Genomic DNA, 48,564 nt, shown 5'->3' with positions numbered 1-48,564 from the left:
GAGTACGCATAGCGCTGAAATCGCTACCCCGCCCACGGAGAGGGCGGGGGTTCTCGCGTCCCAATTGTGCCGCAAGCCCGCCCCCGCCTCTTCAGTCCAAATGGGCCCCAGGACCCAGACCCAGATTTGTGCCTCCACCATACTCATGGAACGGAATCGGACCCACGCAGGTTCCATCGACGGAAGGAGGCACGAGGATGGCAGACGGGTATCGCCGGAAGAACAACAACGACCTGGTCTTTGTGATCTTCCTGATCCTGATCCTGCTGCTTCTCAGCGAGGACGACCTCTGAGGGCGTGAGCCTCGCCTTCCACGCGCCTGGTCCGGAGGTGGTCGGTTCCCGCCTCCGGACTCCTTGCTGCCGCCCCCGCCAGGGCGGCTGACGGTGTCTCAACCCTTCGCCTCTGGGCGGTCTCCGTCAAGATCACCCTCGAAGGGATCCTCGAAGGGGTCCGAAACGGCCTCGTCCAGGGGAGCACTCAACTCCAGATCCTGGAGGGGACCGGTCCACACAAGGCGGACCGACGCGGCGCCTGCCTCCCGGAGGATGGCCGCGGCCCGTTCCGCACCGTCGCCCCAAACCTGGACGAGGAGGCGCGTCTCCGGCGGGTGATCGGCCTCGAGCGGGTGCCGTTCTCGCTCGGCCATGGCCGAGAGGATGTCCGCGAAGGCGGAGAGGGACGTGTCGATGGTGGTGCTGTTGCCGACCAGGTTCCCGCCCGTGGCCGGGAGGCTGGCGATGGCGGTGCCGAAAAACTGCGCGGCACCCACGGGGTCGTACGTCTCGGGAAAACTGGGCAGATCCTCAGGTCCCAGGAGGCGGATGGCGATGCGGGAGGGGCCGAAACCCTCCTGACGGAGCTGGTCGAAAATCCGGCGAGCTCGATCTTCACCCTGGACCACGCCCAAGGCCACAGCCACGGAAACGGCCTCCTTGGCAGCGCACAACCTGGACCCCTGGATGGCGAAACGGCTTAGGGCTCAGGCCCAGCCGCAGGGCTAGTCTGAGGCGTGGTGAGTCGGCTCATACCAAGACCGGGCCGGAAGGGCCTTCCAGGCGGCTCCAGGGCACCTTCAAGGCGACTCCGGCCATCCGGGGCTCGTGCTCGACCCCAACGTCTTTCCTCAACTCAACAAAATGTTCATTTCGTTAAGCAGGAGGCGCCCGACGGGTGGCGAAGCCTCTGATGGCAGCCGATGTGAGGAGGCTTGGATCATGGAGGCGGATCCCCGGCATAGCCCCGAGATGACTTCGAACGGCTCCCCCGGCCGCTCCCCCCAGGAGGCCGGCCAGGATCCGGGAAGCCGGGAGCACCGGAGAGGACGCCACCCCTGGATTGAGGCCTTCCAGGAGTACCTGCTCGTGGAAGAAGGCTGCTCCGAGCAGACGGTGGATGCGTACGGGCGGGATCTGGAGCTTCTGGAGGCCTTCCTGAACCGTGAAGGGCTGGACTTTGCCACAGCCGATCCGTTGGCCCTGAGCTCCTTCTTGGCCTTTCTCCAGCGGGAACGGGGCAACGGCCCGGCGGCCCGGGCCCGGAAAGCCAGCTGCATCCGGAGCTTCTACCGGTACCTGACCCGTCAAGGCTATGTCCACCAGAACCCGGCTGCCGACCTGCGGTCGCCACGGATTCCGAGCCGGGAGCCCATCTTCCTCAGCCGGCCGGAGGCCAGGGCCTTGCTGGACGCGGCCCGCCGAGCGGGACCAGCCCCGGTGCGGGATCATGCCATCATCGCCACCCTGCTCTACACAGGCTGCCGGGTCAGCGAGCTGACCGCACTGCGGGTGCGGGATGTGAACTTCACCACCGAGACCATCCGCATCTTCGGTAAGGGCGCCAAGGAGCGGCTGGTGCCCCTTCACCCGGAGCTCGCGGTCATTCTGCGCAACTACCTGCGGGTCCGGCAGGTTCCCCCAGGAAGCCCCGAGCCTGAGCGCCTCTTTCGAAACCAGAGGGGCGGCCCCATGACCCGGCACGGGGTTCACTACCTCATCAAGCGGATCGCCAAAGCGGTCCCGGGCGACCTGCCTGGGCTGTCGGCCCACAAGCTCCGCCACACCATGGCCACCATGCTCCTGGAGAACGATGCCGACCTCCGCTCCATCCAGGAGCTCCTGGGCCACGCCTCGGTGGCCACCACCCAACGGTACACCCACGTGGTCAACCGCCGGCTCCGCCAGCAGGTCCAAAAGCTGGAGTACTGAGCCCCCTGCCCCACCCTTGGCCCGGGGATACACCTCCACCGCCGACCTCCCCGTCAAGACCCTACCGGTTCGGCCATACCCGCTCCCCTGCCGAGACCGTTCCTGAGCGGCCTGTCAAGCCTCCTGGGATGGTGAGCCGTTGGCCCACCTGCAGCACCGCGGAGCGGAGCCCGTTGACCTGGCGGAGGATCTCCACCGTCCGGCGGGGATCCTGCCCAGGGGCCACCTGCCGCGCGATGCTCCAGAGGGTCTCCCCCTGGGCCACCACCCAGATCTGCTCCCCGTCGGCGGAAGCCTCTTCCGGGCCAGAACGTGCCGGGCCGAGCTCGCCGGGACGTGCAGCGTCAGCGGGGATGGCTGCCTCCGGCCCAGCCGCCATCCTGCCCAACATGGGCGGGGCCGCCACCAAGACCGCCAACCCGACCAAGGCCAGCATAAGCCAGCCCACCATGCCCATGGGTGGCCTGACGCCCATGGCGGCCCCGGTTCCGGGGCGCCGGCGGCCTCCCCCGTGTGGGGCTCCCTTCCGGGCCCATCCCTCGCCGCCGAGCACGATGCCTCCCCCCTGCCCTGGCCGATGTCGGCCCCACGAATGTTTGTTCGCCTACCGAAGTTTACCACATGGCCGGGGCCTGCGTCAACCTTCTTCCGAACTTGCGTTTGCAAGGGGCAAAGGGGCGTGCTATAATGGCTTCGCTCACCATGGCTGGAAAGGGGACGGAGGATGCGGGGCGAGCTGAGCGAGCGGCAGCGGCAGATCCTCGAGTACATCCGGAAGTGCGTGGAGGAGAAGGGCTATCCTCCCTCGGTCCGGGAGATTGGCCAGGCCGTTGGGCTCAGCTCCAGCTCGACGGTTCACGGCCACCTGAACCGGCTGGAACAGAAGGGTTACATCCGCCGGGACCCGACCAAGCCGCGGGCCATCGAGCTCCTCAGCCCGCAGCACCGACGCGTCCCCTATCAGCAGGTTCCCGTGGTCGGCCGGGTGACGGCCGGTGAACCCATTCTGGCGGTGGAGAACGTGGAGACCTATGTCCCCGTCTCCAAAGAGATTTTCGGGGATGACGAGCTCTTCGTCCTGAAGGTGCGGGGCGAGAGCATGATCGAAGCAGGCATCCTGGATGGGGACTGGGTCATCGTCCGGCGCCAGGCCACCGCCGAAAACGGCGATATCGTCGTGGCCCGGCTCGACGACGAGGCGACGGTGAAGCGCTTCTACCGGGAGCAGGGAAAGATCCGCCTCCAGCCAGAGAACCCGACGGTGGAGCCCATCATCACCGACCGGGTGGAGATCCTCGGGCTCGTCGTGGGTCTCTTCCGGAAGCTCGCCTGAAGAGTTGCCTGTTGGTCTGCCTTGCCTGGAGCCCTAGACAGCTTCCCTGAAGGCAGAACCGCATGGGGTCCCGTGGGCATGAGGCTGTGGGGGCTGTTCCGATCTTGAGGCGAACGACCGGGGCCCCTGGAGGTAACGGGCGCGGGAGCCGGAGCGGGCGCTCCTCGGACGCACGCGGCAGGGAGCCCGATCGCCCGCGGGTTGACCCGAACCGGACGAGCAGGCTCTCTGTCTCGGCACCTCACCCATCCGACCACCCGGCGCCGCCGGGAGGACGGGCTCAGCCTTGGATGGACCTTCGCCTATGAACTCGCCCCTTGAGCCGAGAGGCCGGGAGCTACCGAATTAGCGTCCGAAGCCCGGAGACCAGCAATCTCCTCCTCGCTCATCCCCAAGAGGCCGAAGAAGAGCTCCAGCGCCTGCTGGCGCCCGCTGACCTCGGGCGAAACCTCCTCGGAAGTGTGCGAAAGGGGTAGGGCTTCGTACCATTCCACTGCCTTCTGGTACGCTGCCTCTACCCCTTCATGCTCCACCCAAGCCATCAGCTCGGTGTATGCCTCCCGCCGAGCTTCAGCCTGCCGATGCCAAAACTCCGGCCGTGATGTGTGGGTGCTGGCAAGGATGTCCTGCTTGGCCAGGCGCTTGAAGCGCTTCAGCCCAGTCAGGACATCCTCCCGATGAGGGAACATGGCGCATGCCCCCTTCCTGGTGAGGCCGTGTGGCCGCCTTCGTCCTCTTACTTCCCTTCTGCCCGACGGAAATCCTGTTGGCCCCGCCCCTTCTTGCCCTTACCGTGTCACCAAGGCACCCAGGATATCCAAGATGAGCCAAAGGAGGAGGAGTCCCCAGAGGGTGGCCGCGAGGCGGACGAGCCTCTCCCCCACCCCGCCCCTGGAAAGGGAGGGCGCGTCGAGGATGTGCCCGAGGTGGGCCCCACCGAGGGCGAGGGTGATCCACCCGAGGATGACCGCCAGCCAGAGGAGCATCCGCCCACCTCCTGAGGCGCTGCCCACCCTATGCCGGCACCTTCCTGCGGGATCCCCCTCACCAAGCCCTAAAGCTGGCCGTCCACGCCTGGCCAGGCCTCGCCCTCCCAGGGCCGCAGCTGGTCCATGGTGGCCAGGTCCGTCATGTCGAAACGGAGGGGGGTGATGGAGACAAAGCCGTCCTGAATCGCCCGGGCATCGGTACCCGGCTCCAGGTCCAGGTCGATCGCCTCCCCGGCAAGCCAGTAATAGGCCCGGCCCCGGGGGTCCTCCCGGCGGTCGAAGACGTTCCGGTAGGTGCGGGTGCCCAGCCGGGTGATGCGCACCCCCTTGGCCGGCCCCCGCCCCGGCACGTTGACGTTGAGCAGGAGCGGTACGGGCCATGCCACCAGCCGACGGGCCAGCTGGGCCGCCAGGCGAGCCGCCGGCCGGTACGCCTCCACATCGCTGGGAAAGCTATCCAGGGAGACGGCGAGCGCCGGGAGACCGTGGAGGTACCCTTCCACCGCGCCCGAGACGGTGCCCGAGTAGAGCACATCCGTTCCCAAGTTGGGGCCCCGATTGACGCCAGAGAGAACCAGGTCGCACCCATCCTCGATGAGGGCTTCAATGGCCAGCTTGACACAGTCGGCCGGGGTGCCGTTGAGGCTATAGGCTTGAACCCCGCTGCCCCACTCCACGGGGGTCACCCGCAAGGGGGTGTGAACCGTGATCCCGTGGCCGGTCCCGCTCCGTTCCCGGTCGGGCGCCACCACCACCACCGAGCCCAGAACCACCAGCTCCTGGACCAGGGCCCGCAGCCCGGGAGCGTGGATACCGTCGTCGTTGGTCACCAGGATGCGCACCCAGAAGCCTCCTCGTACCAGGCCAGGACCCAGCCGGGCGCTGCCCCCTGCAGGGACCTGCCGCCAACTCCTAGGGCATGGTTCCGCCGCCGTGTCACCGGAAACCTGCGCTTCTAGAAGTGTGTGTCAATCTTGTTCTTGATGCGGCAGAGGGCGTTATCGATGGACTTGGTGTGGGTGTTGAGCCGCTCCGCCATCTCCTTGTAGGAGAGCCCGTTGATGTAGAGACGGAAGACCCGGTACTCGAAGTCGCTCAGGGTCTCTTTGATGTGACGCTGGGCGTAGATGAGCCGTTCCCGGTTGATGACCAGGGTCTCCGGGTCCTGCGCCTGGTCGCTGATCAGGACCTCCATCAGGGTCCTGTCCCCTTCGAGGTCATAGATGGGCTTGTGAAGGGAGGTGTAGGAGTTGAGGGGGATGTGCTTCTGGCGGGTGGTTCCCTTGATGGCGGAGATGATGTTCCGGGTGATGCACAGCTTGGCGAAACTCCAGAAGGAGGAGGCCCCCGGGTTGAAGTCCCGGATGGCCTTGAAGAGGCCAATCATGCCTTCCTGGAGCAAATCGTCGTCCTCCGCACCCTGGAGGAAGTAGGGCCGCGTCCAGATATAGACCAGCTTTTCGTACTTCCGGAGGAGGTACTCGGTGGCGTCTTCGTCGCCCTCTTGCGCCAGGACCGCCACGTCTTCGTCGCTCATCGAGGCATAGTCCGGTCGAGTTGGCCGTTTCTCGGCGGGTTGGGCTGCGGGTTCCAGCGATGCAGAGGGCGTGCTCATGCTCCACCATCACCCCTCGAAGGCCATGGGCGTCCAGGCGGGTACGCGGGGTATACAGTTCGAGACGAGCCATGAAATTCCTGCTCCTGCCAGCACGGGCCCAAACACGAAAGCGTCCGGAACCTCACCTTCCGGTCCCGGACGCCTTAGCCCACGCTCGCGTCTCTCGATCGTTTATAGGGTTTCATACACCCGTTCGGTCACCTCCGTGGAGTTCACCGTCGGGGCCTGCCGAATGATCCCGCGCCGCACTTCCTGGGCCGTGGTGGTCTGCGCCTTGAAATGCTCGACCATGTAGTTGCAGGCGTCCCACGGGTTCACATCCTCCCCGCAGGTAAACACGTCGATCGCCGCATACCCGAGCTCGGGCCAGGTGTGGATGGCCAGGTGGGATTCGGAGATGACCACCACACCGCTCACGCCCTGCGGCGAAAATCGGTGGAACGCCACCTCCCGAACCTCTGCGCCAGAAACAATGGCGGCATCGACCATGATGCGCTGGACCGCATCCAAGTCGTTGAGCACCTGCGCATCACACCCGTACGCCTCACACAGGATGTGGCGTCCCAACGCCTGCTCCATCCAAGTCGTTCCCCCCTCCAATCGGTGTACAATCACCTAGCATTGTAGCAGACGAACGCGTGGAGTCAAGCAATGCCGAGGTAAGCCGAGGAAACCCCCGCGTTTTCCGGTGTAGATCCCAGGTGAGAACGTCTCATCCCGGCTCATGGCGATCTAGAATGACTCAGGTCGCCCGGAGGACCCCACGTCGGCTGGAGCCTCCAAACGGGCCCAGGCCGCACGCCACCGGTCGTCAGGGATCCTCCCCAACTGGAGCAGCTCCTGAATGGCCCGCTCCAAGGCCAGGGCCACATGGCCCAGGGAAAGGCCCCCTTGCACGTAGACCGCATAGGGGGGGCGCATGGGGCCGTCGGCGCTCATCTCGATGGAAGAGCCGAGGACGAAGGTCCCCGCCGCCATGATGACGGGGTCCCGGTACCCGGGAAGCTGGGCCGCCACCGGATGGGCCCGGGAATCAACGGGTGAGGCGGCCTGGATGCCCCGGCAGAAAGCGACCACCGCCTCAGGATCGCCCAAGACCACCTGCTGGACCAGCTCCGTCCGGGGCTCATGCCAGCGGGGGCGGACTGGAAAGCCCAGGGCTTCCATCACCCAGCTGACCAAGACCGAGCCCTGAAGGGCCTGGGAGACCACGTGGGGGGCCACAAAGAGACCTTGCATCATGGACCGGATCAATCCCAACGTGGGCCCCACGGCCAGGCCGATCCCCGGCGCCGTCACCCGGGCGGCCACCTGCTCCACCGCCTCCGCTGGACCGACGATGTAGCCGCCGCTGGGGGCCAGCCCGCCACCGGGGTTCTTGGTCAGGGAGCCGGCCGCCAGGTCGAAGCCCACCTGGGTCGGCTCGTAGAGTTCGACGAACTCGCCGTAGCAGTTGTCCACGGCCAGGAGCACCCCGGGAGCGCCCGCCTTCAGCCGGCGGGCCGCTTGAGCCAGCTCCTCGATGGTATGGGAAGCGCCCCCCTCATAGCCCCGGGACCGCTGGATCATGATCATCCGGGTGTTGGGCGTGACCCGGGCGAGGATGGCCTCCACATCGATACGGCCGTCCTCCTTGGGCGGCACCACCTGAGCGTCCACCCCGTACTCGCTCAGGTTGCCCGCGGCCGGTCCCCAGATGACCCGCTGGAGGGTCTCGTAGGGGAGCCCGGCGCCCAGGATGAGGTGGTCCCCCGGCCGGAGAAGGCCGAAGAGGAGCGCGGTGAGGGCGTGGGTTCCCGAGGCGATCTGGGGCCGCACCAAGGCGGCCTCGGTGCCAAAGAGGGTGGCGTAGATCTGCTCCAGCTTCTCCCGCCCCGGGTCCCCGTACCCGTAGCCGGTGCTGCCGGCCAGGTCGGTCTCGGCCACCCCGGCCAGCTGGAAAGCCTTCAGGACCCGGCGCTGGTTGATCCGTTCCCTGGCCCGGATCTCCCGGAAGACGGGCTCCAACCAATCAATGGCCGCCTCGATGAGGCGGCCCGCATCCGTTGCGAACTCGGTTTTGACCTGCAGCGTCACCTAGTCCTCCCCTTGCAAGGTCTCGCGGCGGACGGTGGAGCGGACGCTCACCCGCTTGCCCGGCAGGCTCTCCAAGGTGCTCTCCCGCAAGGGCTTCTCGGAGAAGACCGTCAGCTTCCAGCGGCCGTCCCCCAGCGGCAGAAGCTCCAGCTCTCCCGTGATCTCATGCCGCTTCCGGAGCTGGCGGACCACCTTCTCCATCTCTTCCCGACTCTCAAACTCCAAAGCAAAGGAGAGCATCCGAGCCATTCCCCCTCTCCCGGAAGGTTCCCGCCCTCAGCCCGGGACTCCTGCCCCGTCGGCCGCCAAACGCGGTCCTCCCTCCAGAGCCTCCCGGAACGCCGCCGCCACCTGCCGGGCCAGCCGGCCCAGGTTCTGCCCCTGGGCTTCGGCGATCCGCCGGGCGAGGGCACTGCCCACAATCACCCCGTCGCAGAGCCGTCCCGCCGCTGCGGCATCCTCGGGCCGGCTGATGCCGAAGCCCGCCGCCACGGGCAGGGAACTCGCCCGCCGGATCCGCTGGACCAAGGGTTCCAGCTCCCGGCTCAAGCGGGGCCGCTCTCCCGTCACCCCGGTGACGGAGACGGCGTAGAGGAAGCCCTGGGAGGCCGCGGCGATCTGCGCGATCCGCCCCACGGGACTGACCGGGCTGACCAGACCCACGGCCGCCAGGCCGGCGCGGGCCAAGGCCTCCCGGAGGCCCCCGCCTTCATCGGGCGGCCAGTCGGGGAGGATCACCCCATCGGCACCGGCCTCGGCCGCTTCCCCGGCGAACCGCTCCACCCCCCGGGCGTGGACGGTGTTGGCATAGACCAAGAGGACCAGCGGCAGCTCAGGCGCCAGGGCCCGCACCCGGGCCAGCAGGTCCAAGGCCCGGGGCCAGGTGGTGCCCGCCTGGAGGGCCGCCTGGGCCGCGGCCTGGAGGACGGGGCCGTCGGCCAGGGGATCGGAGAAGGGGATTCCCAGCTCCAAGAGATCGGCCCCTCCCTCGACCAGGCCCTCGATCACCTCCAGGCACGCGGCGGGCGAGGGGTACCCCAAGGTGACGTAGGGCATGAAGGCCGCCCGGCCTTGAGCCCGGGCGGCGGCGAAGCTCCGGACGATCCGGTCCTTGCTCATGGCTCACCACCCTCCCCGCCCAGCAGCCTGGCCACCTCGGCCACATCCTTGTCCCCCCGGCCCGAGAGGTTGACCAGCACCACCGCCTCGGGGCTCAAGGTGGCGGCCAGCCGGGCGGCGTAGGCGACGGCGTGCGCGCTCTCCAGGGCGGGCACGATTCCTTCCAAGCGGGCCAAGGCCCGGAAGGCTTCCAAGGCCTCGGTGTCACTGACGGCCACGTACTGGGCCCGGCCTTGCTCCTTCAACCAGGCGTGTTCAGGCCCCACCCCGGGGTAGTCGAGGCCGGCGGAGACGGAGTGGGCCTCCTGGACCTGGCCGTCCTCATCCTGGAGGAGGTAGCTCCGGCTACCGTGGAGGACGCCCGGCCGCCCCGCCACCAGGCTGGCCGCGTGCGCCCCCGGCTGGAGACCGCGCCCCCCTGCCTCCACGCCCACCAGAGCCACCTCCCCATCGTCCAAGAAGCCGCTGAAGATGCCGATGGCGTTGGATCCCCCGCCGACACAGGCCACCACCGCGTCGGGCAGGCGGCCGGTCAGCTGGAGCACCTGGCGGCGGGCTTCCACCCCGATGATGGCCTGGAAGCGCTGGACGATCCAAGGATAAGGATGGGGCCCGACGGCGGAGCCGATGCAGTAGTGGGTCTCCCGCACCCGGGCCACCCAGTCGCGGATCGCCTCGTTGACGGCCTCCTTCAAGGTGGCTGTGCCGTGTTCCACGGGGATCACCCGGGCCCCCAGAAGCCGCATCCGGAAAACGTTCAGCTCCTGGCGGGCCATGTCCCGGGCCCCCATGAAGACGTCGCACTCCAAGCCCAAAAGGGCCGCCGCGGTGGCGGTGGCCACCCCGTGCTGGCCGGCGCCCGTTTCGGCAGTGATCCGCTCCTTCCCCATCCGCTTGGCCAAAAGGGCCTGGCCCAGGGCGTTGTTGATCTTGTGGGCCCCGGTGTGGTTCAGGTCTTCCCGTTTGAGGAGGATCCGGGCGCCGCCGACCGCCTGGCTGAGCCGCCTCGCTTCCGTTACCGGCGTGGGCCGGCCCACATAGGCGGCCAGGAGCCCGGCCAGCTCCCGGTGAAAGGCGGGATCCTCGACAGCCTCCCGGAAGGCGGCCTCCAGCTCCACCAGGGCCGGGAAGAGGGTCTCAGGAACGAACCGGCCCCCGAAACTCCCGTAATGGCCCCCCGCATCGGGGGTCTCCCCGGTCGTCAGCGCCTGCTGGACCGCCGCCAAGAGCCCCTCATGCTCGACGTTCTCGGTGATGCCGTGCTGCATGGATCTCCCCCACCCTCTCCAGAAAGGCTCCCATCCGTTCCAGATCCTTCACCCCGGGACGGCGCTCGATGCCGCTGGAGACATCGACGCCGTCGGGGGCCATTGCCTCCACCGCATCCTTCAGGGAGGCTTCATCCAACCCCCCGGCCACCAGGAAGGGCCGGGGTAAGGGCCGGTGCGCCAGGCGCTGGGCCCAGCCGCGCCAATCCCGCCGCCTCCCCGTTCCCCCCAAGCCACCCGCCGGGGGCTCGAAGAGGAAGTAGTGGGGCCGCTCGCCCTCCCCAAGGCCGGCCACCCCCTCGAGCCACTGGGGCCGGAGCAGCCCGATGACCGTCAGCCCCTCCTGCCGGAGGCGGGCCACCTCCCATCCCGTCCACGCCCGGTGGAGCTGCACGCCGTCCAACCCTGCTGCCTCGGCCACCCGCCGGATCTGGTCCAGATCCTGCTCCACAAAGACCCCCACCCGGAGCAGGGAGCCCGCCTCCCGGCCCAGCGCGGCGGCCGCCTCGGGCGTCACGCAGCGGGGGCTGGGCCGGTGGAAGACAAAACCGCACGCCCAGGCGCCCAGCTCGGCGGCCCGTCGGACCTCCGCCGCCCGGCGGAGACCGCAGAGCTTAACCAGCACCGGCGCCCACCCCCAAGAAGGCCTGGATCAGGGCCTCCGGATTGGGGTGGCGGGTGAGGGCCTCGCCCACCAAGACCGCCCGGGCCCCGGCCCGGACCATGCGGGCCACATCCTCGGGGCCTTTGAGGCCGCTTTCGGCCACCGCCACCACCCCCGGGGGGATCCGGGGGAGGAGGCGTTCCCCGGTGGCGAGGGAGGTCTCCAGCCGGTCCAGGTCCCGGTTGTTCACCCCCACCACCCGAGCGCCGGCAGCCAGCGCCCGGTCCAGCTCCGCCTCCTCATGGACCTCGACCAGAGCCTCCATGCCCAGGCGCCGGGTGAGGGTGAGGAGCTCGTCCAGGTCCTCATCGCCCAACAGGGCGACGATGAGCAGGACGGCGTCGGCGCCCGCGGCCCGTGCCTGGACGATCTGGTAGGGGTGGATGAGGAAATCCTTCCTGAGGACGGGCCGGTCCACGTGCTCCCGCACCTGCCGGAGCCGGGCCAGGCTCCCCCTGAAGGAGGTCCGGTCCGTCAGAACCGAGAGGGCGGCCGCCCCCGCGGCCTGGTACCGGCGGGCCACCTCAACCGGGTTGGGCTGGCGGCCGATCCACCCGGCGGAAGGCGAGGCCTGCTTCAGCTCCGCGATGATGGCCAGGGGGGCCGCAGCCTGGAGGGCGCCGGCCAAGGAGCGGGGCTGGGGCATCTTCCGGGCCCGGGCCTCCAACCGCGCCATGGGAACCCGGGCCTGCCAGCGGGCCACCTCCTGCTCCTTGCGGGCCCGGACCTCGCTCAGGAAGCTCATGCGACCGCCTCCGGCGCGCCGGCCAGGCGGCGGAGGCGCTCCAGCCGGTCTCGGGCAGCGCCCGAGTCGACGGCTTCCGCCGCCCGGGCCACCCCCTCCCGCAGGTCCTCGGCCTGACCGGCCACCACCAAGGCGGCTGCGGCGTTGAGGAGCATCACGTCCCGGACCGCGCCCCGCTCCCCCTCCAGAGCTGCCTCGATCCGGCGCGCGTTCTCCTGGGGGCTTCCGCCCCGCACCGCCTCCCGGGGGTAGCGTTTCAACCCCACATCTTCGGGCTCCACCCGGAAGGGGCGGAGGCGCCCTTCCCGCAGGTGAACCACCTGGGTGGGCCCGGAGATGCTCAGCTCATCCACCCCGTCCAGGCCGTGGACCACCATCGCCTCCCGGCAGCCCAGCCGGTCCAGCACCTGCGCCAGGGGCTCCACCCACTCCAAGGCGTAGACCCCCGTCACCTGGCGGTCGGCGCCGGCGGGGTTGGCCAGGGGCCCCAAGACATTGAACAAGGTCCGGATCCCCAGGGCCCGCCGGGTTGGGCCGGCGAAGCGCATGCCAGGATGGTAGCGGGGGGCGAAGAGGAAGCCGATCCCCGCCTCCTCGATGCACCGGCGGACCTGGTCGGGCTCCAGATCGACCCGCACCCCCAGGGCCTCCAGCACATCGGCGCTGCCCGAAGGGCTGGAAACCCCCCGGTTCCCATGCTTGGCCACAGCCACGCCCGCGCCCGCGGCCACCAAGGCGGCGGCGGTGGAGATGTTGATGGTCCCTGCGCCGTCACCCCCGGTGCCACAGGTGTCCACCAGGGGCTCCACCCGGGCCTCCACCCGGAGCGCGTGGGCCCGCATGGCCCGGGCCGAGCCGGCGATCACCTCCACCGTCTCCCCCCGGAGACGGAGGGCCACCAGATAGGCGGCGATCTGGGCCTCCTCGGCCTGGCCCGCCATGATCTCTTCCATCACCTGGGCCGCCTCATCTTCAGCCAGAGCCTCCCCGGCCAGCAGGCGGCCGATGGCTTCCCGGATCACATGGATCACCTCTCACCCTGCCGAGCCGCAGGACCCTTGGCCACCCCAGCCGCCCCGGGCGGGGCGGCGCCGTTCCCCTCCCCCTCGGCCTGGGCGACGGCCGCGAAGAGGGCCCGGGCTTTGTTGAGGGTCTCCTGGTACTCCCGCGCCGGGTCCGACTGGGCCACGATCCCCGCCCCCACCTGGACCCGGGCCACCCCGTGGGCCACGTGGAGGGAGCGGATGGCAATGCAGCTGTCCACGTTGCCGCGGAAGTCCAGGTAGCCCACCGCGCCGGCGTAGAGGCCCCGGGGCTCCGGTTCCAGCCGGTCGATGAGCTGCATGGCCCGGGCTTTGGGCACCCCCGTGACCGTCCCCGCTGGAAAGACGGCCCGCAGCAGGTGGAGGCCGTCGAGACCGGGGCGCAGGCGGGCGACGAGCGCGGAAACCAGGTGCATGACGTGGGAGAAGCGCTCCACCGCCTTCAACCGGCCCACCTGGATGGACCCCGGCTGGGCCACCTCCGCCAGCTCCTGCCGGCCCAGATCGACCAGCATGGCATGCTCCGCCTCCTCCTTGGCGTCGGCCAGGAGCTCCTCTTCGAGGCGCCGGTCCTCCTCATCGTCCCGCCCCCGGGGGCGGGTCCCGGCGATGGGCCGCACCTCGGCCACATCGCCCCGGAGCCGGGCCATCATCTCGGGAGACGAGCCCAGAAGGGTCTCCTCATTCACCCGGAGGTAGAAGAGGTAGGGGGATGGGTTCAGGGAGCGGAGGATCCGGTAGACGTGGAGCGGATCCGTGCGGAGGGGCCGGCGGAACGCTTGGCTGAGGACCACTTGGGCGACCTCACCGGTGCCGATGGCCGCTTGGGCCTGCCGGACCGCCGCCTCAAAGGCTCCCTGGTCCAGGTTGCCCGCCCAGCCCTCGGGGAGAAGCCCAGATCCCCCAGCCGCCAGAGGCTGGACCGGGGCGCTCTCGGGGGCGGTGGGCTGCGGGAGGATTGGAGGCCCGTCGCCCGGGGACGGCCCTTGGGACCCGTTCAGAAGCTCTTCCAGGAGGGCCAGCCCCTCCCCATAGCGCCGGTCGGGATCGTCGCCGGGACGGAGGTGGATGTGGACCACTCCAAGCAAGGTCCGGTGGAAGTGGTCGAACGCCAGGAGGCGGTCGGCCACCATCAGCCGGAGGTGGGGGGTGGCCCCATCGGGGCGGGGTTGGAGCCCCACCCAGGGTCGGGCCAGGTCGTAGCCGAACCACCCCACCAAGCCGCCGGAGAAGGGCGGAAGGCCCGGCAGAGGAGCTGGGCGGAACTGGCGAAGCCAGGCCCGGATCCCTTCCAGGGGATCCCCCCGGCTGAGGAGCTCCGCGCTCCCCTCCCGGCAGCGGAAGAGCCCACCTCCCCGGGCTTCGAGCCACTCGCTCCCCCCGGGGCCGAGAAAGGAGTACCGGCCGACCTGCTCATTCCCCTCCGCGCTCTCCAGGAGGAAGAGCCGGGGAGCGGTCCGGAAACGGAGGAGCAGGCCCACGGGCGTCTGGATGTCGCCCAGCTCCAGCCGGCAGATGGGGATGAGGTTGTACTGCGCGGCCAGGCTGCGAAAGGCGGCCAGGTCAGGCCAGACCGTGGGCAGAACACCCACTGATGGGTAAGGCATGCAGCGGCGCTCCCTTCGCGCCGTGCCAGAGAAAGGGCGGGTGTCAGGACCCGCTGAGACCGTAGGAGGAACGTGGACGAGAACGGACGGGTCTCGGCTCTGGCTCGGCTCTGCTCAACTTGGCTCAACTTAGCTCGCCCGGCGGAAGGAGGAGCTCAGCCCACCTGGCCCCCTCGCCCGCCGAGCCGACTTGCCCCCGTTCTTCGCCGCACCGGGGCCGAATCCTCCTCTCCGGGGGGAAAGGATGGAGCCCGGGAGGCAGGGCTTCACCCACGGCGGGCCCCGCAGGCTCCGGAGCGCCGGGCGGCGCCCCCTCCAGGCCCGGGGCCCCACGGCCGCAGAGGGGGCATCGTCCCGTCTCCAGGCCCTCCCGCCGGAGCTGGAGCGGGGCGGCCGCCTGCCCCACCCGGAGCCCCCAGGCCGCGCCCACCTGGCCCCCCAGCCAGAAACCCACCGCCAGCCCCAGGAGGAGACACCCTGCCAGCAGGAATCCCTCAGCCACGGGCCCTCCCCCTTCCCCGCCCCTTGACGGCCAGCTCCAGAAAAGCGCCCGCGCCCACGGCCGCCACCGTGAGCCCCGGGGCAAGGCTTAGAGCGGGCAACCCCAGTCCCAGGGCGAGAGCGGGCCAGACGCGCGCCCCCAGCCGCCCCGCCAGGCCTCCGGCGAGCCGACCTCCTCCTGAACGGACTGGGCCAGGGGCGCCATCCACGGCCCAATCGGCGGCCTGGAAGGCCCCCATGAGCAGGAGGGCCCAGAGCCCAACGCCCCCCGGCACCAGGAGCAGGAGGAGGGCGACCGCCCCGATGCTCTCCAGCCAGCCGGGCAGCCGGCTGGGGAGCCGCTCGGTCAAGGCACCGGCCATGCCCCAGGCGTAGGCTGCGAGGAAGAGGGCCGGGCCGTGCTGGGGAAGGAGGAGGGCGGCCAGAGCCAGGCTCGCCCCCGCATAGGCGAGGCTCCCCGGGCCCAACGCGGCGGCCAGGTTGGGCACCTGAGCCGCTGCATCCTCCTCTTGGTCGAGGGCGTCGTCCACCAGCCGGACGGCCAAGCCCGTCAGGACCAGCCCCGCCACCGCGGCCAGCCAGCCGCCCCAGCCCAGGCTCATCTCCCCCCAGGCCTGGACCCGGAGAGCTTCCCAGCCCTCAGAGATGGCGCCGAAGATGGCGCTTCACCTCCTTGAAGCCCAGGCCCGTCCGGGCGGATATGGGAATGAGGGGGACCCCCGGAAAGCGGCGCCGGGCCTCCCGCAGGCCGTCGGCCGCCCCTTCCCGGTCCATCTTGTTGGCCAGGAGCAGGTACCCGCCCCGGGCCCGGCCCAGGTGGTAGAGCTGGAGGTCCACCTCCCCCGGCGCCTCGGGCAGGCCGGGCCGGCCCACGGCGGAGGCGTCCACCATGTGGAGGAGGAGCCCACCCTTCAAGAGGAGACCCAGGGTCTCCACCTGCACCTGACGGACCTCAGGGGCTGGGGGGATCTCGTCGGTCAGGCCCCCGGTGTCCACCAGCTCCAAGCGCCGGGTCCCTTTCCGGCCCCGGATTTCCAGGCTGAGGCGCTGCAGCTCCAGGGTCTGGTGGGGACGATCGCTGACCAGCTCCCGCACCGCCGCCTCCACCGAGGTCCAGTGGGCCTCCTCTCCGGCCCTGGCCAGGCGGACCGCCTCAGCACCCAGGAAGAAGGCGAAACGGAGGCTGAAGAGGGTCTTCCCCACGTTGGGCTTGCCCAGCACCAGGCACCGGGTCACCCGGACCCCTCCAGGAAGTCCTCGGCGGTGAGGAGCATCAGGTCCTCCCGGGAGGTTCGCTCCTGCCGGACCAGGCGGACAGCCTGGCGCCGGATGGCCGCCTCCAGGAGGTTCCGGACCTCCCGGGCGTTGCCGAAGGTGGGGCCCCGCACCAGACGCCGCTCTTCCAGCAGGCGGGCCAGCCGGCGGGGGACGCTGGGGGCCAGCCGGTACTGGCGCTCCGCCGCCATCTGCTGGGCGATCTCCAGGAGCTCTCCGGTGGTGTAGTCGGGGAAGTCGATCTGGATGGGGAAGCGGGAGCGGAGGCCTGGGTTCATTCGCAGGAAAGCCTCCATCTCCGCCCGGTACCCGGCCAGGATGAGGACCAGCTGGTCGCGATGGTCCTCCATCGCCTTCACCAGCGTGTCGACGGCCTCTTTGCCAAAGTCTTTCTCGCCGCCTCGGGCCAGGGCGTAGGCCTCGTCCACGAAAAGGATCCCGCCCATGGCCTTCTTCAGCTGCTCCCGGGTCTTCTGGGCGGTGTGGCCGATGTACTCGCCCACCAAGTCGGCCCGCTCCACCTCCACCAGGTGGCCCTGGGGCAACACACCCAAACCCTTAAAGAGCCGGCCCAGGATGCGGGCGACGGTGGTCTTCCCCGTGCCCGGGTTGCCTGTAAAGACCATGTGGAAGACCAGCGGCTCCACCCGCAGGCCATGGGCCCGCCGTCGCCGCTGGACCTCCACCAGGGCCGCCATCTCCCGGGCCAGCTCGGCCACCTCCCGCAAGCCCGTCAGCTTCCGGAGCTCCTGGAGGGCGCCCTCCACCAAGGCGGGGTCACCGCTGCTGGTCTCCGCCTGCCGCTCCTCGCGCCGGGGCTCCCCCGCGGTGGGGAGGTGGCGCTCCTGCCAGGCGGCCAGCACCTGGTGGGAGGCCAGCTCCCCCCGGGCCAGGCGCGCCAAGAGCTCCTCCCAGCTCTCGGGGTGGTGGGAGTGGGCCACGGTCGCACCCCCGTCCCGTGGTCTTTGGCCCTCCTATCCTATGCGGGGGTGCCTCCGGAGAGGTGCGGACGCCCAGGGCGGGTCAGGGAAACTGGCTGGGCGGGAGCCCGGCGGCCGCTTCCCGGATGCGCCGGGCGTCCTCATCCAGCTCGGCCCGGGTGGGCCGCGGGTCGAGCCGGTTCCAGCTGAGCTGGGGCCCGCCCCCTTCCAGCCGGCGAGGGATCAGGTGGATGTGGAGGTGGAAGACGACCTGCCCGGCGGCCCGGCCGTTGGACTGGACCACGCTGATGCCGTCGGGCCGGTGGCTCTCCCGAAGGGCCAGGGCCATCCGCCGGGCCACCACGAAGAGGTGGCCCGCCACCCGGTCGGGCAGGGCGAACAGGTCGGGCGCGTGCATCCGAGGGATGACCAGCAGGTGGCCCCGGGAGAGGGGGTTGATGTCCATGAAGGCCAGGGCCTGCTCATCCTCGTAGGCGATGCTGGCCGGGGCCTCACCCCGGACGATCTGGCAGAAGATGCAGGACGGGTCATGAGGGTGAGCGGTGGTAGGAGCCATCGCGGTCGCCTCCCGATTGGTGATGATCCGATCCCAAGAGCCGATCCCGCACAAGCCTCTCGAGGACCTCGGCGGCCCGAGCCGGATCGGGGTACGCCTCCAGGTCGATCCAGTGGATCTCGGGATCCCGTCGAAACCAGGTGAGTTGACGCTTGGCGTAGCGGCGGGTGGCCCGCTTCAGGCGCTCCACCGCCTGCTCCAGGCTCTCCTGCCCCTCCAGGTAGGGGAAGAGCTCTTTGTAGGCCAGCGCCTGCAGGGCAGTCTTCTCCCCCGCCCGGCTGGCTCCTGCCGCCCGGACCCGCTCCAGGAGCCGCCGGGCCTCGTCCACGAGCCCGTTGGCCAGCTGCTGGTCCACCCGGGCCTCAATCCGGGCGTACAGCTTCGGGCGGGGGCGGGTGAGGCCGATCTTGAGGGTCCGGTAGGCCGGGGCCGCCTGCTGCCGGGCCTCCCGCTGCAGCTCAGTGATGGGCCGCCCGGTCCGCTCGTACACCTCCAGGGCCCGGATCACCCGGCGCAAGTCCCGGGGGGCAAGCCGCTGGGCGGCCTCCGGATCCACCTGGGCCAGCCGGCGGTACAGGGCCTCGGGCCCCTGCTCCTCCGCTTCCCGGGCCAGCCGGGCTCGGAGTTCCAAGTCCTCCCCCTCATCGGGGAAGAGGAGCGGCTCCAGGACCGCCTGGATGTAGAGGCCTGTGCCGCCGCTCAGGATGGGCAGCTTCCCCCGCCGGTGGATCTCCGCGATGGCCTGTCGGGCCAGGCGCTGGTACCGGGCCACCGTAAACCGCTCCCCCGGATCGGCCACGTCGATGAGGTGGTGGGGGACCCGCTGGCGCTCCGCGGGGGACGGCTTGGCCGTGCCCACATCCAGCCCCCGGTAGACCTGCATGGAGTCGGCCGAGACCACCTCCCCGTCGAGCCGGGGGGCCAGCTCCAGGAGGACCGCGGTCTTGCCCACCGCGGTCGGTCCCACCACCACCAGCAGGGGGGCGCCCATCACGGCAGGGCCTCCCAGATACCGTAGGCGACCCGGCCCGAGCGCCGCCCTTCCACGTGCTGGGCGCCCAGCTCCTCGAACACGGGGCTCCCCTTGCGCTCCTTGAGCACCACCCGCCGCCGGGCGACCCGCCGGGCCTGGGCGATCACCTCCGGGGTGACCGGTCGGGGATCGGCCAGGAGCCGCCAAGGGGCCATGGGGGCCGACTGGGCCACCGGGTCCCGGAACATGGGGTCGAAGTAGATGACGTCGAAGCTCTTGGCCTCCGCCTGGGCCAGGAAAGAGCCGTGGTCCGTGTGGAGGATCTCAATCCGCCGCATCGCCTCCTCCACCGCCGGGATGGGTCCCTGGTAGTGGGCCATCCCCCACCGGGTCAGCGCGGCCAGCTCCCGGACCGACTCCAGCCCCACCACCCGTCCCTGGGGGCCCACCACGAAGGAGGCGACGATGGCATCGGAGCCAACCCCCACCGTCGCGTCCAAGACGCTCATCCCCGGCTCCAGGCCCATGGCCCGCACCATGGGGTCCGAGCCGCCCCGGAGCAGGCCCTTCACCCTCTGGACGGAGGTGCTGGGGTGGAAGAAGAGCCGCTCCGGCTGCCGCCCCGCCCGAGCGACCCAGAGGGTCAGGTGCTCTCGGTTGACCACCAGGACCGCCTCATACTGGCCGCCGGCGAGCCAGTGGTCCAGGCTCTGCCGGCGAGGTTCGAAGGGCACCCCCAGCTCCGCGGCCAGGGCCCGGGCGACCTCCTCCTCTTGGGACCGGGCCTGACGGGAGGTGGTGACACAGCTCCGCCAGGCGACCTTGGCCTCTGCCGTTGCTTCCATGCTCACCCTCTTCGCCCGAACCTCCTTTCCAGATCGCTCCAGGGATGGGAGAGGGCCGTCGGCCGGCCGTGGGGGCAGGTGAAGGGGACGTCGGTGGCAGCCAGGTCCTGCAGGAGCCGGTCCATCTGCTCTTGGGTGAGGGCATCCCCCGCCTTCACCGCCGCCTTGCAGGCGAGCAAGGCCAGAACCCGGTCGGGCTGGCGCCGGCCTTCCCGCTGCCACAGCTCCAGGAGCTCATCCACCGCCGCCTCCAGGCGGCCGCCGTCGGCGAGACCGGCCAGGTGGACGGGCAGGGCCGTCACCCGCAGGCTGTGGCGGCCGAAGGGTTCCAGGCCGAAGCCCAGCTGGGCCAGTTCCTCCCGGCTCTCCCAGAAGAGCTCGAAGCGTTCCGGCCCCAGCTCCAAGGGGATGGGCACCAGGAGAGGCTGCTGCACCGGCGGCTCAGAACCCGCTCGCCGGAGGCGGTCGAAGAGGATCCGCTCGTGGGCCGCGTGCTGGTCGATCAGCCAGAGCCCGTCGTCCGCCTCGGCCACCAGGTAGGTCCGCCCCAGCTGGCCCAACACCCGGCAGGTGCGGAGCAGGCGGCGGAAGGCCTGGGTCTCATCGGGCGGCAGCTCCTTCCCCGCCCCAGCCGCTCCCGCCTCCCGCTCCCCCCCGGGCTCCGGCACGGCGAGCGTCGCCGGCAGAGCAACCTCGTCCACCCCGGCCGCCGCGGCCACCTCGGGGCCCGGGGCGGCCCGTCTCCAGCCCTCCGTCGCCCCCACGGCGGGAGCGACGTCCCGCACCTCGCCGGGGAAGAGCCGCCCCGTCTCGTAGAGGCTCGCCCGATCGGGACGGCCCCCGTCCAGGCCCTGCCCGGCCCCGGCCTCTCCCTCCCATTCCACCCGCACCAGCCGCCGGCCCAGGTTGGCGCCCGCCAGCCGCTCCCGGACCGCCCGGACCACCAGGCCGAAGAGCTCCCGCTCCCGGCGAAGCCGCACCTCGGTCTTGGCCGGGTGGACGTTGACGTCCACCTCCGCCGGGTCCAGGCCCACGTGGAGAATGAAGACGGGGTACTGCCGGGTCATGAGCAGGCCCTCATAGCCCCGCTCCACCGCCGCGCCCAGAGGCGAGCTGTGCACCCACCGCCGGTTGATGAAGAGGTGCTGGCCGCTCCGGTCCCGGCGGGCCATGTCGGGCGGGCCCAGGAAACCCGAGAGGGTGATGCCCGCCCCGTCCGCCTCCAGCTCGATCAGGCGCCGGGCCCTCTCCCGGCCGAAGACGGCCGCCACCGCCTCCCGAGGATCCCCGTCCCCTGACGTTCGCAGGCTCTCCCGCCCCTCCACCCAGAGCTCGAACGCAACCTCCGGGTAGGCCAGGGCCATCTCGGTCACCACCGCCACCGCCCGGCGCCGTTCGGTGGCCGTCGTCTTCAGGAACCGGAGGCGGGCGGGGGTGTTGAAGAAGAGGTCCCGGACCTCCACCTCCGTCCCCTCAGGCCCGCCAGCGGGGGCGAGAGCCTGAAACCGGCCGCCCTCCCAGGTGATGACCGCCCCTTCCGCGGTCCCCCGGGGCCGGGAGCGGAAGCGGACCCGAGCCACGGCCCCAATGCTGGGCAAGGCTTCCCCGCGAAAGCCCAAGCTGGTGATGGCGTCCAGATCCTCAGGCCGGTGAATCTTGCTGGTGGCATGCCGTTCGAAGACCAGAGGGAGCTGGTCCGCAGGCACCCCCATCCCGTCGTCCAAGACCCGGATCCGGGTCTTGCCCCCCTCCTCCAGCTCCACCCGGATCCGGCGGGCTCCGGCGTCCAGGGCGTTCTCCACCAGCTCCTTCACCACCGAGGCGGGCCGCTCCACCACCTCGCCGGCGGCGATCCGGTTGACCAGCTGGTCGTCCAGCCGCCTGATGACGGGCCCCATCAGCCTTGCCGCCCCCTCAGGACCAGCCGCTTCAGCCGGTCCAGCTCCTGAATGGCCTCCAGCGGGGTCATGCTCTCCACTTGGAGCTCCTCCAGGCGCCGCAGGGCCGCCAGGGCATGCTCGTCCACCTCAGGGGCGCCGTCGTGGGCCGTCGCCGCCTCGAAGAAGGCGAGCTGCTCCACCGCCGGCGTGGGCGCATGGGCCGCCAGGTGCTTGAGGAGCTGGCGGGCCCGCTGGATGATCTCTGGGGGCATCCCCGCCATCCGGGCCACGTTCACCCCGTAGCTCCGGTCCGTCCCGCCGGGGCGGACCTGCCGGAGGAAGACCACCCGGCCCCGGTCCTCCCGGACGGCCACGTGGAGGTTGTACGCGGCCGGCAGCCGGCCCTCAAGGGCGGTCAGCTCGTGGTAGTGGGTGGACATGAGGGTCCGGCAGCCGATCCGGTCGTGGAGGTACTCGGCGAAGGCTTGGGCCAGGGCCAGGCCGTCGTAGGTGCTGGTCCCCCGCCCCAGCTCGTCCACCACCACCAGGCTCCGCTGGGTGGCCAGGCGGGCGATCCGGGCCGCCTCCGTCATCTCCACCATGAAGGTGGAACGGCCCCCCGCCAGATCGTCGGAAGCCCCCACCCGGGTGAAGATCCGGTCCACCAGACCGATCTCCGCCGCCTTCGCGGGAACAAAGCTCCCCATCTGGGCCATGAGGACGATGAGGGCCACCTGGCGGAGGTAGGTGGACTTCCCGGCCATGTTGGGGCCGGTGATGATCAACAGCCGCCGGTCGTCGTCCAGCTCGCAGTCGTTGGGCACGAAGGCCTCCTGCCCCGGCTGGGCCTCCACCACCGGGTGGCGGCCGGCCTCGATCCAGATCCGCCCCCGGGTGGTGATGCGGGGCCGCACATAGCCCCGCTGCCGGGCCACTTCCGCCAGGGAGGCTAGGGCATCCAGCCGGGCCACCCGGCGGGCCGCCGCCTGAAGGGTGGCCACCTCCTGGGCGGCCCGGTCCCGGAGCTGGACAAAGAGCTCGTACTCCAGCTCCACCAGCCGCTCTTCCGCGCCCAGGACTTGGCTCTCGTGCTCCTTCAGCTCCGGGGTGATGAACCGCTCCGCGTTGGCCAGGGTCTGGCGCCGCTGGTACTCCTCGGGCACCAGGTTCAGGTTGGGCTTGGTCACCTCAATGTAGTACCCGAACACCTTGTTGAAGCCCACTTTCAGGGACTTGATCCCTGTCCGCTCCCGCTCCCGCTGCTCCAACTCCTGGATGAAGCGCTTGCCCCCCGCGCGCAGGTCCCGCAGCCGGTCCACCTCCGGGGAGTAGCCAGGGCGGATCAGGCTCCCTTCCCGGACCGTCACCGGGGGGTCGTCCACCAAGGCCGCGTCGATGGTCTCCCGGAGCAGCTCCAGCCGGTCCAGATCCACCGCCCCGGTCCCGCCCGGCTCCTGGCTCCCGGGGAGGCTGGCGGCCAGCTCCCAGATCCGGGGCAGGCGGGCCAGGGATCGGGCGAGGGCCACCAAGTCCCGGGCGTTGGCCGTGCCGTAGGCGATCCGTCCGGCCAGCCGCTCCAGGTCGTGCACCCCGTCCAGCTGGGTCCGGAGCTCGTAGAGCCGCTCCGGATCCTGGACCAGGGCCTCCACCCCGTCCAGCCTGGCCTCGATGGCCTGGCGGTCCCGCAGGGGCTCCAGGATCCACCGGCGCAGCAGCCGGCCGCCCATGGCGGTCACCGTCTGGTCCAGCACCTCCAGGAGGGTGCCCCGCCGGCCCCCGTCCCGGAGGTTGTGGACCAGCTCCAGAGCCCGCCGGCACTCCCGGTCCAGGATCAGCCCCGCCTCGGGGGTGTACACCCGCACGCCGGTGACGTGGCTCAGGCTGATCTTCTGAGTCTCCTGCGCATACTGGAGGGCGGCTCCAGCGGCGGCCACCGCGGCGGGCCACTCCTCCAAGCCGAAAGCCTCCAGCGAGGTGACGCCAAAGTGCTCCAGGAGCCGTTCCCGGCCGGACTCGGGCCGGAAGGAGCGCTCGTCCAGGAGGGTGAGCGCGCCGGGACGGCCGTCGAAGAACGCGGTCAAGTGGGGGTCGCCCTCAAGGGCGGGCGGGATGAGGCACTCCGCGGGCTCCAGCCGGGCCAGCTCGTCGAGGAGGGCGCTTTCCGCCTCCTCCCCCACCAGCTGGGTGGCCCGAAAGTCGCCGGTGGAGACGTCCAGGCTGGCCAGGCCGAGGATGAGGGAACGGCCCCGGCCGTGCCTGGAGACCGCGACCAGGTAGTGGTTCTCTTTCCGCTCGAGGGAGCCCTCGACCAGGGTGCCGGGCGTCACCACCCGGGTGACCTCCCGGTGCATCACCCCGCGGCCCGGGGACCGGCCCTCCACCTGGTCACAGACGGCCACCTTGTAGCCCGCTTCCACCAGCTTCTGGAGGTACCCCTCCACCGCGTGGTAGGGGACGCCGCACATGGGGATCCGCTCGCCTCCGCCCCGGTCCCGGGAGGTGAGGACGATCTCCAGGACCCGGGAGGCGATCTCCGCGTCCTCGCCAAACATCTCGTAGAAGTCACCCAGGCGGAACATCAGGATGCAATCGGGGTACTCGGCTTTGATGGCCTCGTACTGGCGGAAGAGTGGTGTCGGTTCAGCCACGGGTGACCCTCCGATCGACTGGCAGCGGGTTGGCCCCGGAGCGGGCGGTCAGACGGCGGCAGCCACCCTCGAGTGGGTCAACACCCCTTCCAGGGTGAAGGTCTGGGCCCCCGTCACCGTGACCCAGGCGAACTGGCCCACCAGGGAGGGGTCGCCCGGGAAGACCACAATCTTGTTGGTCCGGGTCCGGCCGACGAGCTTGCCCGGCTCCTTTGGGGACTCCTCCTCCACCAGGACCTCCATCTCCTGGCCGACCAGCGCCTGATTCCGCTCCAGGGTGATCCGGTTCTGCAGATCGATGAGGCGGTAGATCCGGTCCTTGGCCACGTCCTCGGGCACCCACTGCTCCATGGGGAAGCGGGTGGCGGGGGTGCCGATCCGGGGCGAGTAGATGAAGGTAAAGGCGCCGTCGAAGCGGACCTCCTCCACCAGGCGCAGGGTCTCCTGGAAGTCCTCCTCGGTCTCGCCGGGGAAGCCGACGATCAGGTCGGTGGTGATGGCGATCCCCGGCACCGCCTCCCGGATCCGGGCGACCAGCTCCAGGTACTGCTCCCGGGTGTACTGGCGGCCCATCCGCTTCAGGGTCCGGTTGCTCCCGGCCTGGACGGGCAGGTGGAGGTGCTCGCACACCTTCTCGTTCTCGGCCAAGGCCCGGATCAGCCTGGGGGTGATGTGCTTGGGGTGGGAGGTGGTGAAGCGGATCCGCCCGATCCCCCGGACCCGGTTGACCTGGTAGAGGAGGCCGGCAAAGTCCACATCGCCCAGGTCGTTACCGTAGGCGTCGACGGTCTGGCCCAGGAGGGTGACCTCCCGGTACCCCTGGGCGGCCAGCTCCCGGATCTCGGCCAGGATCGCCTCCGGGCGCCGGCTCCGCTCCCGCCCCCGGGTGGTGGGGACGATGCAGTAGGTGCAGTGCTCGTTGCACCCGTAGATGACGGTAACGAACGCCTTAAAGGGGTTGAGCCGCTGGACGGGAAGGCCCTCCACCACGTCGCCTTCCTCATGCCAGACCTCGATCACCCGCTCGCCCGCCTCCACCCGCTGGAGAAGCTCAGGCAGCTGGTGGATGTTCATGGTGCCGAAGACCAGGTCCACGTGGGGCAGGGTCTCCGCGATCCGCTGGCGCTCCGCCCGCTGCTGGGGCATGCAGCCGCAAATGCCGATCTTGAGCCAGGGCTTCTTGGCCTTCAGCTCCTTGAGGAGGCCGACCCGGCCGTACACCTTCCGCTCGGGATTCTCCCGCACGGAGCAGGTGTTGAAGAGGATTAGGTCCGCCTCGTCTGTCCTGTCGGTCATGGTGTAGCCCATGTGGACCAGAAGGCCCCGCATGGTCTCGGCATCCCGCTCGTTCATCTGGCACCCGAAGGTGATGATTTGGGCCTTCCGCCCCTCACCGAGCCGAGTCGCCATTGATTGCGCCACAAGCATCACCCCCGGCCCTCTGGCCCTAGGATCCTCCCCATGCACCGCATCATTATAGCATAGGGTCTCACAAAGCCGCCAGGCCAGCGACGGGGGCGCTCTTGCACCCCAGGGAGCGGTGGACTACCCTGGAAGGGCGGAAGGTGGATCGCCCCTCCGAACCGGGACCTCCAAGGACGATGCCATGGCCAAGATTCTCGTTGTGGAAGACGACTACGCCCTCGCCCGGTTGGTGGAAGCCTACTTGATCCAGGCAGGCCACACCGTCCTGCGGGCCGAGACCGGCGAGGAAGCCCTCGCCTTGTGGGAGCAGGAGAAGCCCGATGCGCTGATCCTGGACCTGATGCTGCCCGGCATGAGCGGTGAGGAGGTCTGCCGACAGATCCGGGCCCGGTCGGCCGTGCCCATCCTGATGCTCACGGCCAAGGAGAGTGAGGATGACCGGGTGGCCGGCTTCCGCCTGGGGGCGGATGATTACGTGGTCAAACCCTTTCTGCCGCGGGAGCTGGTGGCCCGGGTGGAGGCCCTCCTGCGCCGTGCCCACGGTGAGTGGGGCTACCCGCCCCCCCTCAACCGGGGCCCTTTCCGAGTCGATCCCAGCGCCCGACGGGCCTGGGTGAACGGCGAGGAGGTCTTCCTGACCCCCACCGAGTTCCGGCTGCTGGAGATCCTCCTGGAACGGTCGGGTCAAGCGGTGCCCCGTAGTGTCCTGGTTCAGGCCCTCTTCCAGGGATGGGCCGACTCCACGGCCCTTTCGGTCCACATTCACCGCCTGCGCCAGAAGATTGAGCCCGAGCCTTCCCGTCCCCGGTACATCAAGACGGTCCATGGCGTGGGCTACCGCCTGGATGCCGATGATGGCCCCCCCAAGCCTCCCTCCGACGGCGAGACCTTCATCTTTCCTTAAGATCCGTTCCGCTATCCTCGAAGCAGATCAGAGGCGGGCCCGCGGGCGCCTGCCCACGGTGGCAAGGAGGGAACGACGGTGAACGTCCGTCTTCGCGTTCTGCTGGGGGCGGTGGTCCTGGTCGGAGCCTTGTCGGTCGCCTCCCCGATCCTGGGGGCCCAGGCGGACCTCCCGGCGGCGGATGGGCTCCCCGGCCGGGCCAGGGGCGCAGCCCTTCTTGAGCGGTGGACGAGCTTGACCGACGAGGAACGGGCCACCCTTCAGGATGCTTGGAACGATGTCTTGGAGGCCCGGGTGGCGTACCTGCGCCAGCTGGTTCAGTTGGGGTTGATCCCCGAAGCGGTGGGCGAAGCCCGGATCCAGCGGATCACGGCCTGGAAGGAGGCCGTGGGGCGCTGGGGCCCCTGGCCCTGCCTGAGGCCGGGGCGGGCTCCGGGCGCCCACCCTCGGTGGGGCCACCCTGGCCCCGGATGGGGAGGCAGGATGGGCCGGGGCCGGTAAGGTCCCGGCCGTTTCTCCTCAGGGAGGTGCGTGGGGTGGGTCGCCGTTGGAAAAGGGCTGGCCTTCGGGGCCAGCTCCTCCTGTACAGCCTGCTCATCGTCACCCTGGCCGTCGGGCTCGCCTGGGGAGGGACCCGGTATGCGCTCCACCGGGCCTTCAACGCGTACAGAACCCAGGCTGTCACAGGCCAGGTGGAAGCCACCGCCGAAGCCGCCGCCGAGCTCCTCCTCCAGGGGGGCGGCCAGGCGCGAAACCTCCTCGCCCTCTCCCGGGTCACCTCCACCCGGATCCGCTGGCTTGATGCGGATGGGACCATCCGCTTCGATACGGGCAGCCCATCAAGCCTGGGGGGCGGACCCCGGGGCCCGCTGGGCCGCTGGGGCCCGATGCGGGCCGCCCGCCTGGCTCGGGTGGAAGGAGAGGCTCTGACCCGGACCCTGCCGGGGACCCTCGGTCAGGTGGAAGTCCGCCCGGTGGGCGTGCGAGGGGTGTTCCAGCCCCGGGACGTGGCCTTCCGGGAGGAGATCGACCGCGCCCTCCTTCTGGCCGCTCTGGCCGCCCTCGGGCTCGCGGCCGCCGCGTCCTGGGTGGGCGCCCGAGTCGTCGGCCGCCCCATCGAACGGATGAGCGAGGCGATCCGAGCCCTCCCCAGCCACCTCCCCGACCCGGTGCCCGAAGAGGGACCGGCCGAGGTGCGGAGCCTGGCCCGGGGCCTCAATGCCATGAACCGGCGGATCCACCGCTTGGAACGGCTCCGCCGCGAGAGCCAAGGGGCGGTGGCCCACCAGCTGCGCACACCCTTGGCCGCCCTGAAAGGGTATCTGGCCGCCCTCCGCGACCAGGTGGTGCCCCCCGAGGAGGCCTTGGAGCAGATGGAGCGGGCCGTCCTTCGCCTCGACCGGCTGGCCGATGAGCTGGGACGGCTCAACCGGGCTGAGCGGCTGGAGCTGGGGCTGGCACTGGAAGGGATCGCCTGGGACCAGTTCCTGGCCCAGGCGGCTGAGGACTGGCGCCTGATGGCGGAAGGGGCAGGGGTGCGCTTAAACGTCAGCCTTCCGCCCCCGGTGACCGTCGAAGGCGATCCCGAAGCCCTGGCCGAAGCGGTGGGGAACATCGTGGAGAACGCGGTGCGCTACACGCCCCAGGGCGGTGAGGTCGTCCTCCGCGGCGGTGCAGACGCCGCCTTCGTCTGGCTGGAGGTGGAGGACAGCGGGCCAGGCATTCCCCCAGAGGACCGGCCCTTCATCTTTGAGCGCTTCTACCGGGGCCAGGAGGCCTCCCGGCTGGATCCCCACGGGACCGGCATCGGCCTGCCCATCGCCCGCCAGCTGATCGAAGCCCACGGCGGGACCCTGGAGTTGGCTTCGGCGGGTCCTGGCAGCCTCTTCCGCATCCGGCTGCCCCGGCGCTCCGCTCCCCGTCAGGGGACGGGCGGGGAGGTCAGGCCTCGCCCTTCCAGCCCAGGATCCGCAGGCCGTTGAGGGCGACGAGGACCGTGCTGCCCTCGTGGCCCAGGACCCCCAAAGCCAGGGGCAGATCGGCCGTGAGGGTGAGAAGCACCAGCACGCCGATGACCCCGAAGGCAATGGCCAGGTTCTGCCGCACCCGCCGCATGGTGTGGCGGGCCAGCGCGTGCATCTCCACCAGGCCTGCGAGCCGATCGCCCATGAGGACCACATCCGCCGTCTCCAGGGCCACGTCCGTCCCGGCCGCGCCCATGGCGACGCCCACGTCGGCGGCCGCCAGGGCAGGGGCATCGTTCACCCCGTCGCCCACCATGGCCGTCCGCTTCCGGCTCTTCAGCTCCCGGATGACCGCCTGCTTCTCCTCGGGGAAGAGCTCCGCCCGAACCTGATCGAGCCCCACCTGGGCGGCGATGGCGTGGGCGACGGCGGTGTTGTCGCCGGTCAGCATGATCACATCCTGCACGCCCGCAGCCCGGAGGCGCTGGATCGCCTCGGCCGCGCCCGGTCGAACCTCATCCACCACCCCGATGAGGCCCAGGAGCTCCATCCCCGCCCCGTCGGGGGTCGTCGAGCGGCCCACCAGGACCACGGTGGTGCCCCCCTGCTCCAGACGAGCCCGCTCCGTCTCCACCCTTTCGGGCAGGGCCGCCACCCTCTGGAAGAGCCGGGGCGAGCCCACCCAGACCCACCATCCCTGAACATGGCCCCGCACCCCCAGGCCGGGCAGGGCCTCTACCTGGGTGGCCACCCCGTCCAGACCCAGCCGGTCCGCGGCGGCCACAATCGGCTGGGCCAGCGGGTGCTCCGAGACCCGCTCCACCGCCCCGGCCAAGGTGAGGAGCTCCGCCTCCCCGCCGGGGGTGAGGGGGATGACGGCGGTCACCCGGGGCTTGCCGGTGGTCAGGGTGCCCGTCTTGTCGAAGGCGATGGCCTCGATCGCTGCTGCCCGTTCCACCGCGGCGCCCCCCTTGAAGAGGAAGCCCCGCCGGGCGCCCCGGGCGATGGCCGAGAGAAAGGCGGGCGGCGCGGCCATGACCACCGCACAGGGCGAGGCGACCACCATGAGCACCATGGCCCGGTAGAAGCTCTCCCGCAGGGGCGTCCCCCAGGCCAGGGGAAGGAGGATGGCCAGCGCCGTCATCCCCAGGACCACCCAGGCGTACCGTTGCTCCAGCTGCTCCATGCGGCTCTGGGTCTGGGCCTTCTGCTCCTGGGCTTCGGCCACCTGGCGGACGATCCGGGCCAGGGTTGTCTCCGAGGCGGGCCGGGTCACCTCCACCCAGAGGGCGCCCAGCTGGTTGAGGGTGCCGGCGAAGACCGGATCGCCGGGCCCCTTCTCCACCGGAATGGACTCGCCGGTGATGGTCGCCTGGTCCACCGCGGAGCGCCCCTCCACCACCCGGCCGTCCACGGGGATCAGCTCCCCAGGCCGGATCACCACCCGCTGGCCGGGCAGGACCTGCTCCACAGGCAGCTCCCGCTCCTGCCCCACCTCATCCACCACCCGGGCCGTCTGGGGATGGAGCCTCATGAGGGCCTCGACCGACCGCTTGGTCCGCTCCAGGGCATGCTCCTGGAGGGCATTGCTGAGGGAGAAGAGGAAGAGGAGGCCCGCGCCTTCCATGGCCTGGCCGATGGCGGCGGCACCCAGGGCGGCCAGGACCATCAAGAGGTCCACGTCGATCACCCGGTCACGCAGCGCCCCCAAAGCCTGCCAGGTCGCCCGAAGGCCGCCGGCCAGGTAGGCCCCCACCAAAAGGGCCCCCCGGAGGGACCCGGCGGGGACCAAGGCGGCCACGCCCAGGAGGAGCAGGGCGAGGCCCGGCTCGATGAAGCGGTTGAAGCGCGCCAGGTTCAGGGAGAGGCTGGGGCGGGGCTCGGGCGGCGCCTCCCCCCGGGGAAGGCTCGCCAGACCAGGGCGGAGGACGGGATCGGCCACCATGGACAGCACCTCCGTAATACTTCCTCGTTTCAAAGACTCATTCTAGATTACGAGGACATTCTACCACGGTGCCGGTCTCTGTCAAGAGTCGGAACGGCTTCCACCGCTGGCCTGCAGCAAGGAGGGTCAGGAAGGGGCAACCATCACCGGCTGGGCGTGGTGCTCCTCCAGCTCGGTGCCCGCCACCGCCTCCTCCACCAGCTCCTCGACGGGCAGGGCGGCCTCCGCCGCCTCCACCTCGTCCAGCCGGGGGTGGGTGGCGGGGTGTTCGGGCACGAAGAGGGTGCAGCAGTCTTCATAGGGCCGGATGGAGATGGCGTAGGTGCCGATCTCCTCCGCCTTCTGGATGATCTCCGCCTTGTCCAGACCGACCAGGGGCCGGAGGACCGGCAGGTCGGTGACAGGGTTGATGGCCGCCAGGCTCTCGATGGTCTGGGAGGCCACCTGGCCCACGCTCTCGCCCGTCACCAGCGCGGCGAGGCCATCCCGCCGGGCCAGCCGGTCCGCGATGCGGTACATCATCCGGCGCATGACGGTCATGGAGAGCTCCGCGGGCACGTGCTTCCGGATGGCTGTCTGGGTCCGGGTGAAGGGGACCACGTAGAGGGGCAGCCGGCCGCCCCAGAGGGCCAGCACATCCGAGAGGTCCTGCACCTTCTGAAGGGAGCGGGGGCTGGTGAAGGGCGGGCTGTGGAAGTGGATGGCCCGGAGGGGCACCCCCCGCTTCATCATGTACCAGCCGGCCACGGGGCTGTCGATCCCTCCCGAGAGCAGCAGGAGGGCGGGGCTGCTCACCCCCACCGGCAGGCCGCCGGGCCCCGGCACATCCCGGACATAGACGTAGGCGTGCTTCTCCCGAATCTCCAGCCGGACCCGGATCTCAGGCTGGTGCAGGTCCACGGTGAGCCCCTCCACCTGGCGGAGCAGGCGGGCGCCCAGCTCCCGGTTGAGCTCCATGGAGTTGAGGGGGAAGGCCTTGTTGGCCCGCCGGGCCTCCACCTTGAACCGGACCGGCCGGCGCTCCTCTGCCACCAGCCGGACGGCGGCCTCCGCCATGGCGTCGAGCTCCAAGGGGGTCTCCACAGCCGGGTGAAAGGCGACCACCCCGAAGACCCGCCGGAGCCGCTCCAGGGCGGCGGCCGTCTCGCCCGCCGGGTCGATGAAGATCCGGCCATGGCTGCGGAAGACCCGGATGCCTGGCAGATGGGCCAGAGCATCCCGCAGGTTCTGGACCAGGCGACCCTCGAAGGCCGGCCGGTTGTCCCCCTTCAAGCCGATCTCACCGTAACGGACCAGGATGAGCTCCCGCACAACCCTTCCCCCTATTCCCCCATGAGGGCCCGCAAGGCCTCCACCTGGCGGACCACCGCTTCGATGGCCGCCTCCACCTCCGCCTCCTGGGTCTTGGGCGAGAGGCTGAGCCGGATGGCCCCCTCCCGCCACCGCTCCGGCTCCCCTAAGGCCACCAGCACGTGACTGGTGGCCTGGCGCCGGGAAGAGCAGGCGGACCCGGTGGAGACGTAGACCCCCTCCGCCTCCAAGGCATGGACCAGCACTTCGCCCCGGATCCCCTCAAAGGCCAGGTTCAGGATGTGGGGCGCGGCGTGGTCATCCTCGGGACCCAAGCGGCGGGCGCCCGGCACCCGCCGGAGGATCTCCTCCTCCAGCCGCCGGCGCAAAGCCCGGACCCGCTCCGCCTCCTCCCGCCAGGCGAGGGCCAGCTCGGCCGCCCGGCCGAAGCCGACGATCCCCGGCACGTTTTCGGTGCCTGGCCGGAGGTCCCGCTCCTGGCCGCCTCCCCAGACCAGGGGGATCAGATGGACCCCCGGCCGGACCCAGAGGGCCCCCACCCCCTTGGGGCCGTGGATCTTGTGGGCGCTCACGGTCAGAAGGTCACAGCCCCACGCCCGGGGGGTCACCCGGGTGAGGCCCACCGCCTGGACGGCATCCACATGGAAGAGGGCCTCGGGCCGCCGCTCCTTCACCACCCGGATCAGATCCTCCACCGGCTGGAGGGTCCCCACCTCGTTGTTCACCCGCATGACGCTGACCAAGACCGTGTCGGGCCGGACCCGCTCGGCCAGCACCTCCGGCAGGACCCGGCCTTCCCGGTCAACGGGGATCTCCTCCACCTCGAAACCCTCGTCGGCCAGGCGCCGGGCCGCCTCCCGCACCGACGGGTGCTCCACCGCGCTCACCAAGACGTGCCGGCCCCGCCGGGCCAGGGCCCGGGCCCCGCCCAGGACGGCCAGGTTGTTCGCCTCGGTCCCGCCGGAGGTGAAGGTGATCTCCTCGGGGGCCGCCTCCACCAGGCGAGCCACCTGCCGGCGGGCCTCCTCCACCCGCCGCTCCGCTTCGAGGCCCAGGGCATGAAGGGAGGAAGGGTTCCCAAACTGGTCCCCCTCCATCACCTCCACCATGGCCTCCACCACCCGGGGATCGGGCGGGGTGGTCGCACTGTGATCCAGGTACGCGCGCACGGGACCGCCTCCCTGCTGGCCCTAGCCTGCCCAGGCATTGTAACACGAAGCCCGGTCGGCGAACCAGACCGGGCCCCCCGGCCAGGTCCGGGCGGGGCGGCCCGGACCCGGCCTTGTGCGAGACGTCTCGTCGTGCGTTCAGTTGCCGCTGACCAGCGCCGCGATGATGGCCACCAGACCGGCCGCCACGCCGACAATGCTGGTGGTTCTGAGGCTCCGGGTCGCCTCCTCCGACTGGAGCCGGTAGGCGTCGAAGTCCCGCTGGAGGGAGGCGAGCTGGCGCTCCAGCTGGAGCTGGCGGGTCTGAACCCCGGCCACCGTGCCCGGCGTGCTCTGGAGCACGTCCAGCCGGTTCGCCAGATCCCGGATCTCGGCGAAGAGCTGGCTGTCGGCCCCCATCATCTCCTGCCGCTGCTGTTCCAGGCGGGCTTGAAGGGCTTCCCGCTCAGCCCGCTCCTGGGCGAGGCTGGTCTGCAGGGCCGCCACCTGCCCTTCCAACTCCGCCGTCAGCTGGGCCTGCTGGTTCAGGGCCTCGGAGGTGGCCTGGAGGCGGGAAGCCAGGTCGGCCAAGCTCTGGCCGATGTTGATCCCCTGAACGCCCAGGTCCCCCTCGATCTGGTTTTGGAACTCGGCCAGGCGCTGGTCCAGGGTGCCCGTCTGGAGCCCCAAGTCCTCCCGCAGCTGCTCCAGCTCCCGGGCCAGTGCCGCCACGTCTTGGCCTCGCTGAGCGGTGGCCTCCTCCAGCTCCCGGACCCGGGCCAGGATGCTGTCCAGAGCGCCGCCCGCGGCGGTGAGGGCCTCCACATCCGCGCTCAAGGCGGCCGTCCGCCGCTCCAGCTCCTCCCGGGCCGCATGCCAGGCGACCAGCTCCTCCTGGAACTCGGTGGCCAGGCGGGTCAGAAGCTCTTGGGTCTCCCGGGGGAGGGTTCCGCCCGTCTCCTCCACCTGGTCCAGCACCCGGGCCACCGCCACCGCGAAGGTGTACCGGTCCACGGGCCGGTCCCCGCGGAACATCTGGTTGTCTTCCAAAGTGAGGTAGCCTTCATTGATCAGGCGCTGCACCGCGGCGTAGGCCCAGTGGTCCGTGGGCACGTCCCGGATGGTCTGCGCCCAGGCCGGCCCGGGCACCAGCGCCAGCATGATCAGGGTGAGCACCGCTGCCACGCCCTGGCGCGCCCGGCTCCGGACCCGGCGTCGAAGGAGAAACACCTTCTCTTGCACCGTCTCCACTTCCTTTCCCGAGCACGAGCCCACCTAGGGCTCGACCGTCTTCCGATCCGCCAGCCAGACCTGGAGCTGCCCGTTGAGCTGAACCTGAGGGTCGCGGGACGCCCCGGCCTGGGCGGTGACGTCGACCGGCGCCCGCCCCGGGCCGGCAACCAGCTCCAAGCGCTCCAGGCGCACCTGGGCGGCATCCGAACCGACGGGCCAGAACCAGAAGGTGGCCAGGTTCCCCTTGGCCAGGGTCAAGGGCTCTGCCTCACCCAGGTGCCCAGCGAAGCGGACCCGCCCCGGCTGGGAGTGGTCCACCTGCCACTCCCGGAAGAGCTCCGACCGAGGGGCGCCCACCACGGCGTCCACGCGGCCCACCAGCACGTGCTCCAGGCGGAGCTGCTCCGGGTCGTAGCTGATCTCACCGGCCACGCCCCAAACGTTCCGCAGGTTGACACCCTGGAGGACCACCTCCACCCGCTGGTCGCCTACGGGGTTGGCTTGGCTGGAGATCGGCCGGCTCTCCAGGGTGACCCGCGCTTGGAGCGGCTCCACCTGGATCGCCCGCGACCCGGTCAGAGGCTCACCGGTGTTGGCCGCCTGCGCCCGGATGTTGTAGTAAAAATTCCCCCGCTCGAACTTTCCCGTCGGCCGCAGGTACCAGGTGAGGGTAACGGACTCCCCGGGCGCCAGCCGGGGAAGGAGCCGCTCCTCGGCGTTCCCCTGCTCGAGCCGCAGCTGATCCTGGACCGCCGGGGAGAGCCGGGCCACGATCCACTCGGCGGCAGACCCGCCGGTATTGGTCAGGGTGACCCGCACGGGGAAGCGGGGCGGATCATACCCTCCATCGGGCGCCTCACCCAGGCGGTCGGGGGCCTCCACCCGCATGGAGACCTGCGCGGGGGCGAGGACCTCCACCTCTCGCCGCCCCTCGTTGGATTCGGCGTTGGTAGCGTGCACCTGAACCCGGTAGGTGAAGGTGCCCACGGTCCCCTTGGGAATGCGCAGCTCCCAGCGGACCTGGCCCGTCCCGCCCGGAGGCAAGGTGCCCAGGCTCCGGCGGGCTTGGCCGGCGCCCCCTTCCACCTGGAAGGGATGGGGCGGCAGGATCTCCGCGGTGACGTTGAGCGCCTCACCCACGCCGGTGTTCTGCACGTAGGCCACCACCGTCAGGATCCGATCCTCGGTCTGGGAGCCCTCGATGGTCCGGGCCGAGGTGAGGCCCAGGGAGAGCTGGCCCGGCGCGATGTCAATCCCGCCCAAACCGTAATAGGTGACATACTCCCGCCCCTCGCCCGCGGCCAGAGGCTCCGGATCCCAGAAGATGGCCAGGGCCGAGTCCAGCTCAAACTCGCCCTTGCGGGTGAAGTCCCGCCCCGCCTGGAAGTCGAAGCTCCAGACGCCGTCGGCCAGGCTCCCCCAGTTGGTCATGTAGATCCGGTCGGGGGGCGTCTCCCCCGGATAGCGGAGGGTGCCCTGGGCCATCACCTGGGGCTGGCTGAGATCGTCGAAGGCCTGCCAAAACTCGGGAATGGCCGAGCCCACCAGCACCGTGTCGGTGGTGACGGCCCGCTCGCCCACCCGGAAGGGCGCGCCGTCGTTGGCGCCCAGCATGGTGTCCAGCATGATCCGCAACCCCACCTGGTGGGCGCGGGTGTCGGTGTTCTGGACCCGGTAGGCGATCCGGACCGTGTCCATCAGCCCGGTGGTGAGGCTTCGGGTGAAGCTGAGGACCTGGGTCACCTCCAGGGGCCCCAGCTGCCAGGCGGCGACGATGGCCTCCCCTTCCCGCTCGGGCAGCCGCACCGGCACGCCGTAGTTGGCGCTCCGGCCGGCCCGGCGCTGGGTCGGCCCGCCGAAGACCCAGCTCACCCCGTCGATCTGGACCGTGGTGTAGCTGGTCCAGGGCCCGGGATGGCGGGTCCCGTAGATGAGCGGCTTCTCGTCGTCCTCCGGCCGCTCCGGATCGCCACCGGTGGTGTAGATGGCGAAACGGCCCGTGTTCTCCTGGCTGGCGTTGACCAGAATCTCCACGTACTCGTTGGCCAAGGTGACCAGCTCAGCCTCGCCGTTCCCGTCAACCTTCGGCTGCGCGCCGGCCCTCCCTCCCGCGAGGAGGCTGATGGCCAGCACCGTGAGAAGAAGCGTCTGCCATCGCCGCTGCATCGGCATCATCTCTCCTGGAGGTACTCGGCGGCTCCTACCAGCTCCACGTGCCCCACAAACTGGTTGCCCTCCCTCTGGAACGTGACCCGGGCGTGCACCGCATAGGGGGCCGCCTGCCGCGATCCCGTCAGCCGCTGCTGCCGGGCCAGCACCGTGAGGGCCTGCAGGGCGTACTCATCCAGCACCCGGTGCCCTGAGAGCTGGACCGGCAGAATGCGCTGGACCCTCCCCGTCTCGTCCAGCTCCAGGCGGACCTCCACCGCCCCTTCCAAACCGAGGTTCTCCGCATTCTTGGGGTAGCCCAGGCTGCTGGTCCCCAGGTTGATGAGGGAGCCCGGCTCGCCCAAGGGGGGCAGGGCCGGCGGGCCTGGATCCTCCGGGACCGGCTCCGACGCCGGCTCGGGCGTGGGCGAGCTGCCCGCATCGGCCGGAGCCGCCCGCTCCCGGCTCTCGGCCGGGGCGGCGGTGCGGGTAGCGGGCTTGGGATCAGGTGCGGCCGCCGCCTGGGGCTTGGGGGCTTCCTGCACGGGATCGGCCCCCTGGGGGCTGGTCAGGGGGGTGTCGGCCGCGGTGGACGGGACCGGCGCCTGGATGGCCGGCTCAGGCTCGGGTTGGGCCTCGGCTGGGGGCGCAGGTTCCCGCTGGGGCCGGGGCTCAGCCGGCGGCTCGGGCTGGGGCGCCTGACGCTGGGCCGGAGCCGGGCGCCGTTCGGGGGCCACCCGTTGGGGTGTGGTCCGCTGGCTGGCCACCGGCTCATCCACCCGGACCACCTGGACCACGCCGCCGCTGAACAAGGAGGGAAGCTGGGCGCCCGCCCGGTTGGACAGCTGGGGCGCAAAGAGGAGCACGGCCATGTGGATCAAGACCGAGATGAGCAGAAACGTCCCCATCCGGGTCTCTTCCGGTTCCCGTCCCATGCTCTCCCCTCCTTCCCCGCCGCTGGCCGCCCCGCCTAGGTTTCCGTCCGTACCGCCAGGGCGAGCCGGTGGCCCCCGACAGCCCGCACATCATCGATGGCCTGCACGATCTGCTCGTAGCGGGCCCGCCGGTCGCCCCGGATGATGACCAGAAGATCAGGGCGGCTGGCCAAAGCCTGGCGGACCTCCGCCTGGAGCTGGGCCGAGGTGACCGCCCGGTCCCCCAGATAGGTCCGCCCGTCCTCCCGGATGGTGATGACCAGCTCGGCCGGCACGTTCTGGCGGGCGGTGGCGGCACTGGGGAGCTGGATGTCCAGACCGGCCGTCTCCGTCCGGAAGGTGGTGGTGACCACAAAAAAGAGCACCAAGAAGAACATGACATCGATCAGCGGGACGATGTTCACCCCGCCGACCCGACGCCTGGTCCGGCGGATCATCAGGCCACCCCCCGGTAGGAGTGCACCTCAAGAACCTCCGACACAGCCCGGTTCATCTCCTGGACCCGGCGGTCGATCATGCCGCTCAGCCAGTTGTGGACAAAAAGGGTGGGAATGGCGATGACCAGACCCGTGGCGGTGGTGATCAAGGCCTCCGCGATGCCCCCCGCCATGGCCGCCGGGTCGGTCACCCCCTGCATCCCCGACAGGACCTGGAAGGTGTCCATGATCCCCGTCACCGTGCCCAGAAGCCCCAGGAGGGGGGCCAACGCGGCGATGGTCTCGAGCCAATCCAGGCGCCGTTCCATCTTGTAGACCTCATCCTGGCCCGCATGCTCCAGCTGGTCCCGCAGCTCCCGGGTGGGCCGGTCATAGTTGGCCACGGCCACGGCCAAGACGGCCGCCACTGGCCCCCGATGCCGCTTGGTGATCTGGACCGCTTCCAAGAGCCGCTCCTGCTCCAACGCCAGATGGACCTCTTCCAAGAGCTCTTCGGTGTTGGTCCGGGTCCGCATCAGGTACCAGAACCGCTCGAGGAAGACGGCCAGGCCGATGAGCGAAAGGAGGAGCAGGGGGATCATCACTGGTCCGCCCTGGATGAAGATCTCAACCATCGCGCGCCCGCCTTTCCCGCTGCACTTGGGCCTCCTGACCAGCCCGTACTTCGACGGCGCGGGGAACCACTCCTTTCTAGAGGGCCCAATTGCTGGTGGTCATTGCTGGGAGATGAAGGGAGAAACTGAGGGGCAGATGGGTCGAAAACACGGGCCAGGGAGGAAGGGCCATGGGGTCTGGGAGGCGGGCCCGGAAAGGCGGCCGCGCCCAGGGGCGCGGGGAACCGTCACCCTGGGCGCAAGCCTTGGAGCGGGCCAAGTGGGAGGTGGCCCGGTCGCTGGGCGTGGATCAGGAGGTGGAGAGCGTGGGCTGGAGCGGCCTGCCGGCCCACCAGACGGGCCGCATCGGGGGGCGGCTGCGGGGCCGGCTCCGCCTCCAGCTGGCCCGCCAGATCAGGACGGGCGAGCCAGGCACCGGGCCAGACGATCCCGCTCCACCGTCATGAGGAGAATCTCTTTGGGGGCCCCATCGCTTCCTTTCCGGACCAGCCGGCCTTCGGGACGGAAACCGCTCTTCAAGTAACACCGGATCGCCCGAAGGTTGAAGGTGAAGACCCGCAAGTAGACCCGCTCTAGGCCCAGATCTTCGAACGCGTGGCGGACGATGAGCTGGACCGCCTCCGTGCCGTACCCGCGGTTCCAGTAGGCCTTCTCGCCAATGCGGATGCGGAGTTCTGCCTCCCGGGCCCGCCAGCTGATCTCTCCCAAGGCGATGTCGCCAATGGCCAGGCCATCTCGGGTTTCGATGATGAACTGGCGACTCCGGCGGTCCCGGAGGGTGCGCTGGTACCAGCGCCGCCCTTCCCCGGGCTCTTCGGGGTACTCGCCCTCCATCAGCTCGCGAAGCTCGGGATCATTGGTCCAGCGGATGATGGACTCCAGGTCGTCTGGGCGCACGGGGCGCAGGTGGACCCGGGGGCCGCGATGCTCCATGGTGAGCCACCCTTTCTGCGACGAAGGCTGCGTTGAGTGGTGTGTTGACGGCGGCGGCCCGGGGAGAGCCCAAGCCTCTCCCCGACAGGTGGCTGTCGTCCTTGGGGTCTTCCGGATGGGGTCACGGAACCCTGCTGGCAAAGGGTGTTAGCCGTGGGAGGGTGTCACGGGCGCCGGGAGGGCCGGGTTGCCACGCGGCGCAGGCCCTCCACCCACGCCAGGGGAACCCGGACGGCCCCCGGTTGATCCTCGGGCCGCTCCCGGCCGTGGGCGTCCGAGCCGCCCGTGGGCAGGAGATCCCACTCCTGGGCCAAGCGGAGGTAGTGGGCCTCCTGCTGGGAGTCGTGGGCGGGGTGGACCACCTCCAGGCCGGCCAGCCCCTGGGCCTTCCACGCGGGGATGAGGTGGTCCACCTGGGCCAGCCCCGGGTGGGCCAAGACGGGCACGCCGCCCGCGGCGGCGATGAGGCCGATCCCCTCCTGGACGGTGAGGCGCGCCTGGGGCACGTACGCCGGCCGGCCCTCGGCCAGGAACTGGTCAAAGGCCTGGCCCATGCTGGCCACATGGCCCGCCTCCACCAGGGCCCGGGCCAGGTGGACCCGGCCGACCGTTCCCTGCCCGGCCAGCTCCCGCACCCGGGCCCAGGAGATGGGATAGCCCAAGGCCGCGAGCCGGCGGGCCATGAGGCGGGCCCGCTGCCAGCGGGCCTCCTGCTGCCGCTGGAGTTCGCGGAGGAGGGGCGGGGCGGCCACATCGACAAAGTAGCCCAGGAGGTGGATCTCTTGGGCGCCCCAGGCGGTGGAGAGCTCCAACGCCGGGACCACTTCCAGCCCCAGAGCCCGGGCCCTCTGCCGCGCGGGCTCCACGCCCGCGACGGTGTCGTGGTCCGTCAAGGCGACCACGTGCAACCCCTGCCGGGCCGCCAGCTCCACCACCTGCCACGGCTCCAGCTGCCCGTCGGAGACGGTGGAATGGCAGTGGAGGTCGGCCAGGCGCTGCTCCTCAGTCCGGGCCCTCATTCCCCTGCCTCCTGGAAGGGGCCCAGCGCTCGGAGCTTGGCCAGGCAGGCCCGCTCGATCCGGGAGACCTGGGGCTGGGAGAGGCCCAGGCAGGCGGCCACCTCCTGCTGGTTGCGTCCTTCCCAGAAGCGGAGCCGGAGGATGATCCGCTCCCGCGGGGTCAAGCGCTCCAGCGCCTGGGCGACCACCAGCCGCTGGGCCCAGGCCTCTTCCTCCTCGCCACCGGCCAGGGCCTCGCCCAGGAGCCGGTCCTCCCCCGGCGCCACCGGCTCATCCAACGAACGGGGTTCCCGCAGGGCCTCCAAGGCTTGGAAGGCTTCGTCGGGCTCCACCCCCACCTCCGCGGCCAGCTCACCCAAGGTGGGCGAGCGGCCCAAGGCCTGGGTCAGGCGGGCCTGGGCCGCCTCCAGGCGGCGGCCCAGCGCCTCCAGGCGGCGACCCGCCCTCAGCCCCCGCTCGTTCTGGAGGAAAGCGCGGATCTCCCCCACGATGAAGGGGACGGCGTAGGTGGAGAAGCGGTAGCCCCGGTCGGGATCGAAGCCTTGCAGGGCTTGCAGGAGCCCGACGGTGCCCGATTGGACCAGCTCCTCCAGGTCGATCCCGCCCCGCCGGAAGCGGCCGGCGATCTCGCGGACCAGGGGCAGGTGGCGCAGGGCCAGCTGCTGGCGGGCCTTCCCGTCGCCCGCCCGGGCCCGCCGGTAGAGGGCCGCCTCCTCGGGGGCCAGCTCCGCGCCTGGGGCCGTCCCGGTCATTCCCGGTGGACCGCCGCCATCTGCGGCCGCTTGGTAAAGGTGACCACCGTCCCCTGCCCCGGCGCCGAGTTCACCTCCAGGCGGTCGGCGTACTCGTTGATGAAGGTCAAGCCCAGGCCCAGGTGCTCCCCCGGGCGGGTGGTGAAACTCGCTTCGCAGGCCCGGGCCACATCCTCGATCCCCCGCCCCTGGTCGGCCACCCGAACCACCAGCTCCCCCTGGGGGGTGACGGTCGCCTCCACCCGGACGGGGCCCGGCCCTTCGGGGTACGCGTGGACCACCACGTTGGAGACAGCCTCCGAGACGGCCACCTTGATCTCCTCCAGCTCATCCAGGGTGAAGTCGAGCCGGGAGGCGAAGAGGGCGACGGCCGCCCGGGCGAAGCCCACGTTCTCCGGCAGACTGGGAAACTCCAAATGGACGGTGTTGGCCACCGCCGATGCGCCGTGCGCCATCACCCATCTCCCTCCAGGGACCGGACCGCCTCGTCCACCGACTCGGCCGCCGTCGTCAACTTCCCGTACCCGGCCAGGCGCAACGCCCGAGCCACTGGGGGCGTCGGGCGGACCACCGCCACCCGGCCCCCCTGGGCCGTCACCCACCGGTAGAGCTCAAAGAGCACCCCCAGGCCCGAGCTGTCCACAAAGCGGAGGCGGCGGAGGTCCAAGACCAGATGCCGCCTCCCCCGCCGCCCCGCCAGCTCGGCGGGGAAGGCGTTCCGGACCTGATGGGCCGTCGACAAATCCAGCTCGCCTGCCAGCCGGAGGACCGTGCACGCTCCCCGGCCGTAGCGGAGCACCTCCAAACCCGTGGTCTCTGTGGGTATGCCCGCCACCCCCAGGCTCCTGGTAGCCAGAGGATTCGCAAGGCGGGCCACCGACTCCTGCCGCCGCTGTCGGAAAAGTATGATGAGGCTTACCGGCCGAAGAGGGCGTCCACCGCCTGCCGGGTTACCCGCCAGACCAGGCTCCCCACCCCAGCACGCGCCACATCTTGGGCGGCCACCAGGGAAACCCGCCCCACTTCCCGGCCCTCCAGGCGGACGATCAACTCCCCCACGGGCTGGCCTGCCTGCACCGGCGCCGCCTGGGGCCGGAGGAGGACCTCCCGCTCGGGAGCGGCCTGGCTCTCCCGGGGCAAGGTGACGTGAAAGGCCTGGGCCGCCACCGCCTCCACCCGCTCCTGGACCCCCCGCTCCACGGCCACCTCCCCCAGCACCTGGCCCGCCTCGGCCACCACCGCTGCCCGGTACCGGCTGAACCCGTAGTTGAGGAGCCGGGTGACGTCCGCCTGCCGGTCGGCCCGGGTGGGCGCGCCCAGGGTGACGGCGATGAGCCGCAGGTGGTCCCGTTCCGCGGTGGCGGCGATGCAGTAACCCGCCTCGCTGGTGTGGCCCGTCTTGATGCCATCCAGCCCCGGATAGCGGCGGAGGAGGTCGTTGTAGGAGTAGAGCTGGACCTCGGCTTCGGTCCCCTCCCGGACGGTGTAGGGCCCGTAGGTGGAGGTGAGCTCGAGGAAGTGGGGGAGGGTGAGGGCGTGCCGGGCTAGGATGGCCAGGTCGGCCGCGCTGGCCACATGGGGACCCGGCTGGCCCAGGGCTTCCGGCGGCAGGCCGCTGGGGTTGGCGAACTGGGTGTTGGTCATGCCCAACTCTCGGGCCCGGGCGTTCATCTGCTCGACGAAGGCCGCCTCGCTCCCGGCCAGGTGCTCGGCCAAAGCAACGGCCGCGTCGTTGGCCGAGCCGACGGCCACCGCGTAGAGCAGGTCCCGGAAGCTCATCTGCTCGCCGGGCTCCAGCCAGATCTGGGTCCCGCCCATGGAGGCCGCATGCTCGCTGGCGGCGATCAGGTCGTCCCAGTCCACCCGGCCTGAATGGAGGGCCTCTAGGGCGAGGACCATGGTCATGATCTTGGTCACGCTCGCGGGCGGCAGCGGCTCATGCTCATTATGACCGAACAGGACAGCGCCGCTCTGGGCGTCGATGAGGATGGCCGCCTTGGAGCGGAGCTCCAGATCCTGGGCCTGGAGCCCGCCCGCAAGCAGGAGGATCAGCGCCGCCACCAGCCAGGCAGACCAGCTTCGGCCCACCGGATCCACCTCCCGGGGGTTGGGGCAAGACCCCATGAAACCTGGTCTACCCTATGCCCCCGGGAGGGGGGCCTATGTCCCGCTGGCGACCCGCTGGCGGATGAGGGGCGGCGGCTCCACCGGCGCCTCGCCCAGGCGGAAGGCGGCCGCCACCCGGGCCCGGATCCCCTCGGCCTGCGCCTCACTCCGGGCGTGGATCCAGGCCAAGGGCTCCCCTGCCTCCACCCGCTCGCCCACCTTCCGGACCACCTCCAGGCCCACGGCCAGGTCGATGGGCGCGCCGGGCCGGTCCCGCCCAGCTCCGAGGGCCATGCTGGCCAGCCCCAGCTCCCGGGTGGCGATGGCCTGGACGTAACCCGCCCGGGGCGCCTCCACGGGGAGACGGACCTCCGCCCGGGGCAGGAGGTCGGGGTTCTCCACCACCTCCGGATCGCCACCTTGTGCGGCGATCATCCGCTGGAACCGGGCGGCCGCCTCGCCCGAGTCGAGCAGCCGCTCCAGGAGGCTCCGGGCCTTCCCCTCATCGGCCTCCACCCCGGCCAGGCGGACCATCTCCGCGCCCAGGACCAAGACCAGCTCCCGCAGGTCCGCGGGCCCGCCCCCCTGGAGGGTCTCGATGGCCTCCCGCACCTCCAGCGCGTTCCCCACGGCCACACCCAGGGGCTGGTCCATGGAGGTCAGATACGCGACGGCCTGCCTGCCGGCCTCATGGGCGACGGCGACGCAGGTTCGGGCCAGGGCCAGAGCATCCTCCTCGCGGGTGAGGAAGGCGCCCTCCCCCACCTTCACATCGAGGACGAAGGCATCCGCCCCGCCGGCCAGCTTCTTGCTCATGATGGAGGCGGCGATCAGCGGCACGCTGTCCACGGTGGCCGTGGCGTCCCGCAGCGCGTACAGCTTCTTGTCCGCCGGGGCCAGGTCCACCCCGGCGCTGGCCACCGCCACCCCCACCTCGCGGACCACGTCCAAGAACTCCGAGAGGCTGAGCTCCACCCGCAGCCCCGGGATGCTCTCCAGCTTGTCCAGGGTCCCACCCGTGTGGCCCAAGGCCCTCCCTGAGAGCTTGGCCACCGGAGCCCCGGCCGCGGCCACCAGGGGGGCGACGACCAGGGTGGTCTTGTCGCCCACGCCGCCGCTGGAGTGCTTGTCCACCTTGATGCCAGGCAGTGAACTCAGGTCCACCTGGCGCCCCGACCGGGCCATGGCCAGGGTCAGGGCGGCCGTCTCCCGGTCACTCATCCCCCGGAAGAGGATGGCCATCAAGAGCGCGGCGCTCTGGGCGTCGGTGAAGCTTCCGTCGGTGACCCCTTGGATCCACTGCTCGATCTCGTCCGTCGTCAGCTCGTGGCCGGTCCGCTTCTTCAGGATCAGCTCATACGGCCGCACCATGCTTCCTCCCCTCGGGGAGCTGGCTCAGGAAGCTCGTTCCCTCATCCAGCGGCCCGACGCCGAACCCCTCGGCGAGGGTCGCCCCCAGGTCGGCGAAGGTCGCCCGGGTCCCCAGGGAGACGCCCCGATAGCCCGGGGCGTACCAGAGGACGGGGACGTACTCCCGGGAGTGGTCGGTGGAGGGCGTGGTGGGGTCACACCCGTGATCGGCGGTGATGATGAAGCGGTCCTCAGGCCCCAAGGCCTCCAGGATCCGGGGCAGGAAGCGGTCCACCGCCTCCAGCCCCGCCGCGTACGCCTGAACGTCGTTCCGATGGCCCCACAGGGTGTCGAAGTCGACGCAGTTGGCGAAGATCAGGCCCGGCTCGGAAGCGGTCCGGATCAGCTCCAAGGTGGCCTCCAGCACCTCTTGGTTGTTGGGCGCGGCCACCTTGTTGGTGATGCCCCGGCCGGCGAAGATGTCGGAGATCTTCCCCACCGCGTGGACAGCCAAGCCGGCCTCCTGGAGCCGGTCGAGGAGGGTCGGACGGGGCGGGGCGAGGCTGAAGTCCCGCCGGTTGGTGGTGCGCCGGTAGACCTGCCGGACCCCGTCGGGCCCCTCTTCGGGGAAGGGCCCCAGGAAAGGCCGGGCGATCACCCGGCCGACGGCGTGCTCGCCCTGGAGGATTTCCCGCGCGATCTGGCACATGCGGTAGAGCTCCTCGAGGGGGATCACCTCTTCGTGGGCCGCGATCTGGAAGACGCTGTCCGCGGAGGTGTAGACGATGGGCGAGCCCGTCCGGACATGCTCGTCCCCCAGCTCTTGGATGATGACCGTCCCCGAGGCGGGCCGGTTCCCCAGGACCTTCCGGCCGATGGCCGCCTCAAACCGCTCGATCACCTCGGGAGGGAACCCGTCCGGGTAGGTGGGCATGGGCCGGTCCAAGGTGCAGCCCATCAGCTCCCAGTGACCCGTGGTCGTGTCCTTCCCCGGGGCGCGTTCCGCCATCCGGCCGTAGGAGGCGAGAGGCTCGGGAACTGCCTCCAGCCCCGGGCCGGAGACCAGGTGCCCCAAACCCAGCTGATTGAGGGTGGGCACCTTCAACCCGCCGACGGCGCGGGCTGTGTTCCCCACGGTGTTGGAACCCTCATCCCCATACCGGTCGGCATCGGGCAGGGCGCCGATGCCGACGCTGTCCAAAACTAAGACCACCGCACGCTTCCAGGCCATGCCGTCCATGGATGGTCACGCTCCTCGGCCCCCCATTCGTCACCGCTCGCGACGGCTCCTGCTGTCATCCCAGAAGCTCCAGCGTCCAGGTGAGCAGCCGGGGGGTGAGATAGGCTTCCACGTAACTGGCGCCCACCAGAAGCAGGGTCGCCCCCAACGCCGCGAGGCCGTCGGCCAGAAGGGGCCCCCGGGGCTGGGGCCGGCCCCGCCACAGGCTCACGAAGATCCGGGCGGAGAGGCGGGCCAGCGCGGCGGCCAGGAGGGCCAGCGCGGGCAGCGCCACCAGATTGTGGGGCAGCAGGGTGAGGAGGGCCGCCCGCCGGCCGCTCCCGGCCCATCCCCAGAGGAAGGCGGCGGCGAAGCCCACCTGGAAGCCCCGCCAGAGCACGATGGCCCAGACCAAGGGGAAGCCGGCCAGGGAGAGCCCCAGAAGCCACGCGGGGAGCGCGCTCTCCAGGAGGTTCCGCCGGAGCGCGGCCGCGAGGACCTCTTGACCGGGTGCAAGCCCGCCCGCGGGGAGCGTGAGGCGGCCTGCCGCCTCGCGCCGGACCGGTTCCGGGAGGCTGAGCGCGCCCACCACGCCCGCCACCAGGGAGACCAGCAGCAGGGCCTCAGCCAGAAGGAGCCAAGGCCCGAAGGGCCGTCCTGGTCTGGGCCGGGGCCACCCCTTCCGCATGCCCTCCCCTCCCCCGGTCCCGGCGCCACTCCCGCGGCCGGGCCCGTCCGAGGCTAGGTCTACGCGGAAGAGGAGCCCCTCATGCCTCGCGAGGGTCCAGCACCGCTGGTTCGATCTCCAGGTGGCCGATGTCGTTCAAGCGCTCCAGCCGGACCCGCTCGGGGCCCAGGCGGATAACCGTCAAGCCGGTGTTGAAGAGGAAGAGCTTGGGACCCGAACCATCGGGCCAGCCCAAGAGGTGCCGGAGGATGGCCCGAAGGGTCCCCCCGTGGGAGACGATCAAGACCCGCCCCCCCTCCTCCCGCAGCTCCTCCACCACCGGGAGGGCTCGCCGGGCCACATCGGCCAGGGACTCGCCCCCGGGCGGCCGGAAGGTCCAGGGCTCTTCCCGCCAGCGGCGGGCGCCCTCCGGATCCCGGGCCTCCACCTCCTCCCGGGTCAGGCCTTCCCACTCGCCGAAGTTCCGCTCCCGCAGGCGCTCATCCAGCTCCAGGGGGATCGCCCGGTCGCCCAGGGCGAGCCTGGCCGTCTCTTGGGCCCGGACCAGGTCGCTGGCGATGGCCCGGTCGATCCGCCAGCGGGCCAGCCGGGCGCCCAGCCGGCGGGCCTGCGCCACCCCGTGGTCATTCAGCTCGATGTCGCTGTGTCCTTGAATGCGCATGGTCCGGTTCCAGTCGGTCTCGCCGTGGCGGACCAAGTAAAGAAGGGTCAAACGTTCAAGCCTCCTTGACGTTGCCGTGCTCGCCGCCCCGCCTCCCACCCGGCCGCCAGGGCCGCCTCGAAGAAAGCCCGCTCCTTATCCACACCCCGGCCCATGGTGCTCGCCTCCGGCTCCTGGGCCAGCCGCTGGATCAACCGCTCCGGGACCGGCAGATGGACCAGCCTGTGGCGTCGGAGGACCCCCGCCTCCCAGAGCTGGCGGTACCAGAGCCGGCGTTCTTCCAAAGGCCGCAAGGGGAGAACCACCGTAGCGGGCCGCGCGGCCACCTGCCCCAGGGCGGTGAGGGTGTGGTGGCTCACCCCCTGGTGCCGGGATCGAGGATCGTGCTGGCCCAGCCGGACCACCGCGATGGGGTCGCCCCCCAGGGCGGCCACCAGGTCGAGGAGGCTTCCCTGCTCCAACGCGGTATGCCCCCAGCGGGAGCCGGTGCCCACAATCCCGGGGCCCATCATCACCACCGCCCCGGCCGCGCCCAGCACGGAGCGGGCCGCCACCAGGCCGCTGGCCGGATGGACCGCTTCCAGATCACCGCCGAAGGCGTGCCCGCAGGTGACCACCCCAGCCAGCAGGCCCTGCTCGCGCAAACGGGCGGCCGAGCGGCTGAGGAAGGCAGGGAGGGCCGCCCCATCGGTCATCACGTAGGCCAGCGACAACCCACCGCTGGCCGCCTGGAAGGCCAGGGCCACGGGCAGGAGTTGGGAGTGGAGGGCGCCCACCACCACCGGCAGCCCCTCCAGGCTCCCCTCCCCCACTCGCTCCGGGTGGGCCTCCTCCACCGCCTCCACGGCCAACTGCCAGGGGGTGTAGCGGAGCTTCATGATCCGTCCGGGCAGAGGGCCCGGCGCCGGCGGCCGCGCCACCACCGCGGCCACCAGGTGGAAGCCGCCGCTGCCTAAGCCCAACTCCACCGCGGCTGTGTTCACCCAGACCCGGTCGCCGGCCTGGACCGGCCCGGTCAAGGAGGGATAGCAGAGGGCCTCCGCCGCCCCGGCCTCATCCTCCACCTGGACCAGACAGCGCTGGCGCTCCGGCCCGTCTTCCAGGAGACGGACCACCTGCGCGGGCTTGAGCTGCAGGCGTGCTGTGGCCGCCACCGCCTCGCTCCTTCCTGGGCCGGGCGACGAGGCCAGAATAAGGAAAAGAAGCAGGCACCGAGGTACCTGCTCTCCATCCGGCCCTCAGGCACCCCTGGAGGGCCTCCTGGGCCCTTGATGATCCGGACCCGGGCTACCGTGACCGGGAGCGCCCGCCCCCGTCCCGGGGCCGGTTCCGATCGCCGTCCCGCTGGGAGGACCGCCGGGCCTCGCCTCCACGCGGCCGCCCGCCGCCCCGCTCGCTCCGGACCTCCCGCTCATGCTGTCCGTTGGCGGCGAAGCGAGCCTCCTCGTCGGCCCACTCCTCGGGCGTGAGGGCATCCTTCCGGG

50 protein-coding genes and 1 pseudogene are annotated in these 48,564 nt (G+C 70.9%); 6 read left to right on the top strand and 45 right to left on the bottom strand.

Annotation, left to right across the window (positions count from 1 at the left end; translation table 11 throughout):
• Positions 1-391: 391 nt before the first annotated feature.
• The gene (locus tag FWJ67_RS07910; protein WP_414482681.1) at positions 392-922 is read right to left on the bottom strand and encodes a hypothetical protein; all 531 of its coding nucleotides are present in this window, start codon (positions 920-922) and stop codon (positions 392-394) included.
• Positions 923-1,217: 295 nt separating this feature from the next.
• On the opposite strand from FWJ67_RS07910, the gene FWJ67_RS07905 reads away from it, so the two are divergent.
• Entirely contained in the window at positions 1,218-2,207 is a 990-nt protein-coding gene (locus tag FWJ67_RS07905; protein ID WP_304171069.1) for a tyrosine-type recombinase/integrase, read from the top strand.
• 61 nt (positions 2,208-2,268) lie between these two features.
• Here FWJ67_RS07905 and FWJ67_RS07900 read toward each other — a convergent pair whose 3' ends face one another.
• Complete coding sequence (locus FWJ67_RS07900) at positions 2,269-2,643, bottom strand: LysM peptidoglycan-binding domain-containing protein (RefSeq protein WP_304171071.1); 375 nt, start codon at positions 2,641-2,643, stop codon at positions 2,269-2,271.
• 288 nt (positions 2,644-2,931) lie between these two features.
• Between FWJ67_RS07900 and lexA the strand changes: the two genes are divergently transcribed.
• On the top strand, positions 2,932-3,540 hold the full coding sequence (gene lexA / locus FWJ67_RS07895; RefSeq protein WP_414482053.1) for a transcriptional repressor LexA: 609 nt from the start codon (positions 2,932-2,934) through the stop codon (positions 3,538-3,540).
• A 302-nt stretch (positions 3,541-3,842) separates the two neighbouring features.
• Here the strand turns inward: lexA and FWJ67_RS07890 are convergent, their stop codons facing one another.
• From FWJ67_RS07890 to miaB, 23 genes are all read right to left on the bottom strand, one after another.
• Positions 3,843-4,229 (bottom strand): hypothetical protein, encoded by a 387-nt coding sequence (locus FWJ67_RS07890; RefSeq protein ID WP_414482054.1) that lies wholly within the window; start codon positions 4,227-4,229, stop codon positions 3,843-3,845.
• 99 nt (positions 4,230-4,328) lie between these two features.
• Complete coding sequence (locus FWJ67_RS07885) at positions 4,329-4,526, bottom strand: hypothetical protein (RefSeq protein WP_304171077.1); 198 nt, start codon at positions 4,524-4,526, stop codon at positions 4,329-4,331.
• Positions 4,527-4,594: 68 nt separating this feature from the next.
• On the bottom strand, positions 4,595-5,371 hold the full coding sequence (surE, locus tag FWJ67_RS07880) for a 5'/3'-nucleotidase SurE (RefSeq protein ID WP_414482055.1): 777 nt from the start codon (positions 5,369-5,371) through the stop codon (positions 4,595-4,597).
• 113 nt (positions 5,372-5,484) lie between these two features.
• Complete coding sequence (gene sigH / locus FWJ67_RS07875) at positions 5,485-6,144, bottom strand: RNA polymerase sporulation sigma factor SigH (protein WP_414482056.1); 660 nt, start codon at positions 6,142-6,144, stop codon at positions 5,485-5,487.
• A gap of 174 nt (positions 6,145-6,318) precedes the next feature.
• Positions 6,319-6,726, bottom strand: a complete 408-nt coding sequence (speD, locus tag FWJ67_RS07870; protein WP_304171083.1) for an adenosylmethionine decarboxylase — start codon at positions 6,724-6,726, stop codon at positions 6,319-6,321.
• 153 nt (positions 6,727-6,879) lie between these two features.
• Complete coding sequence (locus FWJ67_RS07865; RefSeq protein ID WP_304171085.1) at positions 6,880-8,223, bottom strand: aminotransferase class I/II-fold pyridoxal phosphate-dependent enzyme; 1,344 nt, start codon at positions 8,221-8,223, stop codon at positions 6,880-6,882.
• Positions 8,224-8,463, bottom strand: a complete 240-nt coding sequence (locus FWJ67_RS07860; protein WP_304171087.1) for a hypothetical protein — start codon at positions 8,461-8,463, stop codon at positions 8,224-8,226.
• Between the two features lie 36 nt (positions 8,464-8,499).
• Complete coding sequence (trpA, locus tag FWJ67_RS07855; RefSeq protein WP_414482057.1) at positions 8,500-9,342, bottom strand: tryptophan synthase subunit alpha; 843 nt, start codon at positions 9,340-9,342, stop codon at positions 8,500-8,502.
• Positions 9,339-10,610, bottom strand: a complete 1,272-nt coding sequence (gene trpB / locus FWJ67_RS07850; RefSeq protein WP_304171091.1) for a tryptophan synthase subunit beta — start codon at positions 10,608-10,610, stop codon at positions 9,339-9,341. The genes trpA and trpB overlap by 4 nt, the downstream gene beginning before the upstream one ends.
• On the bottom strand, positions 10,576-11,235 hold the full coding sequence (locus FWJ67_RS07845) for a phosphoribosylanthranilate isomerase (RefSeq protein WP_304171093.1): 660 nt from the start codon (positions 11,233-11,235) through the stop codon (positions 10,576-10,578). The genes trpB and FWJ67_RS07845 overlap by 35 nt, the downstream gene beginning before the upstream one ends.
• Entirely contained in the window at positions 11,225-12,019 is a 795-nt protein-coding gene (trpC, locus tag FWJ67_RS07840) for an indole-3-glycerol phosphate synthase TrpC (RefSeq protein ID WP_304171095.1), read from the bottom strand. Before trpC ends, FWJ67_RS07845 begins: the two co-directional genes overlap by 11 nt.
• Positions 12,016-13,047, bottom strand: a complete 1,032-nt coding sequence (gene trpD / locus FWJ67_RS07835; RefSeq protein WP_369686526.1) for an anthranilate phosphoribosyltransferase — start codon at positions 13,045-13,047, stop codon at positions 12,016-12,018. Before trpD ends, trpC begins: the two co-directional genes overlap by 4 nt.
• Positions 13,047-14,669 carry an anthranilate synthase component I family protein gene (locus FWJ67_RS07830; protein ID WP_304171099.1) on the bottom strand — a complete coding sequence of 541 codons (1,623 nt, stop codon included), beginning with the start codon at positions 14,667-14,669 and terminating at the stop codon, positions 13,047-13,049. Before FWJ67_RS07830 ends, trpD begins: the two co-directional genes overlap by 1 nt.
• Positions 14,670-14,793: 124 nt before the next feature.
• Positions 14,794-15,171, bottom strand: a complete 378-nt coding sequence (locus FWJ67_RS07825) for a hypothetical protein (protein WP_304171102.1) — start codon at positions 15,169-15,171, stop codon at positions 14,794-14,796.
• The gene (locus FWJ67_RS07820) at positions 15,164-15,772 is read right to left on the bottom strand and encodes a hypothetical protein (protein WP_304171104.1); all 609 of its coding nucleotides are present in this window, start codon (positions 15,770-15,772) and stop codon (positions 15,164-15,166) included. Before FWJ67_RS07820 ends, FWJ67_RS07825 begins: the two co-directional genes overlap by 8 nt.
• 37 nt (positions 15,773-15,809) lie before the next feature.
• Positions 15,810-16,406, bottom strand: coding sequence for a GTPase (locus tag FWJ67_RS07815; protein ID WP_304171106.1), 597 nt, complete (start codon positions 16,404-16,406; stop codon positions 15,810-15,812).
• Entirely contained in the window at positions 16,403-17,305 is a 903-nt protein-coding gene (locus FWJ67_RS07810; protein ID WP_414482067.1) for an AAA family ATPase, read from the bottom strand. The genes FWJ67_RS07815 and FWJ67_RS07810 overlap by 4 nt, the downstream gene beginning before the upstream one ends.
• Before the next feature lie 163 nt (positions 17,306-17,468).
• On the bottom strand, positions 17,469-17,942 hold the full coding sequence (locus FWJ67_RS07805) for an HIT family protein (RefSeq protein WP_304171110.1): 474 nt from the start codon (positions 17,940-17,942) through the stop codon (positions 17,469-17,471).
• Positions 17,914-18,933 (bottom strand): tRNA (adenosine(37)-N6)-dimethylallyltransferase MiaA, encoded by a 1,020-nt coding sequence (gene miaA / locus FWJ67_RS07800; RefSeq protein WP_414482068.1) that lies wholly within the window; start codon positions 18,931-18,933, stop codon positions 17,914-17,916. Before miaA ends, FWJ67_RS07805 begins: the two co-directional genes overlap by 29 nt.
• Positions 18,933-19,760 carry a class I SAM-dependent methyltransferase gene (locus tag FWJ67_RS07795; RefSeq protein ID WP_304171112.1) on the bottom strand — a complete coding sequence of 276 codons (828 nt, stop codon included), beginning with the start codon at positions 19,758-19,760 and terminating at the stop codon, positions 18,933-18,935. Before FWJ67_RS07795 ends, miaA begins: the two co-directional genes overlap by 1 nt.
• A gap of 2 nt (positions 19,761-19,762) precedes the next feature.
• The gene (gene mutL, locus FWJ67_RS07790) at positions 19,763-21,658 is read right to left on the bottom strand and encodes a DNA mismatch repair endonuclease MutL (RefSeq protein ID WP_414482058.1); all 1,896 of its coding nucleotides are present in this window, start codon (positions 21,656-21,658) and stop codon (positions 19,763-19,765) included.
• Complete coding sequence (mutS, locus tag FWJ67_RS07785; protein ID WP_304171116.1) at positions 21,658-24,288, bottom strand: DNA mismatch repair protein MutS; 2,631 nt, start codon at positions 24,286-24,288, stop codon at positions 21,658-21,660. The genes mutL and mutS overlap by 1 nt, the downstream gene beginning before the upstream one ends.
• 48 nt (positions 24,289-24,336) lie before the next feature.
• Positions 24,337-25,698, bottom strand: a complete 1,362-nt coding sequence (gene miaB, locus FWJ67_RS07780; protein ID WP_304171118.1) for a tRNA (N6-isopentenyl adenosine(37)-C2)-methylthiotransferase MiaB — start codon at positions 25,696-25,698, stop codon at positions 24,337-24,339.
• 196 nt (positions 25,699-25,894) lie between these two features.
• Here miaB and FWJ67_RS07775 point away from each other — a divergent pair, with 196 nt between their 5' ends.
• The 3 genes from FWJ67_RS07775 to FWJ67_RS07765 all read left to right on the top strand — a co-directional run bounded on the left by FWJ67_RS07775 (position 25,895) and on the right by FWJ67_RS07765 (position 28,599).
• A complete protein-coding gene (locus FWJ67_RS07775; protein WP_414482059.1) occupies positions 25,895-26,617 on the top strand; it encodes a response regulator transcription factor in 723 nt (240 codons plus the stop codon).
• Positions 26,618-26,695: 78 nt separating this feature from the next.
• Positions 26,696-27,118 carry a hypothetical protein gene (locus FWJ67_RS07770; protein ID WP_304171122.1) on the top strand — a complete coding sequence of 141 codons (423 nt, stop codon included), beginning with the start codon at positions 26,696-26,698 and terminating at the stop codon, positions 27,116-27,118.
• Between the two features lie 35 nt (positions 27,119-27,153).
• On the top strand, positions 27,154-28,599 hold the full coding sequence (locus tag FWJ67_RS07765; protein ID WP_414482060.1) for an ATP-binding protein: 1,446 nt from the start codon (positions 27,154-27,156) through the stop codon (positions 28,597-28,599).
• Here FWJ67_RS07765 and FWJ67_RS07760 read toward each other — a convergent pair.
• The 8 genes from FWJ67_RS07760 to FWJ67_RS07725 all read right to left on the bottom strand — a co-directional run bounded on the left by FWJ67_RS07760 (position 28,559) and on the right by FWJ67_RS07725 (position 38,352).
• Entirely contained in the window at positions 28,559-30,526 is a 1,968-nt protein-coding gene (locus tag FWJ67_RS07760) for a heavy metal translocating P-type ATPase (protein WP_304171779.1), read from the bottom strand. The genes FWJ67_RS07765 and FWJ67_RS07760 overlap by 41 nt on opposite strands.
• A gap of 126 nt (positions 30,527-30,652) precedes the next feature.
• Positions 30,653-31,837: a tRNA uracil 4-sulfurtransferase ThiI gene (gene thiI / locus FWJ67_RS07755; RefSeq protein ID WP_414482061.1), complete on the bottom strand. Its 1,185-nt coding sequence runs from the start codon at positions 31,835-31,837 to the stop codon at positions 30,653-30,655.
• Between the two features lie 11 nt (positions 31,838-31,848).
• Positions 31,849-33,006, bottom strand: a complete 1,158-nt coding sequence (locus FWJ67_RS07750) for a cysteine desulfurase family protein (protein ID WP_304171775.1) — start codon at positions 33,004-33,006, stop codon at positions 31,849-31,851.
• A gap of 138 nt (positions 33,007-33,144) precedes the next feature.
• A complete protein-coding gene (locus FWJ67_RS07745; RefSeq protein ID WP_414482680.1) occupies positions 33,145-34,227 on the bottom strand; it encodes an S-layer homology domain-containing protein in 1,083 nt (360 codons plus the stop codon).
• A 33-nt stretch (positions 34,228-34,260) separates the two neighbouring features.
• A complete protein-coding gene (locus tag FWJ67_RS07740) occupies positions 34,261-36,384 on the bottom strand; it encodes a hypothetical protein (protein ID WP_304171771.1) in 2,124 nt (707 codons plus the stop codon).
• A 5-nt stretch (positions 36,385-36,389) separates the two neighbouring features.
• Positions 36,390-37,301: a TonB family protein gene (locus FWJ67_RS07735; protein ID WP_414482062.1), complete on the bottom strand. Its 912-nt coding sequence runs from the start codon at positions 37,299-37,301 to the stop codon at positions 36,390-36,392.
• 35 nt (positions 37,302-37,336) lie between these two features.
• On the bottom strand, positions 37,337-37,738 hold the full coding sequence (locus FWJ67_RS07730) for an ExbD/TolR family protein (protein WP_304171767.1): 402 nt from the start codon (positions 37,736-37,738) through the stop codon (positions 37,337-37,339).
• Entirely contained in the window at positions 37,738-38,352 is a 615-nt protein-coding gene (locus FWJ67_RS07725; RefSeq protein ID WP_414482063.1) for a MotA/TolQ/ExbB proton channel family protein, read from the bottom strand. The genes FWJ67_RS07730 and FWJ67_RS07725 overlap by 1 nt, the downstream gene beginning before the upstream one ends.
• A 170-nt stretch (positions 38,353-38,522) precedes the next feature.
• Here FWJ67_RS07725 and FWJ67_RS07720 point away from each other — a divergent pair, with 170 nt between their 5' ends.
• A complete protein-coding gene (locus FWJ67_RS07720; RefSeq protein ID WP_304171763.1) occupies positions 38,523-38,798 on the top strand; it encodes a small, acid-soluble spore protein, alpha/beta type in 276 nt (91 codons plus the stop codon).
• Here the strand turns inward: FWJ67_RS07720 and FWJ67_RS07715 are convergent.
• From FWJ67_RS07715 to FWJ67_RS07660, 12 genes and pseudogenes are all read right to left on the bottom strand, one after another.
• Complete coding sequence (locus FWJ67_RS07715; protein ID WP_304171761.1) at positions 38,746-39,285, bottom strand: GNAT family N-acetyltransferase; 540 nt, start codon at positions 39,283-39,285, stop codon at positions 38,746-38,748. The two genes, FWJ67_RS07720 and FWJ67_RS07715, sit on opposite strands and share 53 nt — an antisense overlap.
• Positions 39,286-39,449: 164 nt before the next feature.
• The gene (locus FWJ67_RS07710; protein ID WP_304171759.1) at positions 39,450-40,304 is read right to left on the bottom strand and encodes a PHP domain-containing protein; all 855 of its coding nucleotides are present in this window, start codon (positions 40,302-40,304) and stop codon (positions 39,450-39,452) included.
• Positions 40,301-41,056, bottom strand: a complete 756-nt coding sequence (locus tag FWJ67_RS07705; RefSeq protein ID WP_414482064.1) for a sigma-70 family RNA polymerase sigma factor — start codon at positions 41,054-41,056, stop codon at positions 40,301-40,303. The genes FWJ67_RS07710 and FWJ67_RS07705 overlap by 4 nt, the downstream gene beginning before the upstream one ends.
• The gene (gene spoIIAB / locus FWJ67_RS07700) at positions 41,053-41,511 is read right to left on the bottom strand and encodes an anti-sigma F factor (protein WP_304171755.1); all 459 of its coding nucleotides are present in this window, start codon (positions 41,509-41,511) and stop codon (positions 41,053-41,055) included. The genes FWJ67_RS07705 and spoIIAB overlap by 4 nt, the downstream gene beginning before the upstream one ends.
• Entirely contained in the window at positions 41,511-41,891 is a 381-nt protein-coding gene (locus tag FWJ67_RS07695) for an anti-sigma factor antagonist (RefSeq protein WP_414482065.1), read from the bottom strand. The genes spoIIAB and FWJ67_RS07695 overlap by 1 nt, the downstream gene beginning before the upstream one ends.
• Before the next feature lie 80 nt (positions 41,892-41,971).
• On the bottom strand, positions 41,972-43,144 hold the full coding sequence (locus tag FWJ67_RS07690) for a D-alanyl-D-alanine carboxypeptidase family protein (protein WP_304171751.1): 1,173 nt from the start codon (positions 43,142-43,144) through the stop codon (positions 41,972-41,974).
• A 72-nt stretch (positions 43,145-43,216) separates the two neighbouring features.
• The gene (locus FWJ67_RS07685) at positions 43,217-44,530 is read right to left on the bottom strand and encodes a thymidine phosphorylase (RefSeq protein WP_304171749.1); all 1,314 of its coding nucleotides are present in this window, start codon (positions 44,528-44,530) and stop codon (positions 43,217-43,219) included.
• Positions 44,517-45,743: a phosphopentomutase gene (locus FWJ67_RS07680; RefSeq protein WP_414482069.1), complete on the bottom strand. Its 1,227-nt coding sequence runs from the start codon at positions 45,741-45,743 to the stop codon at positions 44,517-44,519. The genes FWJ67_RS07685 and FWJ67_RS07680 overlap by 14 nt, the downstream gene beginning before the upstream one ends.
• A gap of 64 nt (positions 45,744-45,807) precedes the next feature.
• A complete protein-coding gene (locus FWJ67_RS07675) occupies positions 45,808-46,419 on the bottom strand; it encodes a stage II sporulation protein M (RefSeq protein ID WP_304171745.1) in 612 nt (203 codons plus the stop codon).
• A 79-nt stretch (positions 46,420-46,498) separates the two neighbouring features.
• Positions 46,499-47,131 carry a histidine phosphatase family protein gene (locus FWJ67_RS07670; RefSeq protein WP_304171743.1) on the bottom strand — a complete coding sequence of 211 codons (633 nt, stop codon included), beginning with the start codon at positions 47,129-47,131 and terminating at the stop codon, positions 46,499-46,501.
• Positions 47,128-48,234, bottom strand: a complete 1,107-nt coding sequence (locus tag FWJ67_RS07665) for a DUF3866 family protein (RefSeq protein WP_304171741.1) — start codon at positions 48,232-48,234, stop codon at positions 47,128-47,130. The genes FWJ67_RS07670 and FWJ67_RS07665 overlap by 4 nt, the downstream gene beginning before the upstream one ends.
• A gap of 133 nt (positions 48,235-48,367) precedes the next feature.
• Positions 48,368-48,564, bottom strand: a pseudogene (locus tag FWJ67_RS07660) (hypothetical protein); the annotation flags it as partial.

The organism is Limnochorda sp., assembly GCF_047459355.1.
GTDB lineage: Bacteria > Bacillota > Limnochordia > Limnochordales > Limnochordaceae > Limnochorda.
The sequence above is the reverse complement of the archived record's forward strand: the minus strand, read 5'-3'. Positions and strand labels throughout refer to the sequence as shown.

Bases quoted from the DNA above. Each gene is read 5' to 3' on its own strand.
- FWJ67_RS07905 (WP_304171069.1), top strand. From the start codon at position 1,218: ATGGAGGCGGATCCCCGGCATAGCCCCGAGATGACTTCGAACGGCTCC.
- FWJ67_RS07900 (WP_304171071.1), bottom strand. From the start codon at position 2,643: ATGCTGGCCTTGGTCGGGTTGGCGGTCTTGGTGGCGGCCCCGCCCATG.
- lexA (WP_414482053.1), top strand. From the start codon at position 2,932: ATGCGGGGCGAGCTGAGCGAGCGGCAGCGGCAGATCCTCGAGTACATC.
- FWJ67_RS07890 (WP_414482054.1), bottom strand. From the start codon at position 4,229: ATGTTCCCTCATCGGGAGGATGTCCTGACTGGGCTGAAGCGCTTCAAG.
- FWJ67_RS07885 (WP_304171077.1), bottom strand. From the start codon at position 4,526: ATGCTCCTCTGGCTGGCGGTCATCCTCGGGTGGATCACCCTCGCCCTC.
- sigH (WP_414482056.1), bottom strand. From the start codon at position 6,144: ATGAGCACGCCCTCTGCATCGCTGGAACCCGCAGCCCAACCCGCCGAG.
- speD (WP_304171083.1), bottom strand. From the start codon at position 6,726: ATGGAGCAGGCGTTGGGACGCCACATCCTGTGTGAGGCGTACGGGTGT.
- FWJ67_RS07860 (WP_304171087.1), bottom strand. From the start codon at position 8,463: ATGCTCTCCTTTGCTTTGGAGTTTGAGAGTCGGGAAGAGATGGAGAAG.
- trpA (WP_414482057.1), bottom strand. From the start codon at position 9,342: ATGAGCAAGGACCGGATCGTCCGGAGCTTCGCCGCCGCCCGGGCTCAA.
- trpB (WP_304171091.1), bottom strand. From the start codon at position 10,610: ATGCAGCACGGCATCACCGAGAACGTCGAGCATGAGGGGCTCTTGGCG.
- trpC (WP_304171095.1), bottom strand. From the start codon at position 12,019: ATGAGCTTCCTGAGCGAGGTCCGGGCCCGCAAGGAGCAGGAGGTGGCC.
- FWJ67_RS07830 (WP_304171099.1), bottom strand. From the start codon at position 14,669: ATGCCTTACCCATCAGTGGGTGTTCTGCCCACGGTCTGGCCTGACCTG.
- FWJ67_RS07820 (WP_304171104.1), bottom strand. From the start codon at position 15,772: ATGAGCCTGGGCTGGGGCGGCTGGCTGGCCGCGGTGGCGGGGCTGGTC.
- FWJ67_RS07805 (WP_304171110.1), bottom strand. From the start codon at position 17,942: ATGGCTCCTACCACCGCTCACCCTCATGACCCGTCCTGCATCTTCTGC.
- miaA (WP_414482068.1), bottom strand. From the start codon at position 18,933: ATGGGCGCCCCCCTGCTGGTGGTGGTGGGACCGACCGCGGTGGGCAAG.
- FWJ67_RS07795 (WP_304171112.1), bottom strand. From the start codon at position 19,760: ATGGAAGCAACGGCAGAGGCCAAGGTCGCCTGGCGGAGCTGTGTCACC.
- mutL (WP_414482058.1), bottom strand. From the start codon at position 21,658: ATGGGGCCCGTCATCAGGCGGCTGGACGACCAGCTGGTCAACCGGATC.
- miaB (WP_304171118.1), bottom strand. From the start codon at position 25,698: ATGGCGACTCGGCTCGGTGAGGGGCGGAAGGCCCAAATCATCACCTTC.
- FWJ67_RS07775 (WP_414482059.1), top strand. From the start codon at position 25,895: ATGGCCAAGATTCTCGTTGTGGAAGACGACTACGCCCTCGCCCGGTTG.
- FWJ67_RS07760 (WP_304171779.1), bottom strand. From the start codon at position 30,526: ATGGTGGCCGATCCCGTCCTCCGCCCTGGTCTGGCGAGCCTTCCCCGG.
- FWJ67_RS07740 (WP_304171771.1), bottom strand. From the start codon at position 36,384: ATGCAGCGGCGATGGCAGACGCTTCTTCTCACGGTGCTGGCCATCAGC.
- FWJ67_RS07735 (WP_414482062.1), bottom strand. From the start codon at position 37,301: ATGGGACGGGAACCGGAAGAGACCCGGATGGGGACGTTTCTGCTCATC.
- FWJ67_RS07730 (WP_304171767.1), bottom strand. From the start codon at position 37,738: ATGATCCGCCGGACCAGGCGTCGGGTCGGCGGGGTGAACATCGTCCCG.
- FWJ67_RS07725 (WP_414482063.1), bottom strand. From the start codon at position 38,352: ATGGTTGAGATCTTCATCCAGGGCGGACCAGTGATGATCCCCCTGCTC.
- FWJ67_RS07720 (WP_304171763.1), top strand. From the start codon at position 38,523: ATGGGGTCTGGGAGGCGGGCCCGGAAAGGCGGCCGCGCCCAGGGGCGC.
- FWJ67_RS07715 (WP_304171761.1), bottom strand. From the start codon at position 39,285: ATGGAGCATCGCGGCCCCCGGGTCCACCTGCGCCCCGTGCGCCCAGAC.
- FWJ67_RS07710 (WP_304171759.1), bottom strand. From the start codon at position 40,304: ATGAGGGCCCGGACTGAGGAGCAGCGCCTGGCCGACCTCCACTGCCAT.
- FWJ67_RS07705 (WP_414482064.1), bottom strand. From the start codon at position 41,056: ATGACCGGGACGGCCCCAGGCGCGGAGCTGGCCCCCGAGGAGGCGGCC.
- spoIIAB (WP_304171755.1), bottom strand. From the start codon at position 41,511: ATGGCGCACGGCGCATCGGCGGTGGCCAACACCGTCCATTTGGAGTTT.
- FWJ67_RS07680 (WP_414482069.1), bottom strand. From the start codon at position 45,743: ATGGCCTGGAAGCGTGCGGTGGTCTTAGTTTTGGACAGCGTCGGCATC.
- FWJ67_RS07675 (WP_304171745.1), bottom strand. From the start codon at position 46,419: ATGCGGAAGGGGTGGCCCCGGCCCAGACCAGGACGGCCCTTCGGGCCT.